The sequence below is a fragment of the Novosphingobium sp. SG751A genome (assembly GCF_013149295.1).
Classification (GTDB): domain Bacteria; phylum Pseudomonadota; class Alphaproteobacteria; order Sphingomonadales; family Sphingomonadaceae; genus Novosphingobium.
The window spans coordinates 385943-441830 of the sequence record NZ_JABGCB010000001.1 but is presented as its reverse complement, the minus strand read 5'-3'; the positions used below and the strand labels follow the sequence as shown (position 1 = coordinate 441830).

At 63.8% G+C, this 55888-nt stretch carries 55 protein-coding genes and 1 pseudogene (2 of these 56 cut by a window edge); 32 read left to right on the top strand and 24 right to left on the bottom strand.

Features of this window, described 5'->3' with window-relative positions; genetic code table 11:
• Both mutL and FHW96_RS02365 read left to right on the top strand, forming a co-directional pair.
• Positions 1–777, top strand: partial view of a DNA mismatch repair endonuclease MutL gene (mutL, locus tag FHW96_RS02370; protein ID WP_172338933.1) — the end only. It extends 1050 nt beyond the left edge of the window; only the last 777 of its 1827 coding nucleotides appear in the window; its start codon lies off the left edge, out of view; it ends in the stop codon at positions 775–777.
• Positions 774–1193, top strand: coding sequence for a hypothetical protein (locus tag FHW96_RS02365; protein WP_172338932.1), 420 nt, complete (start codon positions 774–776; stop codon positions 1191–1193). The genes mutL and FHW96_RS02365 overlap by 4 nt, the downstream gene beginning before the upstream one ends.
• 7 nt (positions 1194–1200) lie before the next feature.
• Here the strand turns inward: FHW96_RS02365 and FHW96_RS02360 are convergent, their stop codons facing one another.
• From FHW96_RS02360 to FHW96_RS02325, 8 genes and pseudogenes are all read right to left on the bottom strand, one after another.
• Positions 1201–2421 carry an ectonucleotide pyrophosphatase/phosphodiesterase gene (locus FHW96_RS02360; RefSeq protein WP_172338931.1) on the bottom strand — a complete coding sequence of 407 codons (1221 nt, stop codon included), beginning with the start codon at positions 2419–2421 and terminating at the stop codon, positions 1201–1203.
• A gap of 37 nt (positions 2422–2458) precedes the next feature.
• Positions 2459–2938 carry a MaoC family dehydratase gene (locus FHW96_RS02355; protein WP_172338930.1) on the bottom strand — a complete coding sequence of 160 codons (480 nt, stop codon included), beginning with the start codon at positions 2936–2938 and terminating at the stop codon, positions 2459–2461.
• Complete coding sequence (gene ychF / locus FHW96_RS02350) at positions 2938–4038, bottom strand: redox-regulated ATPase YchF (RefSeq protein ID WP_172338929.1); 1101 nt, start codon at positions 4036–4038, stop codon at positions 2938–2940. Before ychF ends, FHW96_RS02355 begins: the two co-directional genes overlap by 1 nt.
• 137 nt (positions 4039–4175) lie before the next feature.
• Positions 4176–5447, bottom strand: a complete 1272-nt coding sequence (locus FHW96_RS02345) for a PEP-CTERM sorting domain-containing protein (protein ID WP_172338928.1) — start codon at positions 5445–5447, stop codon at positions 4176–4178.
• A gap of 145 nt (positions 5448–5592) precedes the next feature.
• Positions 5593–6159, bottom strand: coding sequence for an aminoacyl-tRNA hydrolase (pth, locus tag FHW96_RS02340; RefSeq protein WP_172338927.1), 567 nt, complete (start codon positions 6157–6159; stop codon positions 5593–5595).
• Positions 6160–6273: 114 nt separating this feature from the next.
• A pseudogene (gene rplY / locus FHW96_RS02335) lies at positions 6274–6561 on the bottom strand (50S ribosomal protein L25); the annotation flags it as partial.
• A gap of 114 nt (positions 6562–6675) precedes the next feature.
• A complete protein-coding gene (locus FHW96_RS02330; RefSeq protein ID WP_172338925.1) occupies positions 6676–7536 on the bottom strand; it encodes a TraB/GumN family protein in 861 nt (286 codons plus the stop codon).
• Positions 7536–8486, bottom strand: coding sequence for a TraB/GumN family protein (locus FHW96_RS02325; protein WP_172338924.1), 951 nt, complete (start codon positions 8484–8486; stop codon positions 7536–7538). The genes FHW96_RS02330 and FHW96_RS02325 overlap by 1 nt, the downstream gene beginning before the upstream one ends.
• Before the next feature lie 150 nt (positions 8487–8636).
• On the opposite strand from FHW96_RS02325, the gene FHW96_RS02320 reads away from it, so the two are divergent.
• Genes FHW96_RS02320 through ppdK form a run of 3 tightly spaced genes read left to right on the top strand, consistent with a single transcriptional unit; the run spans position 8637 to position 14313 of the window.
• Positions 8637–9551, top strand: a complete 915-nt coding sequence (locus tag FHW96_RS02320; protein ID WP_172338923.1) for a glycine--tRNA ligase subunit alpha — start codon at positions 8637–8639, stop codon at positions 9549–9551.
• On the top strand, positions 9548–11599 hold the full coding sequence (gene glyS / locus FHW96_RS02315; protein ID WP_172338922.1) for a glycine--tRNA ligase subunit beta: 2052 nt from the start codon (positions 9548–9550) through the stop codon (positions 11597–11599). The genes FHW96_RS02320 and glyS overlap by 4 nt, the downstream gene beginning before the upstream one ends.
• Before the next feature lie 50 nt (positions 11600–11649).
• Complete coding sequence (gene ppdK, locus FHW96_RS02310; RefSeq protein WP_172338921.1) at positions 11650–14313, top strand: pyruvate, phosphate dikinase; 2664 nt, start codon at positions 11650–11652, stop codon at positions 14311–14313.
• A gap of 218 nt (positions 14314–14531) precedes the next feature.
• On the opposite strand, the gene FHW96_RS02305 is transcribed toward ppdK, so the two are convergent.
• On the bottom strand, positions 14532–15299 hold the full coding sequence (locus FHW96_RS02305) for a methyltransferase domain-containing protein (RefSeq protein WP_172338920.1): 768 nt from the start codon (positions 15297–15299) through the stop codon (positions 14532–14534).
• 83 nt (positions 15300–15382) lie between these two features.
• On the opposite strand from FHW96_RS02305, the gene FHW96_RS02300 reads away from it, so the two are divergent.
• Positions 15383–16126, top strand: a complete 744-nt coding sequence (locus tag FHW96_RS02300) for a ComF family protein (RefSeq protein ID WP_253950683.1) — start codon at positions 15383–15385, stop codon at positions 16124–16126.
• A 357-nt stretch (positions 16127–16483) separates the two neighbouring features.
• Positions 16484–16855, top strand: coding sequence for a phosphoribosyl-AMP cyclohydrolase (gene hisI, locus FHW96_RS02295; RefSeq protein ID WP_172338990.1), 372 nt, complete (start codon positions 16484–16486; stop codon positions 16853–16855).
• On the opposite strand, the gene FHW96_RS02290 is transcribed toward hisI, so the two are convergent.
• The 4 genes from FHW96_RS02290 to tyrS all read right to left on the bottom strand — a co-directional run bounded on the left by FHW96_RS02290 (position 16856) and on the right by tyrS (position 20595).
• Positions 16856–17557, bottom strand: coding sequence for a dienelactone hydrolase family protein (locus FHW96_RS02290; RefSeq protein WP_172338918.1), 702 nt, complete (start codon positions 17555–17557; stop codon positions 16856–16858).
• A gap of 2 nt (positions 17558–17559) precedes the next feature.
• A complete protein-coding gene (locus FHW96_RS02285; RefSeq protein ID WP_172338989.1) occupies positions 17560–18810 on the bottom strand; it encodes an MFS transporter in 1251 nt (416 codons plus the stop codon).
• A gap of 100 nt (positions 18811–18910) precedes the next feature.
• Complete coding sequence (locus FHW96_RS02280; protein WP_172338917.1) at positions 18911–19243, bottom strand: PilZ domain-containing protein; 333 nt, start codon at positions 19241–19243, stop codon at positions 18911–18913.
• A 122-nt stretch (positions 19244–19365) separates the two neighbouring features.
• Complete coding sequence (gene tyrS / locus FHW96_RS02275) at positions 19366–20595, bottom strand: tyrosine--tRNA ligase (protein WP_172338916.1); 1230 nt, start codon at positions 20593–20595, stop codon at positions 19366–19368.
• A 39-nt stretch (positions 20596–20634) separates the two neighbouring features.
• Between tyrS and FHW96_RS02270 the strand changes: the two genes are divergently transcribed.
• A complete protein-coding gene (locus FHW96_RS02270; RefSeq protein WP_172338915.1) occupies positions 20635–21174 on the top strand; it encodes a DOMON-like domain-containing protein in 540 nt (179 codons plus the stop codon).
• Positions 21171–22394, top strand: coding sequence for an exo-beta-N-acetylmuramidase NamZ domain-containing protein (locus tag FHW96_RS02265; RefSeq protein ID WP_172338914.1), 1224 nt, complete (start codon positions 21171–21173; stop codon positions 22392–22394). Before FHW96_RS02270 ends, FHW96_RS02265 begins: the two co-directional genes overlap by 4 nt.
• Here FHW96_RS02265 and FHW96_RS02260 read toward each other — a convergent pair.
• The gene (locus FHW96_RS02260) at positions 22388–23269 is read right to left on the bottom strand and encodes a DUF817 domain-containing protein (protein ID WP_172338913.1); all 882 of its coding nucleotides are present in this window, start codon (positions 23267–23269) and stop codon (positions 22388–22390) included. The two genes, FHW96_RS02265 and FHW96_RS02260, sit on opposite strands and share 7 nt — an antisense overlap.
• 49 nt (positions 23270–23318) lie before the next feature.
• Here FHW96_RS02260 and FHW96_RS02255 point away from each other — a divergent pair, with 49 nt between their 5' ends.
• Positions 23319–24059 (top strand): glutathione S-transferase family protein, encoded by a 741-nt coding sequence (locus tag FHW96_RS02255; protein ID WP_172338912.1) that lies wholly within the window; start codon positions 23319–23321, stop codon positions 24057–24059.
• Between the two features lie 21 nt (positions 24060–24080).
• On the opposite strand, the gene FHW96_RS02250 is transcribed toward FHW96_RS02255, so the two are convergent.
• The 4 genes from FHW96_RS02250 to FHW96_RS02235 form a co-directional block, all read right to left on the bottom strand.
• Complete coding sequence (locus FHW96_RS02250; protein WP_172338911.1) at positions 24081–24503, bottom strand: GFA family protein; 423 nt, start codon at positions 24501–24503, stop codon at positions 24081–24083.
• 1 nt (position 24504) lies between these two features.
• Positions 24505–25581, bottom strand: a complete 1077-nt coding sequence (locus tag FHW96_RS02245) for an acyltransferase (RefSeq protein WP_172338910.1) — start codon at positions 25579–25581, stop codon at positions 24505–24507.
• Position 25582: 1 nt separating this feature from the next.
• Complete coding sequence (gene parE, locus FHW96_RS02240; protein WP_172338909.1) at positions 25583–27580, bottom strand: DNA topoisomerase IV subunit B; 1998 nt, start codon at positions 27578–27580, stop codon at positions 25583–25585.
• Between the two features lie 79 nt (positions 27581–27659).
• Positions 27660–28823 (bottom strand): penicillin-binding protein activator, encoded by a 1164-nt coding sequence (locus FHW96_RS02235; RefSeq protein ID WP_172338908.1) that lies wholly within the window; start codon positions 28821–28823, stop codon positions 27660–27662.
• Positions 28824–28874: 51 nt separating this feature from the next.
• Between FHW96_RS02235 and rsmI the strand changes: the two genes are divergently transcribed.
• Genes rsmI through FHW96_RS02215 form a run of 4 tightly spaced genes read left to right on the top strand, consistent with a single transcriptional unit; the run spans position 28875 to position 32188 of the window.
• The gene (gene rsmI, locus FHW96_RS02230; protein WP_172338907.1) at positions 28875–29702 is read left to right on the top strand and encodes a 16S rRNA (cytidine(1402)-2'-O)-methyltransferase; all 828 of its coding nucleotides are present in this window, start codon (positions 28875–28877) and stop codon (positions 29700–29702) included.
• Between the two features lie 10 nt (positions 29703–29712).
• On the top strand, positions 29713–30084 hold the full coding sequence (locus FHW96_RS02225; RefSeq protein WP_172338906.1) for a YraN family protein: 372 nt from the start codon (positions 29713–29715) through the stop codon (positions 30082–30084).
• A gap of 20 nt (positions 30085–30104) precedes the next feature.
• Positions 30105–31106 (top strand): glutathione synthase, encoded by a 1002-nt coding sequence (gene gshB / locus FHW96_RS02220; RefSeq protein ID WP_172338905.1) that lies wholly within the window; start codon positions 30105–30107, stop codon positions 31104–31106.
• 2 nt (positions 31107–31108) lie between these two features.
• Positions 31109–32188: an acyltransferase gene (locus FHW96_RS02215; RefSeq protein WP_172338904.1), complete on the top strand. Its 1080-nt coding sequence runs from the start codon at positions 31109–31111 to the stop codon at positions 32186–32188.
• A 12-nt stretch (positions 32189–32200) separates the two neighbouring features.
• On the opposite strand, the gene FHW96_RS02210 is transcribed toward FHW96_RS02215, so the two are convergent.
• Positions 32201–33121 (bottom strand): tyrosine recombinase XerC, encoded by a 921-nt coding sequence (locus FHW96_RS02210; protein ID WP_172338903.1) that lies wholly within the window; start codon positions 33119–33121, stop codon positions 32201–32203.
• The gene (gene hemW / locus FHW96_RS02205; protein ID WP_172338902.1) at positions 33118–34266 is read right to left on the bottom strand and encodes a radical SAM family heme chaperone HemW; all 1149 of its coding nucleotides are present in this window, start codon (positions 34264–34266) and stop codon (positions 33118–33120) included. The genes FHW96_RS02210 and hemW overlap by 4 nt, the downstream gene beginning before the upstream one ends.
• Before the next feature lie 44 nt (positions 34267–34310).
• On the opposite strand from hemW, the gene FHW96_RS02200 reads away from it, so the two are divergent.
• A complete protein-coding gene (locus tag FHW96_RS02200) occupies positions 34311–34856 on the top strand; it encodes a CAP domain-containing protein (protein WP_172338901.1) in 546 nt (181 codons plus the stop codon).
• 270 nt (positions 34857–35126) lie between these two features.
• On the opposite strand, the gene rdgB is transcribed toward FHW96_RS02200, so the two are convergent.
• Together rdgB and rph are read right to left on the bottom strand one after the other, a co-directional pair.
• Complete coding sequence (gene rdgB, locus FHW96_RS02195) at positions 35127–35747, bottom strand: RdgB/HAM1 family non-canonical purine NTP pyrophosphatase (RefSeq protein WP_172338900.1); 621 nt, start codon at positions 35745–35747, stop codon at positions 35127–35129.
• A gap of 57 nt (positions 35748–35804) precedes the next feature.
• The gene (rph, locus tag FHW96_RS02190; RefSeq protein ID WP_172338899.1) at positions 35805–36521 is read right to left on the bottom strand and encodes a ribonuclease PH; all 717 of its coding nucleotides are present in this window, start codon (positions 36519–36521) and stop codon (positions 35805–35807) included.
• Positions 36522–36672: 151 nt separating this feature from the next.
• Here rph and hrcA point away from each other — a divergent pair, with 151 nt between their 5' ends.
• The 3 genes from hrcA to FHW96_RS02175 all read left to right on the top strand — a co-directional run bounded on the left by hrcA (position 36673) and on the right by FHW96_RS02175 (position 38601).
• A complete protein-coding gene (hrcA, locus tag FHW96_RS02185) occupies positions 36673–37731 on the top strand; it encodes a heat-inducible transcriptional repressor HrcA (RefSeq protein ID WP_172338898.1) in 1059 nt (352 codons plus the stop codon).
• 19 nt (positions 37732–37750) lie between these two features.
• Positions 37751–38266 (top strand): nucleotide exchange factor GrpE, encoded by a 516-nt coding sequence (gene grpE / locus FHW96_RS02180; protein ID WP_172338897.1) that lies wholly within the window; start codon positions 37751–37753, stop codon positions 38264–38266.
• A gap of 74 nt (positions 38267–38340) precedes the next feature.
• Positions 38341–38601 carry a hypothetical protein gene (locus tag FHW96_RS02175; protein ID WP_172338896.1) on the top strand — a complete coding sequence of 87 codons (261 nt, stop codon included), beginning with the start codon at positions 38341–38343 and terminating at the stop codon, positions 38599–38601.
• 84 nt (positions 38602–38685) lie between these two features.
• On the opposite strand, the gene FHW96_RS02170 is transcribed toward FHW96_RS02175, so the two are convergent.
• Positions 38686–39174 carry a copper chaperone PCu(A)C gene (locus FHW96_RS02170; protein WP_253950682.1) on the bottom strand — a complete coding sequence of 163 codons (489 nt, stop codon included), beginning with the start codon at positions 39172–39174 and terminating at the stop codon, positions 38686–38688.
• Between the two features lie 389 nt (positions 39175–39563).
• Between FHW96_RS02170 and dnaK the strand changes: the two genes are divergently transcribed.
• From dnaK to FHW96_RS02120, 10 genes are all read left to right on the top strand, one after another.
• The gene (gene dnaK / locus FHW96_RS02165; RefSeq protein ID WP_172338895.1) at positions 39564–41468 is read left to right on the top strand and encodes a molecular chaperone DnaK; all 1905 of its coding nucleotides are present in this window, start codon (positions 39564–39566) and stop codon (positions 41466–41468) included.
• A 60-nt stretch (positions 41469–41528) separates the two neighbouring features.
• On the top strand, positions 41529–42668 hold the full coding sequence (gene dnaJ / locus FHW96_RS02160; RefSeq protein WP_172338894.1) for a molecular chaperone DnaJ: 1140 nt from the start codon (positions 41529–41531) through the stop codon (positions 42666–42668).
• Between the two features lie 280 nt (positions 42669–42948).
• Positions 42949–44325 carry a DNA repair protein RadA gene (gene radA / locus FHW96_RS02155; protein WP_172338893.1) on the top strand — a complete coding sequence of 459 codons (1377 nt, stop codon included), beginning with the start codon at positions 42949–42951 and terminating at the stop codon, positions 44323–44325.
• Positions 44326–44337: 12 nt separating this feature from the next.
• Positions 44338–44934 carry a CvpA family protein gene (locus FHW96_RS02150; protein ID WP_172338892.1) on the top strand — a complete coding sequence of 199 codons (597 nt, stop codon included), beginning with the start codon at positions 44338–44340 and terminating at the stop codon, positions 44932–44934.
• Between the two features lies 1 nt (position 44935).
• Positions 44936–45382, top strand: a complete 447-nt coding sequence (locus FHW96_RS02145) for an iron-sulfur cluster assembly scaffold protein (protein ID WP_172338891.1) — start codon at positions 44936–44938, stop codon at positions 45380–45382.
• A gap of 100 nt (positions 45383–45482) precedes the next feature.
• Positions 45483–46064 carry a polyhydroxyalkanoate synthesis repressor PhaR gene (gene phaR / locus FHW96_RS02140; protein ID WP_172338890.1) on the top strand — a complete coding sequence of 194 codons (582 nt, stop codon included), beginning with the start codon at positions 45483–45485 and terminating at the stop codon, positions 46062–46064.
• A 132-nt stretch (positions 46065–46196) separates the two neighbouring features.
• Positions 46197–47759, top strand: a complete 1563-nt coding sequence (gene proS, locus FHW96_RS02135) for a proline--tRNA ligase (protein ID WP_172338889.1) — start codon at positions 46197–46199, stop codon at positions 47757–47759.
• Positions 47759–48193, top strand: a complete 435-nt coding sequence (locus FHW96_RS02130) for a lysozyme inhibitor LprI family protein (protein WP_172338888.1) — start codon at positions 47759–47761, stop codon at positions 48191–48193. The genes proS and FHW96_RS02130 overlap by 1 nt, the downstream gene beginning before the upstream one ends.
• 44 nt (positions 48194–48237) lie before the next feature.
• The gene (locus tag FHW96_RS02125; RefSeq protein ID WP_172338887.1) at positions 48238–49542 is read left to right on the top strand and encodes a M20/M25/M40 family metallo-hydrolase; all 1305 of its coding nucleotides are present in this window, start codon (positions 48238–48240) and stop codon (positions 49540–49542) included.
• Between the two features lie 104 nt (positions 49543–49646).
• The gene (locus tag FHW96_RS02120; protein ID WP_172338886.1) at positions 49647–51920 is read left to right on the top strand and encodes a ribonuclease R family protein; all 2274 of its coding nucleotides are present in this window, start codon (positions 49647–49649) and stop codon (positions 51918–51920) included.
• Here FHW96_RS02120 and FHW96_RS02115 read toward each other — a convergent pair whose 3' ends face one another.
• Positions 51921–52376: a universal stress protein gene (locus FHW96_RS02115; RefSeq protein ID WP_172338885.1), complete on the bottom strand. Its 456-nt coding sequence runs from the start codon at positions 52374–52376 to the stop codon at positions 51921–51923.
• Between the two features lie 261 nt (positions 52377–52637).
• Here FHW96_RS02115 and FHW96_RS02110 point away from each other — a divergent pair, with 261 nt between their 5' ends.
• The 4 genes from FHW96_RS02110 to FHW96_RS02095 all read left to right on the top strand — a co-directional run.
• On the top strand, positions 52638–53915 hold the full coding sequence (locus FHW96_RS02110; protein WP_172338884.1) for a pyruvate dehydrogenase complex dihydrolipoamide acetyltransferase: 1278 nt from the start codon (positions 52638–52640) through the stop codon (positions 53913–53915).
• Between the two features lie 55 nt (positions 53916–53970).
• Positions 53971–54306, top strand: a complete 336-nt coding sequence (locus FHW96_RS02105; RefSeq protein ID WP_371815612.1) for an acyl-CoA thioesterase — start codon at positions 53971–53973, stop codon at positions 54304–54306.
• Between the two features lie 5 nt (positions 54307–54311).
• Complete coding sequence (lpdA, locus tag FHW96_RS02100) at positions 54312–55724, top strand: dihydrolipoyl dehydrogenase (RefSeq protein ID WP_172338882.1); 1413 nt, start codon at positions 54312–54314, stop codon at positions 55722–55724.
• A gap of 163 nt (positions 55725–55887) precedes the next feature.
• Position 55888: a 1-nt sliver of a hypothetical protein gene (locus FHW96_RS02095; RefSeq protein ID WP_172338881.1), read on the top strand. Its footprint extends 395 nt past the window's final position; only 1 of the gene's 396 nt is visible here; the start codon is cut by the window's right edge — 1 of its three bases falls inside, at position 55888; the stop codon falls past the right edge of the window.

The window sequence follows — 55888 nt, the reverse complement described above, 5'->3', positions numbered from 1 at the left end:
GCGGAGCCGATTGCTCCTGCGCCTGCGCCCGCTTTGTCGAGCCTGTTCGCCCGCCAATATGCCCCCACTCCCAACCGCGTCAGCGAGGCGGGCGCCGCATGGCGCGGCTATGAGGCGCAGGTGATGGCCCCCGCGCAGGATCTGCCCATGGGGCGGGCCGAGACTGCGCAGGAAGCCGCCCCCGAGGCCGTCCGCCACCCGCTTGGCGTGGCGCGCGGACAGGTTGCCCATACCTATATCATTGCCGAGGCCGAGGATGGTCTGGTGATCGTCGATCAACATGCCGCCCATGAACGCATCGTGCTGGAGCGGTTGAAGGCGGCGGGGGCAGGGGACAAGGTGGCCGCCGCGCAGGCGCTGCTCCTGCCCGAGGTGATCGAGCTGGACGAGCCAAGCTGCGACCGGCTGGAAGAGGCGATCCCCACGCTGGCACAGCACGGGCTGGCGCTGGAGCGTTTTGGCGCGACGGCGATGCTGGCGCGCTCGGTCCCCGCCGCGCTGGGCAAGGGTGATGTTCAGGCGCTGGTGCGCGATGTGGCCGATGATCTGGCGCTTAATGGCGATGCTCTGCTGCTGGGCGAAAGGCTCGATCTGGTGCTGGCCACTATGGCCTGCCACGGCAGCGTGCGGGCGGGCCGGGCGCTTAATGTGGCCGAAATGAACGCCCTGCTGCGCGAGATGGAAGTGACCCCGCGCTCAGGCCAGTGCAACCACGGGCGGCCGACCTGGGTGAAGCTGGCCCATGGGGATATTGAAAAGCTGTTCGGGCGGAAATGAGCGTGCTGCTCGCTGCTTTGCTCTGGGCTGGTTTGCCGCAAGAGGTGCTGCTGGCCGATCAGAGATCGGGTAACGGGCTGGCCTCGTGTCTGCCGCGGGAGGTGGATAGGAAGGGGAGCGTGTTACTGCGCTTCAGCCGGCGCAACGTGGGGCGGGAAATCCACATCGAGCATGAGGCCAGCGGGCGAGTCTTCAATCTAGTTTTGACGGGCCGAGCGCAGACGGAATGGTCCGGCCTGGAGGGCAAGGACAGTTTCCTGCTCGATCTGGCGCGGGCGCGAGGAATCGACGCGGATGGCAAAGGCCCGCGACCTGTTTTTGTGCGGGCGGGAACCTATACGATCTGGGTCGGCTATGGGTTTCGCGCCGAGGACGAGGGCGAGACCTACGGCGTTTGTCAGGTCACCCTGAAATAACCCGCCTTTATCGTAGCGCCTTTTCCACCGGCGCCACCGTCCCGTCGCGATCCTTGCCGGGCGCCAGACCGATCAACCGGCGAAGCAGCGGCTCGATGCTGACATTGTCGAATACGGGCAGATGCGTGCCGGGGCGGAAGGCAGGGCCGGTGGCCAGAAACAGCGCGCGCATGTCGGGGCTGGCCGGGTCATAGCCATGGTCGCCGCCATCATTGGGATGTTCCGGGTTGCCGTCCATGATCCGCGCGCCCGGATCGGGCAGGCACAGCCAGTCGGGCACGCGCGGATTGCGGCCATAGTGGAAGCGTTCCGGCAATTCGCCCTTGCGCCAGCAATGGATGAAGCCGGGCATTTTCTTCAGGCTCTCGGCCAGCTTCGCCTCATGGCCGGGCACATTGTTGATGAACAATATGCCGCCATAGGAGACGAGGGCGTAATCCTCCTTGGCCACATAATCCTTTGTCCAGATCACATGGTCGGGAACGGTGCGGGCCATGCCGTGATCCGACACGATGACCAGATTGACCCGGCGATGCATGGCCGCCAGCCCCCGGCGCAGATAGCCGATGGCGGCATCGACATCGTGGATGGCGGCGGTGGTTTCGGGCGAATCCGGCCCATGGCGATGGCCATTCACATCCACATCGCCAAAATAGAGCAGCGCCAGACCGGGCCGAATTTTCGCGGGCCGCCGCATCCAGTCCAGCACCACCTCGGCGCGTTCGTGATTGGGCAGATCGGCGTGATAGGCCTGCCAGTCGCTGGCGCGGATGCCGTCGATGGCCGTGGTCGATCCGGGCCAGAACATGATGCCGCTGCGGATATGGGCGCGCTCGGCGGCCACCCAGATCGGCTCGACATGCACCGGGCCGCCGCTGCCGTCCCACCACCATGGCTGCTCGCTGGATTTGCCGAAGGTGACGCCGGGATGGGCCGGATCGCTCATCGCGCCATTGATGACGCCGTGCCGGTCCGGGCGCAGGCCGGTGGCCATGGTCCAGTGGTTGGGAAAGGTGATGCTGGGAAAGGACGGGGTCATCGTGCCCGACACGCCCTTGGCCGCAATTGCGGCCAGATTGGGGGTGAGGGCAGGGCTGATGTAATCGGGGCGGAAACCGTCGATGGAAATCAGGATCGTGGGGATGCGCTCAGCCGCCTTGCCGCGCGCCATGGCGGGCGGGGCCAGCAAGAGGAACAGGGCGGCCATCAGACGGAAAAATTGTTTCATACCAATGGCCCTGAACCTGTATTCTTGCAAATTCGCGTCAATCTTCCATCGGCGCCGAAGGATCGCGCAGGGCAATCATGCCCGTGACAAGAAAGCTCATCACTGCGCGGTTTTCCTGATTGAACACGGTGTTGCGCCGCCGGATCAGGCCCATTTCGGGGCGCGAGCGGCTGCGGCGCTTTTCCAGCAATTCGGATTCGACGCGCAAGACATCGCCCGGGTAGACCGGCGCGGTCCAGCGCAGTTCATCCACCCCCGCGCCGCCCATGCTGGCAACGCCCTTTTCATGCATCTGATCGACCATCATGCGCATGGTCATCGCGCAAGTGTGCCACCCGCTGGCCGAGAGGCGGCCGAAATGGCTGTCCGCGGCTGCCTCGTCCGACAGGTGGAACTCATGCGGATCATAGGCGCGGGCAAAGTCGATGACCTCCTCGCGCTTCACCTCGTACCGGCCGAATTTATGCGTTTCGCCCTGTACGAGGTCCTCGAAAAAGGTGCGGAATGGCGCGCTCATCAGACGTTGAACTTGAAGTGGAACACGTCGCCATCCTTGGTGACATATTCCTTGCCTTCCTGACGCAGCTTGCCCGCATCGCGGCAGGGCGCTTCGCCGCCCAGTCCGACATAGTCATCATAGGCGATGGTTTCGGCGCGGATGAAGCCGCGTTCAAAGTCCGAGTGGATCGCGCCCGCCGCCTGCGGGGCCTTCGAGCCCTTGGCCACGGTCCATGCGCGCGCTTCCTTGGGGCCGACGGTGAAGAACGTCAGCAGGCCGAGCAATTCGTAACCGGCGCGGATGATGCGCGCGAGGCCCGTTTCGGCAAGGCCCAGTTCGGAGAGGAATTCGGTGCGTTCCTCGGCGTCCATGCCCACCAGATCGGCCTCGATCGCGGCCGAAACGATCACGGCGGTGGCGCCTTCGGCCTTGGCCTTTTCGAACACCTTGGCCGAGAAGGCATTGCCCGTGGCCGCGCTTTCTTCTTCGACGTTGCAGACATAAAGCACCGGCTTGGCGGTCAAAAGCTGCGCCTGTGCAAAGACGCGGGCTTCGTCCTCATCCTTGGGTTCGGTCAGGCGGGCAGGCTTGCCCTCGCGCAGCAGTTCCAGCGCCTGACCCAGCACCGAGACGAGGATCTTGGCTTCCTTGTCGCCGCTGTTGGCCTTCTTCTGGGCTGCCGAAACGCGCTTTTCCAGACTTTCGAGGTCGGAGAGCATCAGTTCGGTTTCGACCGTTTCGGCGTCCGAAATCGGGTCCACGCGGTTGTCGACATGCTGGATGTCGTCATTTTCAAAACAGCGCAGCACATGGACGATGGCGTCCACTTCGCGAATGTTGCCAAGGAACTGGTTGCCCAGACCTTCACCCTTGGACGCGCCGCGCACGAGGCCCGCGATGTCGACAAAGGACAATTGCGTCGGGATGATCTTCTGGCTGCCCGCGATCTCGGCCAGCTTGTCAAGGCGCGGATCGGGCACGCCCACCTGACCCACATTGGGCTCGATGGTGCAGAAGGGATAATTGGCCGCCTGCGCCGCCTGCGTTTCGGTCAACGCATTGAACAGGGTGGACTTGCCCACGTTGGGCAGGCCGACGATCCCGCATTTGAAACCCATCGCTCGATCCTTTTAATCGCCTGGCGGCCTGCCTTTATGCAAGGCAGGCGCACGTCATTGGCCCCCGCTGCGGCGGGGCCTTGGTCATGGGCGCGCGATGGTCCAGCCAAGGGGCGAAATCAAGGGAAAAGTGGGTTTCAGGCAGCCTTGCCCTCCTCGCTCCGGGCATCATCGGCCTGCCGCGCCGCCGCACCCTTGCCCCGGCGGCGGCGCCAAGAGACAAAGCCCAGCCCGGCCACGCCAATGCCCATCAGGCCAAAGGTGCCCGGTTCGGGCACGTCGGTCGCGCCTGCGCCCCCGCCCTTGCCATTGTCCTTGTCGCCAAAGTGGAAACCGTCGAACCAGCCGTTGCCATGCTCGCCGTTTCCGCGCCCGCCATTGCCGTTATGGCCGTCGCGGTCGGGTCCGCCAGCGCCGGGGCGATCTCCGCCCGGACCGCCCTGTCCGCCGGGGCCACCCGCAGGGCCGCGCCCGCCGGAGGTTGCGCCGGAGGTCGCGCCATCGCCGCCTGGGCGAATGTCGGGATCGCGCGGGCCAAAGGGATCGCGCCCGCCGGTCGTGTTGCCGCCCGTGGTGTTCGCGCCGCCGGTGCTTCCGCCGCTGGTGGCAAAACCGCCCGAAGTGGTCGAACTGGTGCTGGTCACGCTGCCAGAGGTTGCGCCCTGACCTGAACCTTGGCCGGAACCTTGCCCGCTGGCCGCTCCGCCCGTTGATCCATTGCCCGAACCGCCGCTGCTGCTTATCGCCTGCGGTCCGCCCGATGTCGATCCGGTGCCCTGAGAGCCGGTGCCGCCTGTGGAGCTGGTCGAACTGGCACCTGCCGATTGGCCATTGGGAATCAGCTGGCCGCTGGATGCGCCGCCCGATCCGCCCGAGGGATTGCCGGGGCCGCCGCTGGTGCCGCGCGATGCGGTGGCGCCGATGCCATTGGCGCCATTGCTGCGGGCAAAGCCATTGCCGCTGCCGTCAAACGGCGTACCATCGGCGCGAAGATTGCCGCTGCCGGAAGGCGCCGCGCCCGTGCCGACCCCGCGCCCAACGCCCAGCGGGCCGCGCGTGTTGGCCAGATTGGCCGGTGCGGAGGGACCGCCTGTGCCGACGCCCAGAATAGCCGAGCGGCCCTGCGGCGAGGTCTTGCCCGCATCGGGCGCGCCCACGCGGATGGCCAGCCCCTTCGCGTCAACGGCCTTCGCACCGTTGCCTTGCCCGATGCCTTCGCCCAGACCCTTGACCGCGCTCGACACGGTGGCGTTCAGGTCCTTGGGGCAGCCGCAGTCCACTTTGCGCGTCCAGCCCAGAATGGCCAGAATGATGCTGCCGATGGTCACGCCGGTCAGCAGCCAGTTCTGCTTGCGCCCGCTTTGCTGCTGAGCGTCCTGCTGGTGCCCCGGTTGCTGGGTTAGTGCCATAATGCCCCGTCCTGTTGACGCGGCAAGGCACGTTGCCCGCCGATTGCGCCATCTAATCGGCGCGATCTATGGGGCAATAACGGTTGAAGCGCGGTTAATGATAAAGCAAAGCACCAGTAATGCCCAGAAAGTATCGTTGCGCAATTCAGCCAAGACGCAGCGCAACATCATTCATAAAACGCACATCGTCGCCCTTGGCCAGCCATGGCGCTTCGGCGCCAATCGCGCCCAGCATGTCGGCCAGATCGTCCATTTCGGCCTTCGCGTAATTGCCCAGAACATGGCCCGTCACGCGGTCCTTATGCCCCGGATGGCCGATGCCGATGCGCACGCGGCGATAGTCCGGCCCCATATGCTGGGCGATCGAGCGCAGGCCGTTATGCCCTGCATGGCCGCCGCCGCGTTTCACCTTGACCTTCATGGGGGCCAGATCAAGCTCGTCGTGAAAGACGGTGAGGGCGTCGAGGTCGAGCTTGAAGAAGCGCATCGCCTCGGCAACGGATCGCCCGCTTTCATTCATGAAGGTCGCGGGTTTGAGCAGGATCACCCGTTCGGTGCCGATGCGGCCATCCTGAAGCCAGCCCTGAAACTTCTTTTGCACCGGGCCAAAGCGATGCATGTCCGCAATCACATCGCAGGCCATAAAGCCCACATTGTGGCGGTTCATCTTGTACTGGTCGCCCGGATTGCCAAGGCCCACCCACAATTGCATCGTTTCAAAATTCCCATCTGGCGCAAAGAAAAGGCGGGAAAAATGCACCCTTTGCAAGGCCATCTTTCCCGCCTGTTTCATCGCCGCGTCATGCGGCGCCTGTCGCAATTAAGCGCGCAGGAAGTCCACGTGCTCGGCACGGTCGCTCACGGGGTGGAGCGCAACGTCCTTGGCAATGGTCTTGATGGTCTGGCCGTCAACGGTCAGCTCGATCACGCTGTCGAAGAAAGTGCCGGTGTTGAGCTGACGGGCCAGCTCCTTGGCTTCGACGTGGATCGAAATGGGTTCGGCATTGCCACCATAGATCACGGCGGGCACGCGGCCTTCACGACGCAGGGTGCGGCTGGCTCCCTTGCCAGTCTTCGCGCGCGTCTCGGCCGGCAGGGTCAGGGTATTGCTCATAACACAAGCCTTTCAAAACTTCTGGAACTCTTGATACACCCGACACGCCTCCAGGGATGACCATGCCGGGCAAGCGGCGGCCCTTAGGCGCAAAGCGGGCGAAAAGCAAGGCGGCTATTGCACCCGCGTGACGTGATAGCCGCGCGCGGCGAGCATTGCGGGCAAGCCGTCCGGTCCGGCCATATGCGCTGCGCCCACGGCCACAAAGGGATGCGCGCCGGTGGCAAGGCTCTGGGCGATCTTGGCGCTCCAGGCCCGGTTGCGGCCGGTATAGAGCGCCTCACGCAAAACCGGATCGGCCAGAATTCCGCGGTTGGTTTCCCGCGCCAGCGTGGCGACATCGCCCTTTTTCCACGCGGCGGCCAGATCGGCGGGGGGCTGCGCATCGGACAGCGCCTCGTCCAGCAGGCGGCGCTGGGCGGTTTCGGGCAGGCGGTCGAAGATCGCCAGTTGCGCGCCCGCGCCTTCCAGCTCGACGATCCGTTTGGCTCCCGCCTCGGCGAGAACGGCGCGGTCTATGCCATAGGCCGGGTTGCCCGTGGCCGCCTCGCGCGCCAACATCAGCGCGGCGGCCCAGGTTTCGGTATCGGCAAAATCGGCGGGTTTGGCATGAGCATCAGCCAGCGCCCGCGCCAGAGCGGCGCGGTTTTGCGGTGCAACCCGCGCATCCAGCGGGGGCAGGCCGGGCGTATGGGCCAGCGCCTGAAACGCCCGCGCCGTGGCCGCATCGTCATTCAGGGCAGCGATTTCGACGATGATCGTATCGGCCCCATCCCATGCCGACGCCACAGCGCCCTCGCGCCAATCCGCCGCGCGGGGCAGGGCGTGGATCGTGCCCAGCAGCCAACCTTTCTGTCCGCCGGGGCCTTCAACCTGCCACAGGGCCGGATGAACCGCCTCAGGCCGATGCAGCCCATACCACGCCGCCCCGCCCGCCAGCGAGAGCGCGGCAAGAGCGGCCCAGCCCCGTTTCATTATTGAACCCGCGTGGCGATGATGCCCTGCTTGGCCAATTGTTCCTGCACGCTGCCATGTCCGGCCAGATGGCCCGCGCCCACCGCGATGAATACCTTACCCGGCTTGCTCAGCCGTTGCCCGATCCATGCCGCCCAGTTGCGGTTGCGGCCCAGCAGCAACGCCTCGGCCAGCTTGGGGTCGCTCTGGTCGGCGTTGATGAGTTTGGCCAGACGGGCAGCATTGCCCACCTTCCACGCGGCGATCATCACGCCCAGTTCGGTGGTGATTTTGGGCGAATTGACCGCCACTTCGCGCAAATATCCCCGCTGCGAGGCGATGGGCAGCGAATCGAACAGGCCAAGCTGATATTCGGGCGTTTCGAGCGCGACATGCTCAATCCCGCGTTCCTGCGCCATTTTGACAAGGCGGCCATCAACCCCATTGGCCGGGTCATAGCCCGACTTCATCAGGGGAAGAGTGGAAAGCGCCACGGCAGCATACCATGGACGGAAACTGTCGAACATGGCAGGCGCCAGACCGTTGCCCGCCAGTGCCTTTTCCAGCGCCTTGCGCGTGGTGGGCGAGAGCGTGGCGCGCAGGTTCTGGCCCTGCGGCAGCATCGCCTTATCCATCACGATAGCGCGCATATCCTCCGGCTTTTTCTCGATAATTTCGGTCACCAGCGAGGTGGATTCCGAAAAAGCCTGCGCCACCGCGCCGTCGAACCAGTCGATATTGGCGGGCAGAGCGTGGACCGTGCCGAACAGATAGATCACCGTCTCGCCGCTCTGCACTTTCCACAAGGCGGGGCGGGCGATATGCGGGCTGGCCAGCTTCTGGCTGGCGACCGGGGTGGGGTGATGTTGAACTCTGGCGGTGGCGGGCGCGACAAATGCCAACGCGGCGGCCAGAAGCGCGCAGGCATAAGCCACAGCGCGTGTGAAGCGGGGGAGGATGACCTTCGACATGGCGGTCCCTATAAAGATCCTGTGTCACCTGTCGATTGCGCTAATAGGCGAACAAGGGGTTAATTTCGGCGGAAAACGGGGGGTGTTGGCGCGCGTGACGGGTTTTGCCGCCCTTGACCCGTTGCAGGCCATACGCCAAAGGCAGGCCCTATGAGCGAAACAGCACCTTTGGCCAAAAAGCCGCTGAGCTTTCAGGACATGATCCTGACCCTCCATGATTTCTGGAGCAAGCAGGGGTGTGCGATCCTGCAGCCCTATGACATGCGCATGGGCGCGGGTACGTTTCACCCCGCCACGACCCTGCGCGCGCTGGGCCCCGAACCGTGGAAGGCCGCCTATGTGCAGCCCAGCCGCCGCCCGACCGATGGCCGCTATGGCGAAAATCCCAACCGCCTTCAGCACTATTATCAGTATCAGGTGATCCTCAAGCCTTCGCCGGAGAATTTGCAGGAACTGTATCTGCAATCCTTGGCTGCGATTGGCGTGGACCTGCTGGCCCATGACATCCGTTTTGTCGAGGATGACTGGGAAAGCCCGACGCTGGGCGCATGGGGGCTGGGCTGGGAGGTCTGGTGCGACGGCATGGAGGTGACGCAGTTCACCTATTTCCAGCAGGTCGGCGGGTTTGACTGCAAGCCGGTTGCGGGCGAGCTGACCTATGGGCTTGAGCGTCTGGCCATGTATATTCAGGGCGTGGACTGGGTTTACGACCTGCGCTTCAATGACGCCGGTGTGACCTATGGCGATGTGTTCCTGAAGAATGAGCAGGAAATGTCGAAGTACAATTTCGAGGTGGCCGACACCGAGCAATTGTTCAAAGGCTTTGCCCATGCCGAGGCCGAGGCCAAGCGCTGCATCGAGGCGAAGATCCCGCTGGCCGCTTACGACCAAGCCATTGAGGCGTCGCATCTCTTCAACCTGCTTCAGGCGCGCGGCGTGATTTCCGTGCAGGAGCGCGCCAGCTATATCGGCCGCGTGCGCGATCTGGCCAAGGGCGCGTGCGAAGCGTGGATCGAGAAGAACGAGGCCGAATGGGCCGTGAAATTTCCGGGGTGGACGAAATGAGCGATTTCCTTCTTGAACTGCGCAGCGAGGAAATTCCCGCGCGGATGCAGGCGGGCGCGCGGGCCGAACTGGAAAAGCTGTTTCGCGCTGCAATGGCGGCGGCGGGCGTTGCGGTTGGCGAACTGACGCTGTGGTCGACGCCGCGACGTCTGGCGCTGATCGCGCGCGGGCTGCCCGTGGCGACGCAGGCGGTGCGTGAGGAAGTGAAGGGGCCGAAAGCCTCGGCGCCCGAACAGGCGCTGGCCGGGTTCCTGCGCAAGACCGGATTGACACGTGAGCAGTTGGAAGAGCGCGATGGCGTGCTTTTCGCTGTGACCGAAAAGCCGGGCCGCGCGACGGCAGATGTGCTGGCCGAAGCCATTCCCGCCATTGTGCGCGGGTTTAGCTGGCCCAAATCGCAGCGCTGGGGGGCGGCTTCGCTGTCCACCGAGAGCCTGCGCTGGGTGCGCCCGTTGCAGGGCATTGTCGCGCTGCTCGACGGCGCGGTGGTGGAATGCGAGGTCGGCGGGATCGTGTCGGGCCGTGAGACGGTGGGGCATCGTTTCCATTCCTCGGGCGTGGTTTCGGTAGCCGATGCCGCCAGCTATGCCGATGATCTGCGCGCCGCGCATGTTCTGGTGAACCACGAAGAGCGGCAGGACATCATCCGCGCCAAGGCCAAGGAGGCGGCGTCTGCTGCTGGCCTGACCTTGGTTGAGGACGAGGGTCTGGTGATCGAGAATGCGGGCCTGACCGAATGGCCGCAGCCTTTGCTGGGCCGGTTTGACGAGGCTTTCCTTGAGGTTCCGCCCGAGGTCATCCAGTTGACCGCGCGCGTGAACCAGAAGTATTTCGTGTGCGAAGAGAATGGCAAGCTGGCCAATGCCTTTGTCTGCACCGCCAATATTGACGCCATCGACGGGGGCAAGGGCATCATCGCGGGCAACCGCAAGGTGCTGGCCGCGCGTTTGAGCGATGCGCGGTTTTTCTGGCAGCAGGATTTGAAGATCAAGCTGGCCGATCAGGCCAAGAAGCTGGAGCGGATTACGTTCCATGAGAAGCTGGGCACGGTAGCGCAGCGTCAGGAGCGCTTTGTCGCGCTGACCGGCGCGTTTCAGGGCGCGCTGGCCCAGAGCGTGGATCATGCGCGCGCCGCAGCCTCCATTCTCAAGGCCGATCTGGTCACCGAAATGGTGGGCGAATTCCCCGAATTGCAGGGACTGATGGGCGGCTATTATGCCGCTGCCGAAGGTCTGCCTGCGCCGGTCGTGGCCGCCATCCGCGATCATTACAAGCCTGCGGGCCAGTCGGACGAATTGCCGGTCGAGGGCGCCGCGATCTTGACCGCGATTATCGACAAGGTGGACGCGCTGGTCGGCTTCTTTGGCGCCGATCTCAAGCCCACCGGCTCTAAGGACCCCTTTGCGCTGCGCCGTGCGGCCTTGGGCGTGATCCGGCTGATTACGGAAAACGGGCTGCGTTTGAACCTGCTGCCCTTGTTCGGGGCAGGTGCAGGGCTTTATCGCGATCAGGGCGTGGCGGTGAATGATGCGGCCGACGATCTGCTCTCCTTCTTCGCCGACCGCCTCAAGGTCCAGCAGAAAGAAGCGGGCGTTCGCCACGACCTGATCGACGCGGTGTTTGCGCTTGGCGGCGAGGACGACCTCGTCCGCCTGCTCGCCCGCGTTCATGCGTTGCAGGCTTTTGTGCAGACCGACGACGGCAAGAACCTGCTCGCCGGTTACAAGCGCGCGGCTAATATCCTCAAGGCCGAGGAGAAGAAGGGCTGGGAGGCTGGCGCCACCAATCCTGCGCCCGAACCGGCCGAAGCCGCGCTGATCGCGGCGCTGGCCGATGCGGCGCCGCGCGCGGAAAAGGCCGTGGCGGCTGAGGATTTCACCGGGGCGATGGCGGCTCTGGCGTCCTTGCGCAGCGCGGTTGACGAGTTCTTTAACCACGTCACAGTAAATGCCGAGGATCAGGGTATCCGCTCGGCGCGTCTAGGTCTTTTGTCGCAATTGCGTGCTGCAACGCACAAAGTGGCTGACTTCTCAAGGATCGAAGGCTAGGGGCAGGGAAACTACAAAGGCCGATTCGTTCTGGGAGGCTTGGTCTAATCATGTCTGCATACGTATTCTATTTCGGTGGTGGCGCCAATTCGACCGACCCGCGCAGCCGCGACAAGACCGTTGTCGGCGGCAAAGGCGCCAATCTGGCCGAAATGGCCGGGATCGGCCTGCCGGTGCCGCCGGGCTTTACGATCAGCACCGAAGTTTGCGCCACCTATAACGCGAACGGCAAGAGCTTTGACGATGACCTGCGCGCGGGCGTTGCTGCGGGCGTGGCGCATGTCGAAAGCTCCACGGGCCGCAAGTTTGGCGATACGGCCAATCCGCTGCTGGTCTCGGTGCGTTCGGGCGCGCGGGTTTCGATGCCGGGCATGATGGACACGGTGCTCAACCTTGGCCTGAATGACGAAACGGTGCAGGGTCTGGCACAGGGTTCGGGCAACCCGCGCTTTGCATGGGATTCCTATCGTCGCTTCATTCAGATGTATTCCGACGTGGTGCTGGGCATCGACCATCACCTGTTCGAGGATGCTCTGGAAATCGTCAAGGAAGACAACGGTTTTTACGCCGATGTTGAGCTGGAAGCCGAGCATTGGCAGGCTCTGGTTGGCGAGTACAAGGCCATCGTCGAAAAGGCGCTGGGCCGCGCGTTCCCGCAGGATGTGCATGAACAGCTCTGGGGCGCGATCGGCGCTGTGTTCGACAGTTGGGAGAGCGAGCGCGCCAAGGTCTATCGCCGTCTGAACGACATTCCGGGCGATTGGGGCACGGCGGTCAACGTGCAGGCGATGGTGTTCGGCAATATGGGAGACACCTCGGCCACCGGCGTTGCCTTCACCCGCGATCCGGCGACCGGCGAGAAGGCCTATTACGGCGAATGGCTGGTCAATGCGCAGGGCGAAGACGTGGTGGCGGGCATCCGCACCCCGCAATATCTGACCAAATTCGCTCGCGAGCGCGCCGGGGCCAAGCCGCTTTCGATGGAAGAGGCGATGCCCGAGGCCTACACTGAGCTGGCCGCTGTCTTTGAACTGCTGGAAAAGCACTACAAGGACATGCAGGACATCGAATTCACCGTCGAGCGCAACAAGCTGTGGATGCTGCAAACGCGAAGCGGCAAGCGCACGGCCAAGGCTGCGCTCAAGATGGCGGTCGATATGGTGGGCGAAGGCCTGATCGACGAGGCCAGCGCGGTTCGCCGCGTCGATCCGATGGCGCTCGATCAACTGCTGCACCCCACGCTCGACCCCAAGGCGGAGCGTGACTATCTGGGCAAGGGGCTTCCCGCGTCGCCGGGCGCGGCCAGCGGCGCGATCGTGCTGGACGCCGAAACGGCGCAGGCGCGGGCCGAGCGCGGCGACAGCGTCATCCTCGTGCGCGTGGAAACCAGCCCTGAAGACATACACGGCATGCATGCGGCCAAGGGTATCCTGACTGCGCGCGGCGGCATGACCAGCCACGCAGCCGTGGTTGCGCGCGGCATGGGCCGCCCCTGCGTCTCGGGCGCCAGTGCGGTCAGCATCGACATGAACCGCCGCACTCTGAAGATCGGCACGCGCGATCTGAAGGAAGGCGACATCATCACGCTGGACGGCGCGACGGGCGACATCATGGGCGGCGCCGTGCCGACCATTGAGCCTGAACTGGTGGGCGATTTCGGCACGCTGATGGTCTGGGCCGACAAGCACCGCCGGATGAAGGTGCGCACCAATGCCGAAACGCCTGAGGATTGCCGCACCGCGCGCAGTTTTGGCGCCGAAGGCATCGGCCTTTGCCGCACCGAGCATATGTTCTTTGACGCGGGCCGCATTTCGGCCGTGCGCCAAATGATCTTGGCTGAGGACGAGGAAGGCCGCCGCGCTGCTCTGGCCAAATTGCTGCCCGAGCAGCGCGCCGATTTCCATGCGATCTTCGAGATCATGGCGGGCCTGCCGGTGACGATCCGTCTGCTCGATCCGCCGCTGCACGAATTCCTGCCGCATGGCGACGCGGAATTTGCCGAACTGTCGGACGCCATCGGCATTGGCGTGGAAACGCTCAAGCGTCGCGCAGGCGAATTGCATGAATTCAACCCGATGCTGGGCCATCGCGGGTGCCGTCTGGGGATTACCTTCCCGGAAATCTATGAGATGCAGGCGCGCGCGATCTTTGAGGCCGCCGTCGATGTGGCGCTGGCCAGCGGCGAAGCGGTTGTGCCCGAAGTGATGATCCCGCTAGTGGCGACCAAGAAGGAGCTTTCGATCCTGAAGGCTCTGGTGGACCGCACCGCTGCGCAGGTCTTTGCCGAGAAGGGCAAGGTGCTGGATTACCTCGTCGGCACGATGATCGAATTGCCGCGCGCGGCGTTGATGGCGGGCGAGATTGCCGAAGAAGCCAAATTCTTCTCCTTCGGCACCAATGACCTGACGCAGACCACGCTGGGCGTGTCGCGCGATGATGCGGCCCGTTTCCTCTCGGCCTATGTCGAGCAGGGCATTTATGCGCGCGATCCCTTCGTCAGCCTCGATGTCGAGGGCGTGGGCCAATTGGTCGAATTGGCCGCTGAGCGCGGGCGCAAGACCCTGCCGGGTATCAAGCTGGGCATTTGCGGCGAGCATGGCGGGGATCCGGCCTCGATTGCCTTCTGCGAAAAGACGGGGCTGGATTATGTTTCGGCTTCGCCCTTCCGCGTGCCGATTGCGCGGTTGGCGGCTGCGCAGGCGGCTTTGGGGTAAGGCAGGCTTTATGCCTCCGGCGGGCCAAGGGACTCGTCCCTTGGCGATCCCGTTACTGGGGCGTGCTTGATCTGAAGCGTTGAATGAATAAAAGCCTGCGGCGCCAAGATAAGGCACCGCAGGCTTTTTATTGTCGCGTCCGACCCAAAACGCCGAACCCGACACGCAACGCAGACAGTAACGGGAGCGCGAGGGTTTGGACCCTCGCATCTATCCCTTCACCTTCTCCAGCCACTCAACGTCAAAATCTCAAACACCTCGGTCACACGCCCATCCTCGGCCTGTTCGTCAAAGGCCACCAGCGCGCGGGCATAACCGGCCTCGCCCACGGCGGGGCCGTTCTGGGTCAAAACCCCGCCCCATCCTTGCGCGCGCACATCGCCGACAAGCCCCGCCAGCGAGCGGAACCGCACCTTGACCGAGCGGCCATCGCTGACCGGATCGGCAAAGCCGGCGCGTTGCAGCAGTTGGGCGCCAGCGCGCACATCGACCATCGGGTGCATCCGGGCGGCGGGGCGGTCGCCATCGGCGGCCATCATGATCGCGCGCAGGGTGGGCAGCGACCCGGCCCCGGCAAAGCTGGCGATCATCACGCCTCCGGGCTTGAGCGCCTGTCGCATATGGATCAGCGCGCCGGGCAGGTCATTGACCGTATCCAATGTGCCCAGCGAGGCGATCAGATCGAAATCGCGCAGCAGATAGGGCTGTTCCTCATCCAGCACGATGGCTCCTCGCAAGCCCGCCGGATCGGCTTCGATCACCTCGGCCCCCTGCGCGCGCAGATTTGCCGCCAGCGCTCCGGTCCAGTCGCCCACCACCAGCGCCCGCTGCGGCACCATTTGCACAAAGGAGAGCCGTTCCAGCACATCTTCAACCATATCGTCGAGCAGGTAATGTGCAGCATTAGGCTGATTTTGCAGGATTATGGCCCGGCGGCGGGCGGCAAGGCGGCGGTGCGGCGCAAAAATGCGAGGAGGTTGACTCATGGCCTCTGTCCTGCCTTTTGCGTCGCGCGCCTGCAAGGATCTTCGTGCTTGCCCCGGCAAAACCAGCCATTAGACTTTTGTCGATGAGCCGCCTTTCGCCCGTTCTCGACCTGCTCTTCCCTCCGCGCTGCCCCTTATGCGGCGATGGGGTGAGTGCGCATGGCGGGCTTTGCGCGCCTTGCTGGTCGGGCCTTGCGATGCCGGGTGATCCTTCGTGTCGGCTATGCCAGCGCCCTTTGAGCAGCGCGGCGGCCTCTCATACCGAGGATGGCCTGCTGTGCCACACCTGCGTGGTTGAGGCGCCGCGCCATCATGGAGTCGCGGCGGCCACGCTTTATAATGATACCTCGCGCCAATTGGTGATCGCGCTCAAACATGGGCGGCGGGTGGCGCTGGCAGGGCTGATGGGGCGACTGATGGCGGCACGATTAAGGGCGCAGGATATCGGGCCCGGATGGCTGGTGGTGCCGGTGCCGCTGCATCGCTGGCGGCTGTGGGCGCGCGGGTTCAACCAATCGGCGCTGTTGGCGCAGGAGATTGCGCGGCATACCGGCGCGCGACCGATGGTCGATGCGCTGGTGCGGCGGCGTAAGACGCCGATGCTGGGCGGATTGGGGCCGCAGGAACGGGCCAAGGTGCTGAGCGGCGCGATATGCGTGCATCCCGGCCGCAAGGTGCGCCTGCATGGCGCCAAAGTGATTCTGGCCGATGATGTGCTGACCAGCGGGGCGACCACCAATGCCTGCATCGCCGCGCTGGAGCAGGCGGGCGCGGCGCGGGTAATGGTGGCCTGTTTCGCCCGCGTGCATGGCGAGGAGCTTGCGTAACTGCGCCATAAGAAAACGCCCGGAGGTCAGACCTCCGGGCGTTAACGTGACGAAACTGATAGGCGACGCTTCTCAGCGCAACTGGTGTCCCCCCCTGATGGGCCACCACACCTGAACCCTCTTCTCTACCGCGCAACACTCTTTCAGCGCTGGCTGGCATTTCCCTGAACCGTGGCGCTTTACGCTGCCTGGCAATACGATCTCCCTCAAGACCGTGACCGATTTGTTTCAACTTTTCGGGCCAAAGATAAAGAGGCGATCATCGCAAGTGTGGATTTTCGCCCCCAGTTGTGGTTATCGCGCAACATCACCGCGTCCAGCAGAGGGCTGGGGCGCCTTGAACGGGAAGTTTTACGTATGTCCGCCGGGAATATCGAGCGCGAATCCGGTTCCACTTTCATGCCGCGTTTCGATGCGCAGGGGCTTTTGACGGCCATCGCGGTTGATTCGGAAAGCCGGGAAATCCTGATGGTAGCGTTCATGGATGCGCAGGCGCTGGACAAAACACGTGAGACGGGACTGGCCCATTTCCATTCGCGTTCGCGCGGGCGGCTTTGGCTCAAGGGCGAAACCTCGGGCCATTTTCTGCGGGTGCAGGAAATTCGCGTCGATTGCGATCAGGACGCGCTGGTCATGTTGTGCAAGCCCGAAGGTCCGGCCTGCCACACGGGCGCGCGCAGTTGCTTCTATCGCAAGCTGGAGGGGGATGCCCTCCAGCGCGTCGATTAATCAGGCAAAAATCTCGTCAAAGAAGCTGAGCATCGCGGCCCAGCTCTGACGGTCGGCGCTGGTGTTATAGCCCAGGAAGTCCTTGCCGCGCGCATCGCTGTCGGGGTCGGTAAAGCCATGGCGCACACCCGCATAGGCGTGGAAATGCCAATTGGCCCCGGCGGCGTCCAATTCCTCCCACAGGCCGATGACGGCGCTGCGCGGGGCCAGTGGGTCGGCATCGCCATGCAGCACCAGAATGCGCGCCTTGACCGCGCCGGGGGCGGCGGGCTTTTGCGTGCCGAACACGCCGTGGAAGCTGACCGCGGCGGCAATGTCGGCCCCGTCACGCGCCAGTTCGAGCGCGGCCTGACCGCCCATGCAATAGCCGATCACGCCGACCTTGAGTCCTTCGGCACCGGGCAGTGCGCGCAGCGCCGAAAGCGCGGCATGCAGGCGGGTGCGATATTGGTCCCAATCGCCGCGCAGCGCCTCGGCCATGGGGAAGGAAGCCTCGAAACTGGCCACCGGCGCGCCATAGAAATCGCCGATCATGGCCAGATAGCCTTGCTCTGCCAGAGCGGCGGCGCGCGCCTCAATGGCGGGGCCGACATTGGCGATGGTGGGCCAGATCAGGATCGCGGCGCGCGGCACCCCGGCCGGGCGCGCCAGCCAGCCCGTCAGCGAGACATCGCCGTCGGAATAGGAAACAGGCTCAAGCATGATCAATCATCCTCTTGGGGGGTAAAGCGATTGGCTTTGCGGATTTGCGGGAACAACACGGCCCAGATCAGCGTCACAGCCACCGCGCCAAGGCCGCCAAACAGCACCGCCCCCTGCGCGCCCAGCAGCCATGCGGCAATGCCCGATTCCATCTCGCCCAATTCGTTGGAAGCGCCGATGGCCAGACCCGAAATCGCCGAAACCCGCCCGCGCATCGCATCGGGCGTATGCATCTGAACCAAGGTGGAGCGTACGAACATGCTGATCATGTCCGCCGCGCCCAGTACCGCCAGCATGGCCAGCGACAGCGCATAATTGGTGGAAACGGCAAACACCGCCGTGGCCGCGCCAAACAACGCGACCGAGCCGAGCATGGTGATGCCCACCCGCCGCTCCAGCGGCTTGATGGACAGCAGCACCCCAAGCACTGCCGCGCCCACCGCCGGGGCCGCGCGCATCTGGCCCAGACCCGTGGGGCCGACATGCAGAATGTCGCGCGCATAGACCGGCATCAGCGCTGTGGCCCCGGCCAGCAGCACCGCGAACAGATCGAGCGTAATGCAGCCCAGCAGGAACGGATTGCCGCGCACAAAGGTGAGGCCCTCCCATGCCATGCGCATCGGATGGGTTTCGCGATTGGCGGCATGGGCGGGCAGGGGGCGGATCGTCAGCAAGGCCAGCGCCGAAACGCACAGCAGCGCAGAGGCCATCCAATAGAACAGCGAAGGGTGCCAGCCAAACAGCAGTCCGGCCACCGCAGGCCCGGCAATCGTGCCCGACTGCATCGCCATGGAATTCATCGCAATCGCGCGGGGCAAGAGTGCGGGCGGCACGATCATCGGCGCGATGGCCCCGACCGAGGGCCCGACAAACACCCGCGCCGTGCCATGCGCCATGCCCAGAAACAGCACCAGCGGCAGGCTGAGCCAGCCTTGCCATGTGGTGATCGCCAGCGTGAAGGCCATGACCATATCGACAGAAACCGAGAGCGCGCCCACTTTGCGCCGGTCAAACCGGTCGGACACCACGCCCGAAACCGGCGTCAAAAGAAGCATCGGCACGAATTGCACAAAACCCAGCACCCCCAGCATGAAGGAGGCCTGGGCAATGGTCATCCCATAGGATTGGCGCGCCAGATCATAAAGCTGATAGCCGATGATGACCACCATGCCCGACCCTGACAGCCATGAGAGGAAACGGGCGATCCAAAATCGGCGATAGTCGGCGATTTGCAGAGGGTTGGTTGGCTCCATCACCGCGCCGATGTGGCAGGTGCGAGGGCGATTGCCAAGATACCAGTGCTTGGGGAACGAAAAATCTGCCTTTCGTCCCCCTGTGCCCGGCCGGAATGATTTAGCGGCGCAGGCGCGGGTTGGGTTGAAGGGCGGCGATCATGTTGGTGAAGTCATCCTGACGGATGATGCGTTCGAATTGAAAACCCGAACGATCATCGGTCGACCAGATGAGATGAGCCTCAATGCGCCCGACAACGGGCAGGCGGATCGTCACTCTTTCGCCGCGCCCCAGTTCGACCTTGTTGCCGACCATAAAGCCGTGGATTGAAATATTGGCGATGTCGAGCATCACATCGCCTTCGCGCCGGTGTTCTGCGACCACCCGAAAACTGACCGGATGGCGCGCGGCGCGGCGCAGTTCGGTAACCGAAAGCTGTGCCCCTGATGCCATGTGTCAATCTCCTGCGTTATATATGTGAGGAGATGCTTTTATGACACAAATGGCGAAAAAATGGTAAATATGGCAAGAACCTGCCGGTGGGGGCGGCAAGAGCTTGCCGCCCCCTTTGACCATTACAGAGCCTTGAGAATCCCGTGCTTTTTTTTGCCCGAAGAAAGGCGGATTTCCCCGCTTTCAAGGCTAATGACCTGATTTTCATCACTAACGCCGACGCCGTCCAGCTTGGCCCCGCCGCCCGCGATCAAACGCTTGGCTTCGCCTCGGCTCGCCGCAAAACCAATTCCGACCAGCGCATCGACGATCGTACAGCCCTCGGCCGGAACATGCCACACGGGCAGATCCGCGCCCAGCCCGCCGCCGGCAAAAGTGGCGCTGGCGGTGGCTTCGGCAGCCTTGGCGGCTTCTTCGCCGCGCACCAGTTTCGTCACTTCATTGGCCAGCACGATCTTGGCGGCGTTGATCTCGCTGCCCTCAAGGCTTTCAAGGCGGGCGATTTCATCGAGCGGCAGGTCGGTGAACAGCTTGAGGAAGCGGCCCACGTCGCGATCGTCTGTGTTGCGCCAATATTGCCAGAAGTCATAGGCGGGCAGCGCATCATCGTTGAGCCAGACCGCGCCATTGACGGACTTGCCCATCTTGGCGCCGTCGGCTGTGGTCAGCAGCGGGGTGGTGACGCCAAACACCTCGACCCCGTCCATGCGGCGGGTCAGTTCGATGCCGTTGACGATATTGCCCCATTGGTCCGACCCGCCCATCTGCAGGCGGCAGCCATAGCGCTTTGACAATTCGCGGAAGTCATAGCCTTGAAGAATCATATAGTTGAATTCAAGGAACGACAGCGACTGTTCACGATCCAGCCTTGTTTTGACCGAGTCGAAGGAAAGCATCCGGTTGACGCTGAAATGCTGGCCCACCTCGCGCAGGAACGAGATATAGCCCAGCTTGTCGAGCCATTCGGCATTGTCGACCATGATCGCATCGCTCGGCCCGTCACCAAAGGTCAGGAAACGATCGAACACCCGGCGGATCGAGGCGACATTGTCCGCGATGATCTCGTCGGTCATCAGCTTGCGCGCTTCGTCCTTGAAGCTGGGGTCGCCGATCTTGCCGGTGCCGCCGCCCATCACGACGATGGGCTTGTGCCCGGCCTGTTGCAAACGGCGCAGCAGCATGATCTGCACCATCGACCCCACGTGCAGCGATGGCGCGGTGGGATCGAAGCCGATATAGCCCGGCACCACCTGCTTACAGGCCAACGCATCGAGCGCGGCGGCATCGGTCAACTGGTGGATATAGCCCCGCTCGTTGAGCAGGCGCAGCAGGTCGGACTTGTATTCGGTCATGTTTGCCTCTTGATTGAAGCTGCCGCCTAGCATGGAGAATTGGCTTTGGGAACTTTCTCGCTGATCTGTCATCCGCAAACGCCCGCGTTGGAGGTGAAATCCCTGCGGGTGGAATGGGAGGCGCGCGGGGATGCGCTGGTGCTGCGCTATCGCGTGGGCGGGGCGGGGGGGCTGGTGCTGCCCGCGCCCGCCGCGCCGGAGCGCAAGGATGACCTGTGGCAGGCGACCTGTTTTGAGCTGTTTCTAGGGCGGGCGGGGACGACTTATCAGGAGTTCAATTTCTCGCCCTCCTCGCGCTGGGCGACTTATGCTTTTGCCGATTATCGCGCTGATGGCGATGATGCGGATATGCCAATCGCCCCGGTAATCGCCATGGCGCGGGCGGGGGATGAGGCGATCTGCGAGGTCCGCCTGCCGCGCGCGATTCTGGATGGCGCGGTTTGTGCGGGCCTGACCGCCGTGATCGAGGAGGCGGGGGGGCATAAATCCTATTGGGCGCTGGCACACGGCGAAGGACGGCCCGATTTTCACAAGCGCTCTTGCTTCACGCTCCAGCTTGCGGCAGCGGAGGCACCATGACTGTTCTGTTCGGCCTTGACCGCCTGCTCGCTGATCCCTCGCTTCGTGCGCCGCTTGCCGGACGCCGCGTTTCGCTGGTCGCGCATCCCGCCTCGCTGACGGCTGGGTTGGTGCATAGTCTCGACGCGCTGGCCACCTGCGTGGATGTGAGCCTGACCAGCGCCTTTGGTCCGCAGCATGGGCTGAAGGGCGACAAGCAGGACAATATGGTCGAGACGGAGGACGAGTTCGACCCCGCTCTGGGCATCCCGGTGTTCAGCCTTTATGGACAGGTGCGCCGCCCGACCCCGGCGATGATGGACACAGCGGACGTTTTTCTCTTCGATCTTCAGGACCTTGGCTGCCGGATCTACACTTTCGTCACCACGCTGCTCTATCTGCTGGAGGCCGCATCGGGCACGGGCAAATCGGTCTGGGTGCTGGACCGACCCAACCCTGCGGGGCGGCCCATCGAGGGGCTGACGCTCCTGCCTGGGCAGGAGAGTTTTGTTGGCGCCGGGCCGATGCCGATGCGCCACGGCCTGACGCTGGGCGAGATGGGGCGCTGGTTCGTCGATCATTTCAAGCTGGACGTTGATTACCGCGTCATCACAATGGAGGGCTGGCAGCCCGATGCCCCGGCGCGGGCAGGTCTGGCCGGTTTTGGCTGGCCCGAGGAGCGGCTCTGGATCAACCCCAGCCCGAATGCCGCGAGCCTCAATATGGCGCGCGCTTATGCCGGGACGGTGATGCTGGAGGGCACGAACCTGTCCGAAGGGCGCGGCACGACGCGGCCTTTGGAGGTGCTTTTCGGCGCGCCGGATGTGGATGCCAAGGCGGTGCTGGCCGAGATGCAGAGCTTCGCCCCGCAATGGATGACCGGTTGCGCCCTGCGCGAATGCTGGTTCACGCCGACGTTCCACAAGCATGTCGGCCAATTGTGCAGCGCGCTGATGATCCATGCCGAGGGCGGATTTTACGATCACCAAGCCTTCCGCCCATGGCGCTTGCAGGCGCTGGCCTTCAAGGCGATCCGGCGGCTCTATCCCGATTATCCGCTGTGGCGCGATTTTCCCTATGAGTATGAGCTGACGCGGCTGGCCATTGACGTCATCAATGGTGGTCCGGAGCTGCGTGAATGGGTGGATGATGCAGGCTCTTGCGCGACCGATCTCGATGCGATCACCACGCCGGACGAGGCGCGCTGGGCGGAGGAAGTCGCTCCCTATCTGCTCTATTGATCGCGCGGCGGCGCGGCGCGATGCAGCCGCGCCACCAGCACAAACGAAATATACATCAACAGATACCAAGCCCCCAGCTTGCCGGGCGAAACCATCACCCAGCCGTGCCGCTGCCCCGGATAGAGCCATGCATTGGCGAATGTGGCGATATTTTCCGCGATCCAGATAAAGCCCGCCACCAGAGACCACCCCAGCAAAAGCGGCATCCAGCGATGTACCCGCCAATTCCGGAAATAGACCCGCGTGCGCGAGAACAGCAGGCCGATCGCTGCAAACAGGCCCAAGCGGATATCGGGCAGCCAATGATGTGCAAAGAAATTCACATAGATCAGCACCGCCACCAGTACCGCCAGCCTTTCATCGGGATAATGGCTGAAACGGAAATCAAAGATGCGCCACACGCGGGCGATATAGCTGCCCACCGCCGCATACATGAAGCCGGAGAACAGCGGCACATTGCCGATCCGCAGAAACCCCGCTTCAGGATAGACCCATGACCCCTGTGCGGTCTTGAACAGTTCCATCGCCGTACCCACGATGTGAAAGGCGGCTATCACCCGCGCCTCTTCCCGGCTTTCCAGCCGTAGCGCCAGCATGGCAACCTGTATGCCCAGCGCTGCCAGCGTTAGCATATCATAGCGGGCCAGCGCCGCATGGGCGGGATAGAACAGATGGGTGAGCAGCAGCAGCCCCAGCATCAGGCCGCCAAACAGGCAGGCCCAGCCTTGCTTGAAACCGAAGAGCAGGAACTCATAGACCCATGTGCGCCAGCCGGGGCGCGGGGAAAAGCTTTCGATGCGTGCGCGGATTGCGGCAAAGCGGCTGGGCCCGATGGGCTGAATCTGACGGGTATTTTCCCCACCACTTGTATGCATTGCTTACATTCCTTAAGGTCGGCGCAAAGCACAAGAGGATGCCCGGACAATGCTCAAACTCTATTCCTTTGGCCCCGCCGCCAATTCGATGAAGCCGCTGCTTACCCTTTATGAAAAGGGCACGCCCTTTGAAGGCCACCGCCTGAACCCGGCCATCTTTGAGCATCATCAGGATTGGTTCAAGGCCATCAATCCGCGCGGACAGGTGCCCGCGCTGGTCGATGGCGACAAGGTGATTACCGAAAGCACGGTGATCTGCGAATATCTGGAAGACGAACACCCCGGCGAGGTCAAGCTGCGTCCTGCCGATTCCTATGGCCGCGCGCAAATGCGGATCTGGACCAAGTGGGTCGACGAATATTTCTGCTGGTGCGTCTCGACCATCGGCTGGCACCGCTATGTCGGCAATATGGTCAAAAGCCTGAGCGATGAGGCGTTCGAGGAGAAGGTGAAGGGCATTCCCGTCTTTGAACAACAGGTGAAATGGCGCCGCGCGCGAGAGGGCTTCCCGCAGGATCTGCTCGACGAGGAAATGCGCAAGATCGCTTTTTCGGTGACGCGCCTCAACGACCATCTGGCCGACCATGAATGGCTGGCGGGCGGCATGTTCACGCTGGCCGATATCTGCAATTTCGCCATCGCCAATGGCATGAATTACAGCTTCCCCGAAATGGTGAACGAGGCCGACGCGCCGCATCTGGTGCGCTGGATCAACCAGATCAACGCGCGCCCGGCGGTGCAGAAAATGTTTGCCGAAGTGCCGATGGAAAAGCTGCGCCCGCAGGATTGATGCCCGCAGGCGCCGCTGGATTTACGCCGGCGGCGCTTTGGGGAATTGCGGAAGGGCCGGGTCGAACACAGCCCATGATGGGGCGCTTGCGGTCCAGATGATGCCGGTCGGCTTGGCAATCTCGGGATTGTCCAGCGCGCCCGCGCGGATGCGATAGGCCACCGGCGGGTCGAGCAGGGGCCGCGAGAACACATGGCTGCCGCAGGCGCTGCAAAAGGCGCGCTCGACTGTGTTGCCGCTGTCGGCGGTCTTGTGATGCAGCGTCACCGGCCCGGTTACCGTCACATTTTCCGGCGCGAACAGGGCGTTGACCGTGGCCGATCCGCTGGCCAGCCGCTGGCAGTCATGGCACCAGCACATGCGCGCGGCGATGGGGGCGCCCGCCAGCGAGAGCTTCACCGCGCCGCACAGGCACTGTCCGGTATGAGGTCCGGTATGGGTCATCTCAATTCTCCTTGGCAATCCAGCGCGCCGTGGCCCAGCGCCGCAAGGGTTCATCCCAAAGCCGGAGCGCCGCCCAGCCCAGCGCGACCGAGCCGATGTAAAGCACCGGCGCCCAGAGGGCGAGGTCATGCGGATGCGAGTCAAGCGCCATGTCCCAATACCAATAGATGAAGGGATAATGGATGATATACAATGGGTAAGACAGGCGGCCCAGCGCCTTGGCCAGCTTGCGCATCCCCGCGCTCATCCGCGAATGGGCGCCCATCAGGATGATGAGCGGAAACAGCACCGCGACATAGGCAAATTCGAGCAGACCATTGGCCCAGCCCGGCTTGCCCCCCGGCACGCCCGCAGCAAAGGCGATGGCCATCACGATGGACAAGCCGCCAAAGCTCATCCGCAAAGGCGTCAGGCGCGGCAGGATCCGGCGCAGCAACAGGCCAAAGATGAAGGGGAAGGCCAGTCGCGCCTCGGCCATCCACCAATGACTCCACCCCCAGCCGACCGAGAGATTGCCATAGGCCACCGCGCCCCATGCCAGCAGAGCGCCGGCCGGGACCAGCAAATATGCCAGAACGCGAGGGCTCAGGCGGTGCAGCACCAGCCCATAGGCGATCGACCCGATATATTCCTGAAACAGCGTCCATGTCGGCCCGTCGAGCGAATGGGTATCCTCCGCCCGGTCCGCCAGCGTGGGATAGGGCAGCAGGACCAGCCCCATGACCACCGCCGTCCAGAACCGCCCATCGACCGCATGGGCCGCATGGGGGAAGGGGGCAAACACCCACGCCAGCGCGCCGATCAACGTGGCCAGCGGCACAATGGGGTGCAGCCGCACAAACCGGCGCAGCATAAACCCGCCAAACCCCAGCCCCTCGGCCATGCGCCGGTCATAGGCATGGGCGATGACAAAGCCCGAAAGCGCAAAGAAGAAATCCACCGCCAGCGCGCCATGGGGCAGCCAATTGTCGGCCATCACGCCCTTGGACAGGATCTCGCTGATATGGAACACCAGAACCAGCAGCGCGGCCACCCCGCGCAGGCCGTCCAGCACCTCGTAATGCGCCTTGGTCGCCATATTACGCGTCGATCATTTCCGGATCGATGTCGGCGGCCCGGTTCTGGATGAAGTGAAAGCGGTGTTCCGGATTGCGGCCCATCAGGCGGTCCACCAGATCCTTCACCTGCGCGCGGTCCTCATATTCCTGCGGCAGGGTGATGCGCACAAGGCTGCGCTTGGCCGGGTCCATCGTGGTTTCGCGCAATTGCTGCGGGTTCATTTCGCCAAGGCCCTTGAACCGGCCCACCTCGACCTTCTTGCCCTTGAATTTTGTCTTTTCCAGCTCGGCCCGGTGCGCGTCATCGCGGGCATAGGCGCTCTCCTTGCCGCTGGTCAGGCGGTAGAGCGGCGGCTGGGCCAGATAGATATGGCCGCGCCGCACCACTTCGGCCATCTCCTGAAAGAAGAAGGTCATCAGCAGCGTGGCGATATGTGCGCCGTCCACATCGGCGTCGGTCATGATGATGATGCGGTCATAGCGCAGATTGTCCGGGTTGCAGTCCTTGCGCATCCCGCAGCCCATGGCCAGCGAGAGATCGGCGATTTCCTGATTGGCGCGGATCTTGTCCATGCTGGCGCTGGCCACGTTCAGGATCTTGCCCCGAATGGGCAGGATGGCCTGCGTCTTGCGGTCGCGGGCCTGTTTGGCGCTGCCGCCTGCCGAATCGCCTTCGACGATGAAGAGTTCGGTTTCCCCTTCGCCTTCGCCGCTGCAATCGGTCAGCTTGCCCGGCAGGCGCAGCTTGCGCGCATTGGTGGCGGTCTTGCGCTTGACCTCGCGCTCGGCCTTGCGGCGCAGGCGTTCGTCCATTCGCTCCATCACATGGCCCAGCAGCGCCTTGCCGCGTTCCATATTGTCGGTCAGGAAATGGTCGAAATGGTCGCGCACAGCGCTTTCCACCAGACGCGCGGCTTCAGGACTGGTCAGGCGATCCTTGGTTTGCGACTGAAACTGCGGATCGCGGATAAAGACGCTGAGCATTGCCTCGCAGCAGGTCACCACGTCCTCGGGCGCGATGTCCTTGGCCTTTTTGTTGCCCACCAGTTCGCCAAAGGCGCGGATGCCCTTGGTCAGCGCCGCGCGCAGGCCCTGTTCATGGGTGCCGCCATCGGGCGTGGGGATGGTGTTGCAGTAATAGGAATAGGCGCCCTCGGACCACAAAGGCCATGCAATTGCCCATTCGACGCGGCCATTCATCTCGCCGGGGAAATCCTGCGTGCCCGAAAAGGGCGCGGCGGTCACGCATTCGCGCGTGGCGATCTGTTCGGCCAGATGGTCGGCAAGGCCGCCGGGGAACTGGAACGTGGCTTCGGCAGGCACATCCTCGGAGGCCAGCGAGGGCGCGCATTTCCAGCGGATTTCGACGCCCGCAAACAGATAGGCCTTGGAGCGCACCAGTTTGAACAGGCGGGCGGGCTTGAAGCGCGCATCGGCTCCGAAGATTTCCGGGTCGGGCGTGAACTGTACCGACGTGCCGCGCCGGTTGGGCGCCGCGCCGATCTTTTGAATGGGGCCAAGCGTTTGCCCGCGCGAAAATTCCTGCGCAAACAATTCCTTGTTGCGCGCCACCTCAACACGGGTCAGCGTCGAAAGCGCATTGACCACGCTGATCCCCACGCCATGCAGACCGCCGCTGGTGGCATAGGCCTTACCTGAAAACTTGCCGCCCGAATGGAGCGTCGAAAGGATGACCTCCAGCGCCGATTTCCCGGGGAACTTGGGGTGTTCATCGACCGGAATGCCGCGTCCGTTGTCGACAATCGTGATGCGCCCGGCCGCCCCCGGCGCTTCCTCAAGGTAAACCTCGATCCGGTTGGCATGGCCCGCCACGGCTTCGTCCATCGCATTGTCCAGGACTTCGGCAACGAGGTGATGGAGCGCGCGTTCGTCGGTGCCGCCAATATACATGCCCGGGCGGCGGCGCACAGGCTCAAGGCCTTCAAGCACCTCGATCGCCGAGCCGTCATAAGCCTCGCCCGAAGGGCCGCGTGGGGTTTCAAACAGATCGTCCGACATGAACGACAGCCTAGACCGGCGTTGCGCCCGAACGCAAGCGCCGCCCGGTCAAAATCCCCCGCCTTAATTCCCTGAAACCTCAGTCCTCGAAGCGGACGGGCGCGGGGCTGAGCACATTGACCACGCCGCCGCGCGCCTCGCGCACTTCCAAGGCGCGCTCGATCACCTGATTGGCGCTGAAACGGAAGATGCCGTCGAGCCCAAGAAAGCCCCCGCGGTCGAGCAGTCGTCCGGTGGGGAAGGGGGTGCCCGGCGCCCATTCGCGCGCAATGCGCAGGGTCAGCAGCACGCTGTCATAGCCCAAAGTCGCCGCGCGATAGGGCGATTGGCCAAAGCGCGCCTTATAGCTTTCGGTAAAGCGGCCAAAGCGCTGATCGGAAAGCGCGGCAAACCATGCGCCGTTCAGCGCGGGCGTGCGCGCCACCACGGCTTCGCCGGCCCACAATTCATTGCCCAGAATGCGCAGATTGGGCGCCGCGACTTTCAGCAGAGGCGCCGCCTGCGCCGCCATGGCCGCCGTATCGCCGATCACCACCGCATCAAACGCTCCGCGCCCCTTCAGCCGCCGCACCGCCGCCGTCAACGCGCCCTTGGACCGGTCATAGCTTTCCATGCCCACCAGCGTGCCGCCCGCCGCGCGCACCGCCGCAATCGTGGCATTGCCCGCACGCTCGCCATAATTACCCAGCGGCATCAGCGCGGCAAAGCGCGTCAGCCCCTGCGCGCGGGCATATTTGACCACTCGGGCGATAGATTGGGCCGGGACCGTGCCCATCACAAACACATCATTGCCCGCCACGCCTGCATCGCCGCTATAGGAGATCACCGGCACATGCCCCGCCCGCGCCGTCTGCGCCACGGCCAGCGCATCCTCGCCCAGCATCGGCCCCAGAATCAGCCGGTTGCCATCGGCCAGCGCCTTGGCCGCCGCGCCCGGCGCGCCCAGCGAGGTGTCATAGGTGGTGATGCGGATCTTGGTGGCATTGGTGTCCAGCAAGGCCATGGTGGTGGCATGTTCCATTGCCTGACCCACAGCGCCGCCCGGACCCGAGAGCGGCACCAGCAGCGCGATGCGATGGCGGCCTTCGTCGGTGGGCAATTGCGCGGTGGGCGGGGGCGGCGCATTGGGCGTTTCCACCGGCGCCTTGGGCACGACCGCGCAGGCCGAGAGCAGCGCGGTGGCGCCAAGAGCGAGGCTTTTGCGCCAAAGCGTGCGGTATGCGGGAGCCCCGGGCTGTTCCATCTTTTTTGTCCTGTTGGCTTGCTCCGTTCGGCCCTGCTATGAAGCTGACCTATGGAACAAAAACTCTCTTCTGGCCTGTATATTGTCGCCACGCCAATTGGCAATCTCCGCGATATCACCCTGCGCGCGATCGAGACATTGCGAGACGTGGCGGCGGTGGCCTGTGAGGATACGCGGGTTACCGGGCGATTGTTGCAGCATCTGGACATCAAGCAGCGCATGATCCGCTATGACGACCACGCCGACGAGCGAGCGCGCGAAGGGCTGCTGGCGCTGATGGCGGAGCAGCCGGTGGCGCTGGTATCGGATGCGGGCACGCCGCTGGTGTCCGATCCGGGCTATCGCCTTGTGCGCGAATGCCGCGAGCGGGGTATTCCCGTCACCTCCATTCCCGGCCCCAGCGCGGCGATTGTGGGCATCACGCTGTCGGGCCTGCCTTCGGACAAGTTTCTGTTTGCAGGCTTTTTGCCGCCCAAGGAAAAGGCGCGTGAACATGCTCTGGCCGAGCTGGCGGTGGTGCCCTCGACGCTGGTGTTTTACGAAACCGCGCCGCGATTGATTGACGCTCTGGCCGCGATTGCCAAGGTTCTGCCGGGGCGCGATGTGGCCGTGGCGCGCGAATTGACCAAGATGTTCGAGGAATGCCGCAGCGGCAGCCCCGACGAGCTGATCGACCATTACACCGCCAATCCGCCGCGCGGCGAAATCGTGCTGATGGTGGGCCCGGCGGTGGCCGAGGCGGCCAGCATGGAGGACGCGGAAAAGCTGCTGCGCGAACAATTGCGCGAGTTGAAGCCCAGCCAGGCCGCCGCCGCCGTGGCCAAGGCTACCGGGTTGGATCGCAAGGCGCTTTATGCCCTCGCATTGACGCTTAAATGAACTGGCCCCTATGAACTGGAAACGCGAGGCCGACCGCATCGCTGCTGAGGCGCGCGGGCGGCATGGCGAGGTTCTGGCTTGCGACTGGTTGCGCGATCAGGGTTTTGAGATTGTGGCCCAGCGCGTGAAAACCCCGCGCGGCGAGGTTGACATTATCGCGCGCCGGCCCGGATTGGTGGTTTTTGTCGAGGTCAAATGGCGCGCCCGCGAGGCCGACCTCGATTTCGCCATCGACCAGCGCCGTCTGACCCGCGTGGCGCGCGCGGCCGAATTGCTGTGGCCGGAGTATGAGAAAGCTGGCGATGACATGCGGATAGATATTCTGCTGCTTGCGCCCGGCGCGATGGTGCGCCACATCGCCAACGCATGGATGCCGATGTGATCCATTTGGAGAATAGACTGATGTCGCTTCGTATTGCCGTCCAGATGGACCCGTTGCCCTCGATCAATGTCGCGGGCGATTCCACCTTTGCCCTGATGCTGTCTGCTCAGGCGCGGGGGCATACGCTGTGGTATTACGATGTCGGCACGCTGGCATGGGAATCGACGCCGGACGGAAAGGGCCGCGTTTCGGCATGGGCCGCCCCCGTCATGGTGCATCGTCCGCAAGCGGACGAATCGCATTACAAGCTGGGCGAATTTGCCAATATCGACCTTGGCGCGGACATTGACGTGGTGCTGATGCGTCAGGATCCGCCGTTCGATCTGGGCTATATCACCGGCGCGCATATCCTTGAAAAGCTGAAGGGCACCACGCTGGTCATCAATGACCCGGAACAGGTCCGCAATGCGCCGGAGAAGGTGTTCGTCCTCGATTTCGCGCAATTCATGCCGCCTACGCTGGTCGCACGCCGGATCGAGGATGTACGCGATTTCCAAAAGCGGATGGTGGAGCGCGGTTTCGGCGGTGATCTGGTCATCAAGCCGCTGCATGGCAATGGCGGCAAGGCGGTGTTCCGCGTGCCTGCCAGCGGCGACAATCTGGGCGCTCTCATCGAAGTGTTCACCCAGATGTGGAAGGAGCCCTTCATGGTCCAGCCCTTCCTGCCCGACGTGGCCAAGGGCGACAAGCGCATCGTGCTGGTCGATGGCGAGGTGGCCGGCGCCATCAACCGCAAACCTGGCGAGGGCGAGTTCCGCTCCAACCTTGCCGTGGGCGGCAGCGCCGAGGCGACCGAACTGACCGAGCGCGAGGCGGAAATCTGCCGCGTGCTGGGGCCGGAACTGCGCGCGCGCGGGCTGGTGTTTGTCGGCATTGACGTCATCGGGGGGCAATGGCTGACCGAAATCAACGTGACATCGCCCACCGGCATCGTCGCCATCGACCGGTTCAACAACAGCGATTGCGGCGCGCTGATCTGGGCCGCGATCGAGCGGCGGCATAAGGATTTGACGGCGGCCTGAGGATGCGTCTCGATCAACTGACAGCGCTGCGGTTCTTCGCGGCGCTGGCGGTGCTGGCCTCGCATCTCTGGCCGCTGGCCGAATATCCCAATGCGTTGCAGCCCATCGCGCGAACCCTCTTTCACGAGGGCTATGCGGGCGTGTCCTTCTTCTTCATGCTCTCGGGCTATATCCTTGCCCATACCTATCAGGCGCGGCTGGCGCAGGGGCGGATCGGGGCCGCGCATTATTTCGCGCTCCGGCTGGCGCGGGTGCTGCCGCTGCACTGGCTGGTGGGCGTGCCGCTGGCGGTGCTGGCGTTGGTGCAGGAAGGCGCTGGTGTGTGGCCCAAGGTGGCGGTCAATCTGCTGTTGCTACAGGCATGGGTGCCGCATGCCGACTGGTATTTCACCATCAACGAGCCGAGCTGGAGCCTGTCGGACGAGGCGTTTTTCTATGCCTGCTTTGCGGGATTGGCGCTGATGCCGCTGCGGCGGCTGGGCTGGCTGGCGGCGGGGCTGCTGGCGCTCAATCTGGGCGTGGTGGTCTGGCGCGCGGCATCGGGGCAGGGGGCGATAAGCGCGGGTGATGAGCCTACACTGACCCATTGGCTGACCTATATCAGCCCGGTTTCGCGCTTGCTGGATTTTCTGGTGGGGATGCTGGTCTATCGTCTGCCGCGCCGGGGCGGGACGGGGGCGGAGATCGGCGCCCTGGCTTTGCTGGTGTCCGCGATGGTGGCCTATCCGCTGCTGGGCCTGTCCGATGTGTGGCGGATGCAGTTGGCCTATCTGCCGTTGATGGCGCTGTTCATCTGGATCTTTGGCGCAGGGGGCGGGGCCTTGTCGAACTGGCTTTCGCGACAGGGCTGGCTGATCCTGCTGGGCGATGCGTCCTTTGCGCTTTATCTGGTGCACCTGCCGGTGGTGCATGGCGCGCTGGCGGTGCAGGACTGGCTGGGCGATGGTGCGCTGCCGTGGCTGCCATGGGCGGGGCTGGTCAGCTTGGCCGTGGTGGCGCTGTCGGTGGCGGTCTATCGCTGGGTCGAGGTGCCGGTGCTGCGCTGGATGCGGCCCCGGATTGACGGGATGTTTCAGGCTTAATCTTCGGCGCGTTTAATCTTCGGCTCGGGGATGCGCGTTGCGATAGGCATCGAGCAGGACGGCGGCATCCACCCGCGTATAAACCTGCGTCGAGGACAGGCTGGCATGGCCCAGCAATTCCTGAATCGAGCGCAGATCCGCCCCTGCGCCCAGCAGATGGGTGGCAAAGGAATGGCGCAGCGCATGGGGCGTGGCTGTGTCGGGCAGGCCCAGCATCCCGCGCGCATCAGCCACTGCCTTTTGCACCGCCGATTGATAGAGCGCTGCGCCTTTTACCGTCCTAAACAGCGCCTTGTCGCGCTCGACCGGATAGGGGCAGGCCGCCAGATAGGCCGCAATCGCCTCGCGCACGGCGGGCAGGATGGCGATCACGCGCTGCTTGCTCCGCTTGCCGGTGATGGTCAGCCGGTCGCCCATCGGCCAGTCCGCGCCGGTCAGCGACAAAGCCTCGGCGATACGAAGTCCTGCTCCATAGAGCAGCAGCAGCACCGCCCGGTCGCGCAATCCCTGCCAGTCCTCGCGCGCGTTGACCGCGACCAGATCGGCCAGATCGGTCGCCTCGTCGGGCGTGACCGGACGGGGGATGCCGCGCTTGATCCGGGGGCCGCGCAGGCGGGGCGGGGCGGGTTTGACCATGCCCGCCTTTTCGCGGGCAAAGCTGAGGAACCCGCGCAAGGCCGACAATTCGCGCGCGACCGAGATATTGGCTATGCCATCCTCGCGCCGCTCGGCCAGGAAATGGCGCAGGCCCGCCGTGTCGATCCGCGCCAGCGCCGCCCAGTCATAGGCCTCCAGCGCATCCATCAATCGCCCCGCCGTGGCCATATAGGCGCGCACCGTATGCGGGCTTCGGCGGCGGGCATCGGTCAGATGCGCATGCCATGCGGCCAACACATCGGCACGGGCGGCAAGGAAGGCGGCGGCTTCGTTCATCCGGCCAATCCGTCGGACGTGACTTGCGCGATCAGGCTGTTAAGCACCAGCATCCCGGCCTCGGTCGCGCCGATGCGCGCGCCGTCCTGCCACATCAGCCCTTGCCGGATGAACAGAGCCAGCTTATCCGCCTCGATCAGATCGCCCGGCGCCAGACCCAGCCGCGCCGCCAGCGCGCCCACATCCAGCCCCTCGGCAAGGCGCAGGCCCATCAGCACCGCCTCGGCCCCCTGTTCGGGAATGCCCAGAGCGCGAGCCTCCTGAATGCCATCGCCCTGTCGATCAATGGCCGAGAGCCAGTTTTCGGGCTTTTTGTGGCGCGTGGTGGCAAATCCGCCTCTCCGCCCATGCGCCCCCGGCCCGATCCCGGCATAGTCGCGATAGCGCCAATAGGTCAGATTGTGGCGGCTTTCCTGTCCCGGTTTGGCATGGTTCGACACTTCATAGGCAGGCAAACCGGCGCGCGCGGTGATCGCGCGGGTTTGGGCGAAGAGGTCGGCGGCCGGATCATCCTCCAGCGGGGTAAAGGCCCCCTCGCGCACCAGCGTGGCAAAGCGGGTGCCTTCCTCGATGGTCAGTTGATAGAGCGAGAGGTGATCGGTGCCCAGCGCGAGGGCGCGGGTCAGTTCGGCCTCCCACGCCTGCGCGGACTGATCGGGGCGGGCATAGATGAGGTCGAAGCTGACGCGCGAGAAATGCTCCTGCGCGACCGAAAGCGCGGCCAGAGCCTCGTCCACCCCATGCAGCCGCCCAAGGAAACGCAGCGCCTCATCATCGAGCGCCTGAACCCCCAGCGACACGCGATTGACACCGGCAGCGGCCAGCGCTGCGAAATTGGCGGCCTCCACGCTCGACGGATTGGCCTCCAGCGTGATCTCGATGTCGGGCGCAAAGCCCCAGAGACGCTGCGCCTCCTCCAGCAAGGCGGCGACCAGCGCGGGCGGCATCAGGCTGGGCGTGCCGCCGCCGAAAAAGATACTCTCCAGCGCCTCGCCGCCCGCCAGTTCGGCCTCGCGGTGCAGGTCGGCCAGCAGCGCGCGACGCCACAATTCATGGTCCACCCCATCGCGCACGTGGCTGTTGAAGTCGCAATAGGGGCATTTCTTGAGACAGAAGGGCCAGTGAATATAAAGTGCGCGTGCCATGGCTTCTTCACGCTGGTTTAAGGTTGAGATGTCAAGGGGCGGGTATGATGCGCCATGCTTTTGTCCTCTGTTGCCTGATCGGCGGTCCGGTTTCGGCCGCCCCCGCGATCACTCCGGTTGCCGTTTATGGCGCCGGCCCGCCCGCCATGGCGCCCGCTCTGGCTGCGCGCGCGCTGGCCGCGCACAATCGCGAAAGGGGGCGGATGAGCGAGGCCCCGCTGGTCTGGGACGAGGCGCTGGCCCAAGGCGCGCTCGATTGGGCGCAGGAACTGGCGCGCAGCGGAAAGTTCGAACATGCCTCGGCCGAGCGGCGCAGGAAAGCGGGCGAAAACCTGTTTATGGGCACGGCGGGGGCCTTTCCGATCGAAACGATGATCGAGCAGTTTATCTCCGAGCGCGACGATTTCCTGCCCGGCACATTCCCGGCCGTTTCGCGCGACGGCAATTGGCACAATGTTGCCCATTACACCCAGATCGTCTGGCGCGGGACGCAGAAGGTGGGTTGCGCGATGGCGCGAGGGCCGAGGGATGATTTCCTCGTTTGCCGCTATTGGCCTGCGGGGAATATCTTTGGGCAGAAGGTGTTTTAAGGGGTTTTGAGGTTTTGCCTCCGGCGGGCAAAGGGCGGGGGCCCTTTGCAATCCCGTTATAGGGGCGTGTATGATCGGCAACGAAGCATGTGCGGTATAGTTTGAAAGCCTGCGGCGCCAGATAGGGTGAGCCTGCCGCGCCGCAGGCTTTCAAATTTCAATGTAGCGTTTTGAGCGCCTTGGCCGAATGATCAGCGCAAACGCCGACAGTAAGGGGATTGCAAAGGGACGAGTCCCTTTGCCCGCCGGAGGCATAAAACTTATCAACCCTTACCCGAACTGATCCGCCACCAGCTTGGCAAAAGCATCGGCACGGTGGCTGATCTTTGCCTTATCGGCGGGGGGGATTTCGGCAAAGGTCTGGTTATAGCCGCGCGGGATGAATACCGGGTCGAAGCCAAAGCCCAGACGCCCGCGCGGGGGCCATGTCATGGTGCCATCGACGCGGCCTTCATAGACCGCATCGACGCCATCGGGCCATGCCAGCGCCAGCACGCAGGCGAAATGCGCTGCGCGACCCACGTCCGGCCCATGTTCGCAAAGCAGCCCCTCGACCTTGCCCATGGCCATGAACCAGTCGCGGCCTTCGGGGCCTTCGTACCAGTGCCGCTCGGCCCAGTCGGCGGTGTAGACGCCGGGCCGTCCCCCCAGCGCCTGTACGCAAAGGCCCGAATCGTCAGCCAGCGCGGGAAGCCCGCTTTCCACCGCCGCGAAGCGCGCCTTGATCAGAGCATTTTCGATAAAGGTGGTGCCGACTTCCTCAGGCTCTTTCAGCCCCAGTTCGCCCGCCGACACGCATTCCAGGCCGTAAGGGGCCAACATCTTCTGCATCTCGGCCAGTTTGCCCAGATTATGCGTGGCGATCACGATCTTGCCGGAAAGTCTGGTCATCGGCGCTTGGCCCCTTTGGCGGATGTTTGGATGTTGTACGGCAGGGGGGCAGGGCAATTAAGCCCCGACCGCCTTGTCCTGTGCGGCAAAGATGCGGTCGCAGCCGATGCGGGCCAAACGCAGCAGGCGCAGCAGGCCTTCCTCGTCATAGGTCGCGCCTTCGGCGGTGGCCTGCGCTTCGGCAATATGGCCGCCTTCGATCAGCACGAAATTGGCATCGGCATCCGCGCCCGAATCCTCAATATAATCGAGATCCAAAACCGCCGCGCCATTGACGATGCCGCAGGAAATCGCGGCCACCTTGCGCGGCAGCGGATCTTCGGCGATCAGACCTTTGGCCATCAGCCCGTTGACCGCCAGGCGCAGCGCCACCCAGGCGCCCGAAATCGAGGCCGTGCGCGTGCCGCCATCGGCCTGGATCACGTCGCAATCCAGCGTGATCTGGCGTTCGCCCAACTTCTTGAGATCAGTGACGGCGCGCAGCGAGCGGCCGATCAAACGCTGGATTTCCTGCGTGCGGCCCGACTGCTTGCCTTTGGCGGCCTCGCGGCTGCCGCGGGTGTGGGTGGCGCGCGGCAGCATCGAATATTCCGCCGTCACCCAGCCTTCGCCCTTGCCGCGCAGGAACGGCGGCACACGTTCTTCAACGCTGGCCGTGACCAGAACCTTGGTGTCGCCAAAGCAGACCAGCACGCTGCCTTCGGCATGCTTGGTGAAATTGGTGATGATTTCGATCTCGCGCATTTCGTCGGGCGCGCGGCCAGAGGGACGCATGGCAGGCCTTTCTATAGGTGAAGTTTGGTTCTTGATGAAGTTGACGCGGCCCTATCGCGTTGAGCGGGCAGGGGCAAGGTTTTGCCTGTCGGTTCTGGCTGATTTGCCATGTCTCTTGATTTGACGGGATTGGCCGCCCAATATGATGGGGATGGCCAGATCCGCTCCTTCTGAACTTTCCTTTCCCGAGGTGACGGGGCGCGCGCGCGAAATATTTCGACAGGTGGTCGAGGCCTATATCCATTCGGGGCAGCCTGTAGGGTCGAAAACGCTGGCGGGCGGCGGGGCGCTCAATCTTTCGCCCGCCTCGATCCGCAGCGTGCTGGCCGAGCTTGAGGGGCTGGGCCTGCTCAGCCATCCCCATACCAGCGCGGGGCGAATGCCGACCGAGCAGGGGCTGCGCCTGTTTGTCGACGGCATGATGCAGGTGCGCGAACCCAGCATGGAGGAGCGTGCCGCAATCGAGCGATCCTTGCACCAGCCCGGCCCGATCGAGGCGGCGCTGGCCGCCACCAGCGCGGCGCTGTCCGATATTTCGGCCTGCGCGGGCGTGGTCATGGTGCCCCAGCGCGAGCCGCGTCTGGCGCAGATGAGCCTTGTGCCGCTCTCGCCGGGCCGCGCTCTGGCGGTGCTGGTGGGCGAGGATGGGGGCATCGAGAACCGCATTCTGGCCCTGCCGGCCTCGATTGGCGCAGGCGCGCTGGAGGCGGCGTCCAATTATATCACGGCTCATCTGGGCGGGCGCACCTTGGCCGAGGCGGCGGGCGCGATGCAGGCCGAAATCGTCAGCGGAAAAAGCGCGCTTGATGCCGCCAGCGCTGATCTGGTCCAGCGCGGATTGGCGGTGTGGAGCGAGGATGCGGCCCATCGCCCCGTCCTGATCGTGCGCGGACAGGCCAATCTGCTGGACGAGGCGGCTTTGCACGATTTGGACCGGGTGCGATCCTTGCTGGACGATTTGGAAAATAAACAATCGGTGGGCGAATTGTTGGACCGCGCCAAGGAGGGGGATTCCACCCGGATCTTTATCGGCAGCGAGAACCGGCTTTTCGCGCTTTCCGGCTCTTCGGTCATTGCATCTCCCTACAGAGATCGCGATGGGCGGGTGATCGGCGTTGTGGGGGTAATCGGGCCAACGCGGTTGAATTATGCGCGTCTCGTCCCCATGGTGGATTTCACAGCCCAGTCTTTGGGCAAACTGATCGGTTGAAACTGGAATAATCGGAACAATGACGGAAGAAACTACGCAGGGTCAGAATGAGGCCGGAGACGATCTGGCCACCCGCATCGCCCAACTCGAAAACGATCTGGAAGCCGCGCGCAATGACGTGCTTTACGCACGCGCCGACACGCAGAACGTGCGCCGCCGTCTGGAAAAGGACATTGCCGATGCGCGCGCCTATGCCAGCACCAGCTTTGCCCGCGATATGCTGAGCGTTGCCGACAACCTTTCGCGCGCGCTCGACGCCATCCCCGCCGATCTGCGCGAGGATGAGCGGTTGAAGGCCTTGCTGGCCGGGATCGAGGCCACGGGCCGCGAGCTGGACAAGGTGTTTGGCCAGCATGGTATCCAGAAAGTGGCCGCCCATGGCCTGCCGCTGGACCCCAACCAGCATCAGGCGATGATCGAAGTGCCCCATGATGCTGAACCCGGCACGGTGATTCAGGTGCTTCAGCATGGCTATTCGATCAAGGATCGTCTGCTGCGTCCGGCTATGGTGGCCGTGGCGAAAAAGCCGGAATAAGTGTTAAGGCGCGGGGCGGGTGGAACCTTCCCCCGCCTGAACCCTTTCCTTGGTAACGAGGAAAGGAGGCTGTTATGCGCAAATTTCTGATGGTCGGCATGTTGGCCGGTGCTTTGGTGATGACCGAGGGCTGTGCCAGCAATTATGGCGGCGAGGGCGCTCTGGCAGGCGCCGGCGTCGGCGCGGTTGTGGCGGGGGTTTCGGGCGGCGATGTGGCCACCGGCGCGGCGATTGGCGCGGCGGCGGGCGGTGTGGCCGGTTCGACGGTGCGCAAGCGCGACGGCAATTGCTATCGGATGGACGATCGCGGCCGGGAATATCGCGTTCGTTGCTGACCTGGGGCTGACCCGGGGCGAACATATGTCTGATAAGAAAAGGCCCGCGTATCATTGCGACACGCGGGCCTTTTTCATGGCGCCCTACATTTTGGAATGATCCATGGCGCCCATCATGCCGGGCGCCTCAATCTGCATCGGCGCGGTCAGCTTGCGCCCGTCCGAAAAGGTCAATGTGAGTTCCGTGGTTCCGCCCGGTTGCAGATCGGGCGAGACATCGAACACCATCGCATGTTTGCCGCCCGGCCCGAAGGAGACGCTCTGCCCCGAACCGATATCCAGCCGGGGCACAGCCTCCATGATGCCGTCAAGCGTCACATGCATTTCGGCCTTGCCGGTATGAGCCACGCTGACCCCGGTGAGGGTGGCGGCCGAGCCGCTCTGATTGGAAACGGTGAAATAGCCCGCCGCCGGGCGCCCCTTGACCGCAGGCAGCACGAGGCGGCCATCGTGGATCAGCATGCCGTCCATCGCGGAAAGTCCGGCGGGGGGCTGTGCCTTCTTGTCGCCCCCACATGCGGAAAGAGCGCCAAGGGCGAGAGGCAGGCAGAGGGCCAAAGCGATCTGTTTCATCGGGCGGCAATCCTTGGGTTTTGGTCATTATGCGAATGAATGGTTCCGGCACGCCCATGCTGGGGATCGCGGCTGACGTTTGGGTTAGGCACTTTTTCGCATTATTCCAAGCATGACTGCGATCAATCCGGTGTAAATGCCGCATGAATGAGGAAAAATGCCGTTTCGTGGGGCGAGGCGTTGCGATGCCCGCGCGGGCCCGACACAGCCAAAATGACCGGCAAAATGCGCCAAGGCCGTGGATGAAGTGACGCTTCGCGCGCCAAGGCCCTTGTTAGGCGCAAAAGCCCACCTATATGCCGCCAAGTCAAACGAGCCATCGAGCCGCTTTGCCGGATTTTTCGGGAAGCCAAAGGGTGGTGTCAACACTGGACTTAGGGATCGACGATATGGGTAAAGTAATCGGTATTGACCTTGGCACCACCAACAGCTGCGTCGCTGTTATGGATGGGGGCAAGCCCAAGGTTATCGAAAATTCTGAAGGCGCGCGCACCACGCCCTCGATCGTGGCCTTCACCAAGGATGGCGAACGCCTGATCGGGCAGCCCGCCAAGCGTCAGGCGGTGACCAACCCCGACAACACCATTTTCGCTGTGAAGCGCCTTATCGGTCGTCGCTATGACGATCCGATGACCCAGAAGGACATGGAACTGGTTCCCTATGCCATCGCCAAGGGCAAGAATGGCGATGCATGGGTTGCAGCCGGTGGCACCGATTATTCGCCTTCGCAGATCAGCGCCTTCACTCTTCAGAAGATGAAGGAAACGGCCGAATCGTATCTGGGCGAAACCGTGACGCAGGCCGTCATCACCGTGCCCGCCTACTTCAACGACGCCCAGCGTCAGGCCACCAAGGACGCGGGTCAGATCGCGGGCCTTGAAGTGCTGCGCATCATCAACGAGCCGACTGCGGCTGCGCTGGCCTATGGTCTGGACAAGAACGATGGCAAGACCATCGCTGTTTACGACCTTGGCGGCGGCACGTTCGACGTCTCGATCCTGGAAATCGGCGACGGCGTGTTCGAGGTGAAGTCGACCAACGGCGACACCTTCCTTGGCGGTGAAGACTTCGACACCAAGGTCGTCGAATATCTGGCCGACAAGTTCAAGGCGAAGGAAGGCCTGGACCTGCGCGGCGACCGTCTGGCGCTTCAGCGTCTGAAGGAAGCCGCCGAAAAGGCCAAGATCGAGCTGTCGAGTGCGCAGACGACCGAAATCAACCTGCCCTTCATCACCGCTCGCATGGAAGGTGGCGCGACCACCCCGCTGCATCTGGTTGAAACCATCACCCGTTCGGATCTGGAACGCATGGTGGCCGATCTGATCGCGCGCACGATGGAACCCTGCCGCAAGGCGATGCAGGACGCGGGCGTGACTGCGGCGCAGATCGACGACGTGGTGCTGGTGGGCGGCATGACCCGCATGCCCAAGGTGCGCGAAGCGGTGAAGGAATTCTTCGGCAAGGAACCCCACACCGGCGTGAACCCTGACGAAGTCGTCGCCATGGGCGCGGCCATTCAGGCCGGCGTGCTTCAGGGCGATGTCAAGGATGTGCTGCTGCTCGACGTGACCCCGCTCTCGCTGGGTATCGAAACGCTGGGCGGCGTGTTCACCCGCATGATCGACCGCAACACCACGATCCCGACCAAGAAGTCGCAGGTGTTCTCGACCGCCGATGACAACCAGCAGGCCGTGACCATCCGCGTGTTCCAGGGCGAGCGCGAAATGGCGCAGGACAACAAGATGCTGGGCAATTTCGACCTGATCGGCATTCCTCCGGCGCGTCGCGGTGTGCCCCAGATCGAAGTGACCTTCGACATTGACGCCAACGGCATCGTGAACGTGTCGGCCAAGGATAAGGGCACCGGCAAGGAACAGCAGATCAAGATCCAGGCGTCGGGCGGCCTCAATGATGCCGACATCGACCAGATGGTCAAGGATGCTGAAAAGTTTGCCGAAGAGGACAAGAAGCGTCGTGAGGCCGCCGAGGCCAAGAACAACGCCGACAGCCTCGTCCATGCCACCGAGCAGCAATTGGCCGAAAATGGCGACAAGATCGACGCCTCGCTGAAGGCCGAGATCGAAGCGGCGATTGCCGATGCCAAGAAGGCGATCGAAGGCAATGATCCGGCCGACATGACCGCCAAGACTCAGGCCCTGACTGAAAAGGCCATGAAGATGGGTCAGGCGATCTATGAAAAGGAACAGGCCGCTGCCGCTTCGCCGGGCGCCGCTCCGGCTCAGGATGATGTGGTCGACGCCGAGTTCTCGGAAGTGGACGACAAGAAGGCCTGATGTTGCGATGAAAGAGGCCCGCCTTGAACGAGGCGGGCCTCTCTTCAGGGGAAATGTGCAATGTCGGCTGAAATCGACTATTACGAACTGCTGGAAGTTTCGCGTGACGCCGATGATGCGACGCTGAAATCTTCCTATCGCAAACTGGCGATGAAATTTCACCCGGACCGCAACCCAGGTTGCAACGAGTCCGAGGCCAAATTCAAACAGATCAGCGAAGCCTATGATTGCCTGAAGGACCCCCAAAAGCGCGCGGCCTATGACCGTTTCGGCCATGCTGCGTTTCAAAACGGCGGGCCGGGCGCGGGCGGCGGCGGTTTTCACGGCGGCGGTGATTTCGGCGATATCGGCGATATCTTCGAGAGCATCTTTGGCAATGCCTTTGGCGGCGGCGGGGCGAGGCAACAGCCCCGTCGCGGGGCCGACCTGCGCTATGATCTCGAAATCGGGCTCGAAGACGCGTTCCATGGCAAGACCGTGGAAATCGAGGTCGAGGTCGCCACAAGCTGCGAGCCTTGCGCGGGCACCGGGGCGCAACCGGGCACGGGCAAGCGCCGCTGCAACCTGTGTGGCGGCCATGGCAAGGTGCGCGCCCAGCAGGGCTTTTTCATGGTCGAGCGCACATGCCCGACCTGTCACGGCCGGGGCGAGGTGATCGAGAAGCCTTGCAAGAAGTGCCACGGCGAAGGTCGCGTCGATCAGCGCAAGAAGCTGGAAGTCGCGATCCCCAAGGGTGTGGACAATGGCAACCGCATCCGCCTGTCGGGCAAGGGGGAGGCCGGGCCGAACGGTTCGCCGCCGGGGGATCTGTACATCTTCCTGCATATCCGTCGCCACGCGGTGTTCGACCGCGAGAACACCACGCTGCTGACCCGCGCGCCGATCAGCTTTACCACGGCGGCGCTGGGCGGACAGATCGAAATCCCGGGCATGGATGGCGTCAGGCATGTCATCGACATTCCCGCAGGCATTCAGACCGGCAAGCAGTTGCAAAAGCGCGGAGCCGGTATGCCGGTGCTCAACGGGCGCGGGGTTGGCGATCTGGTGGTCGAGGTCGCGGTGGAAACGCCGACCAAGCTTTCGGCGCGGCAGAAGGAATTGCTGCGCGAGTTTCAGGCGACCGAAACCGGTGATGAATGCCCTGAGGCCAAGGGGTTCTTTGACCGGTTGAAGAATGTCTGGAGCGATTTGACGGAGTAAGGTTGGGGGCTTTTGCCTCCGGCGGGCAAAGGGGCCCGGTCCCTTTGCAATCCCGTTACTGTATAGTTTGCGGTTCGGCCGTTGGGTCGGGCGCGGCGTTTGAATTTTAAAGCCTGCGGCGCAGCATAATGGCGCCGCAGGCTTTATTTTTGGTCTGGCGCTCTGCCGCCAGTGAGGCGCTACCCCAAAAATGGGATTGCAAAGGGACCAGGCCCCTTTGCCCGCCGGAGGCACCCTCAACCCTCTTGATTTCCCCTTTTGTTCTCCCTACGATGCGCGCATGGCCAAACCGAAACGCCGCTTCGTCTGCTCCTCCTGTGGCAGCGTCACCAACCGATGGCAGGGGCAATGCGCCGATTGCGGCGAATGGAACACGCTGGGCGAGGAGGCGCCGCAGACGGTGTTTTCGGCCAAGCATGATTTGTCGAGCGGCGGGCGGGCGATCCTGTTTGAGCCGCTGGACAAGGCCGATGACAAGCTGGTGCGGCGCAGCACGGGGATTGCCGAGTTCGACCGTGCGCTGGGTGGGGGTCTTGTGCCCGGCAGCGCGATCTTGATGGGCGGCGATCCGGGCATCGGCAAATCGACGCTGCTGCTTCAGGCCAGCGCGAAGGTGGCGCAAGCGGGCGGCCTTGCGGTCTATATCAGCGGCGAGGAAGCGCCGGGGCAAATCCGTCTGCGTGCCGAGCGGCTTGGCTTGCAGAGCGCCCCGATTCGGCTCGCCTCGTCCACGTCGGTGCGCGATATTCTGACCACGCTGGGCGGGATGGAGGCGCCAGCGCTCTTGGTCATCGATTCGATCCAGTGCATGCATTCCGACCAGATCGAGGGCGCGCCCGGCACGGTCAGCCAGGTGCGCGGCTGCGCGTTCGAACTGATCCGTTATGCCAAGGAGAATGGCGCGGTGCTGGTGCTGGTGGGTCATGTGACCAAGGATGGCAGCATCGCCGGGCCGCGCGTGCTTGAGCATATGGTCGATGTGGTGATGGCGTTTGAGGGCGAGCGCAGCCATCAATATCGCATCCTGCGCAACCTGAAGAACCGGTTTGGCCCGGTCGATGAGATCGGCGTCTTCGCCATGGCGGGCAAGGGGCTGGAGGAAGTGTCGAACCCTTCGATGCTGTTCCTGTCGGGCCGGGAAAACCCGGTGCCGGGCAGCGCGGTGTTCCCTGCGATTGAGGGCACGCGCCCAGTGCTGGTGGAAATTCAGGCGCTGATCGTGCGGTTGCAGTCGGGAGCGACACCCCGGCGCGCGGTGGTGGGCTGGGACAATGGGCGTCTGGCCATGCTGCTGGCGGTGCTCGAGGCGCGCTGCGGGCTCAATTTCTCGGCTTGCGAAGTCTATCTCAATGTCGCGGGGGGCTATCGTCTGGCCGATCCGGCGGCGGATCTGGCGGTGGCGGCCGCGCTGGTTTCGGCGCTGGCGGACAAGCCCCTGCCCGCGCGATCAGTGTGGTTTGGCGAAGTGTCGCTTGCCGGAGAGATCCGCCCTGTGGCCCATGGCGGCCTGCGTCTGCGCGAAGGGGCAAAGCTGGGGTTTGAACAGGCCTATGGGCCGGAGGATAGCGGCGGGGCGGGGGAAGCGCCCGCCGAAATGCGGCACCGCGTCATCAACCTTTTGCCAAATCTCGTTGACCGCATCGTGGGGGACGAATAACCCCCTTGGCCTATGACCGGATTTGATATTCTTGTGCTTGTGGTGGTCGGCCTTGCCGCCACCTTCGGTTTTCTGCGCGGTTTTGTGCAGGAGGCGATCTCGCTTTTCGCGGGCGCTGTGGCGATCTTTGCGATCCATATGCTGCACACGCCGCTGGCCGAAGTGCTCACGCCCCATATCGGCACCGAGAGCGGGGCCAGCGTGCTGGCGTTCTTCCTGCTGCTGATTGTGCCTTATCTGCTGGTGCGGGGCGTGGCGCGCTATCTGGGCACGGCCAGCCGCGCTTCGGCGCTGGCACCGGTAGACCGGGTTTTGGGTTTCGGTTTTGGCGCGGTCAAGGGCACGCTGATTATCGTGCTGGGCTATTCGGTTCTGATTCTGGCCTATGATACGATCTGGGGGCCGAAGGGGCGTCCCGGCTGGATCACCCATTCGCGCACCTACAGTTTCATCGATGCCAGTAGCGAAGCGTTGGTCAAGATGATCTCTCAGCGCCGCCGCGAGGCCGCCGAGGATCGCGCCAAGGATGAGGCCGAGCCCAGCCCCCAGCCGACGACTCGCACGCCGACGACTCATGCCAAGCGCAAGACGCATCGGACGGCGGACTGACATGGCCTCGGTTGCCGCTCTTTATACGCCCGAGGTGCTGATGCTGGCGACGGGGCTGGTTAGGCATCGTTGGGACGATGGGCTGGCCTTGCAGGGCGCAGCGCGTTCCCCCAGTTGCGGCAGCACGATGAAGGTGGGGATCGATCTGGCCGCCGATGGCCGGATCGCGCGGATCGGTCTTGCCGCACAGGCCTGCGCAATCGGGCAGGCGGCGGGCGCGATCATGGCCGATGCGGCCATCGGGCGCAGTCAATCCGACTTTGCCGACGCCGAGGCTGACATCCTGCGCTGGCTGGCGGAGGGGGGCGATCTGCCCGACTGGCCCGGCCTTGGCGCGATTGCCCCGGCGCGCGAATTTCCGGGCCGCCACGGGGCGATTTTGCTGGGCTGGCGCGCGGTGTTGCAGGCATTTTCCAGCTTTGCAAAAGGCGAAGGCGAAATCGCATAAATTCAATTGTGACAAACCACTGCCGCGCAGCAGCAATATGTTGCACCGCACCGCCATACGGTGTTAGCGTAAGCTACAACTCTGGGAGGAGCGAGGGCGCATGACCGAAAAGGCAGAAGGCAAAAGCGACACGGTTATCATCAAGAAATACGCTAACCGGCGTCTCTATAATACCCAATCGTCGAGCTATATTACGCTGGATCATCTGTCCAAGATGACGCGCGAAGGGATCGAGTTTCGCGTTCTGGACGCCAAGTCGGGCGCCGATATCACGCATCAGATCCTGACTCAGATCATCATGGAGGAAGAGGCCAGCGGCGAGCAGATGCTGCCGGTCAATTTTCTGCGCCAGTTGATCGGCATGTATGGCAATTCGATGCAGGGCCTGATCCCGCATTATCTCGAAGCCAGCATGGAGCAGTTCCGCGCCAATCAGATGAAGCTGCGCAAGGCGTTTGAGGACAGCATGGAGAGCAATCCGCTGGCCCGTCTGGCCCAGCAGAACATCGCCATGTTCCAGGCCGCCGCCGCTGCTTTCATGCCCGGCGCCGATGGCACGCCGCCCAAGCCCGCCGAACCCGCGCGCGAGCCGGAGGCCGAAACCGGCACGAAATCGGAAATCGACGCGCTGCGCAACCAGATGCTGGAAATGCAGAAGATGCTCGACAAGCTGGCCAAATAAGCATTTCGCCGGGCGCAGCGGGGGCTGCGCCGGGCATATCCGGGGGCAGGGGCAGGGAATTTCAGTTCCCATGCCGATTTTTGCAAAAAACCGGTTCCCGTTTTTCGGCGCCTTGCTTAAACGCTGCGCGCCATGAATCAGAAAACGCAAAAGCCCGCCCAGATCCGCCACGCCCTGACCGTGAAGCGCGAAGATGATTTCGCCGCATGGTATCAGCAAGTCGTCTCCGAAGGTGAGATGGCCGAGGAAAGCGGCGTGCGCGGCTGCATGGTCATCAAGCCGTGGGGCTATGGCATCTGGGAACGCATCCAGAAGATCATGGACGCCGCGATCAAGGAAGCGGGCGTCGACAATTGCTATTTCCCGCTGTTCATCCCGCTCTCCTATTTCGCCAAGGAAGCCGACCACGTTGAAGGCTTTGCCAAGGAAATGGCGGTCGTCACGCATCACCGCCTGATCGCGGACGGCAAGGGCGGCTTGATGCCCGATCCTGAGGCCAAGCTGGAAGAGCCGCTGATCGTGCGCCCCACCTCCGAAACGGTGATTGGCGCGGCCATGGCGCGCTGGGTGCAAAGCTGGCGCGATCTGCCGCTGATGGTCAATCAGTGGGCGAACGTCGTGCGCTGGGAAATGCGCACGCGCATGTTTTTGCGCACCAGCGAGTTCTTGTGGCAGGAAGGCCATACTGCCCATGCCGACCGCGATGACGCGATGAAGGAAACGCTGCGCGCGCTTGAAATGTATCGCCATTTTGCCGAAAACGTGCTGGCCATGCCGGTGGTGGCGGGCGAAAAGCCGGAGAACGAACGTTTCCCCGGCGCCGTCGCCACCTATTCGATCGAAGCGATGATGCAGGATGGCAAGGCGCTGCAGGCCGGCACCAGCCATTACCTCGGCACCGGTTTTGCCGAGGCGGCGGGCATCCGCTATCAGAGCAAGGAAGGCGCGCAGGAACTGGCGCATACGACCAGCTGGGGCGTTTCGACCCGCATGATCGGCGGCGTCATCATGACCCATGGCGACGATGACGGCCTGCGCGTTCCCCCCGCGATCGCCCCGCATCAGATCATCATCCTGCCCATGCTGCGCGAGGATGACGGCGACGAGGCGCTGCTGGCCTATTGCGAGGAAATCCGCCGCGAATTGCTCAAGCTCTCGGCCTTGGGCGAACCGATCCGCGTGTTGCTCGACAAGCGCCCCGGCAAGGCCACGCAAAAGCGCTGGGCTTGGGTCAAGAAGGGCGCGCCGATCATTCTGGAAATCGGCGGGCGCGATGCAGCGGGCGGCATGGTTTCGGCGTTGCGCCGCGACCGTATCTGGCGCGAGGATGCCAAGACCAATTTCGTGGGCCAGAGCCGCGAAGAATTTGTCGCCGGGGCTGCCGCGCTGCTGGAGGATATTCAGGCCAGCCTGCACCGAGAAGCGACCGCAAAGCGTGACGCCAACATCACGCGCGGCCTGACCACGCTGGAACAGCTTGCCGAGTTCTTTGCCGAGGACAAGCGCTACCCCGGCTGGGTTGAACTCAATTGGAGCCGCCCGACCGGCGATGCGCTGGAGAAGGTGGTGGAGCAGCTCAAGGCGCTGAAGCTCACCATCCGCAACACCGCGCTCGACGCCGCGCCCGCGCAAGGGCTTTGCCCCTTCACCGGCGAAGCGGCGGTTGAGCGCATCTACGTCGCGCGGGCCTATTGATGCTGCTGGGGCTGGTTCTGGCCTCTGGGGTTCTGGCAGCAGCGGTTCCGGCCTATTCCTTTGGGCCGATCCTGACGCTGGCTGATCCGGCGCCCAGCCATCCGGAAATCGACGCGCGTTATTCGCCGCCCTATCGGCGGTGCATGGCGCGCAGCGATCTCAACACCATCCTGCATGACCAGTGCAATGGTCAGGAGATGAAGCGGCAGGATGTGCGGCTGAATGCGGCATGGGCGGTGACGTTCAAACGTGTCGGCCCGGCGCGTCAGGCCGCGCTGCGCAGCGCCGAGCGGGCATGGATCAACGATCGGCAAAAGCACTGCCTGCTGCAATCGAAAGAGGCCGAGGGCGGCACGCTGGAGGCTATCGAATATTCCTCCTGCATGATCGACGAAACGATCCGCCGCACGATATGGCTGGAAAAACTACGCTAGTTTGCCCCCTTGCGCGTGAATGAGGGCGTGGCACATTCGCGCCCATGATCCGCCACACGCTCCTTGCCGCCGCCCTGCTGCCCACCGCCGCTTTCGCCCAAACCGCTCCTTCGCCCGAACGGTTGCGCGCCACGGTCGCCTCGCTGGTGGGCTTTGGCACGCGCCATACGCTTTCCTCGCAGGACGATCCGAAACGCGGCATCGGCGCGGCGCGAAAATGGGCCGAAGAGCAATTCCGCGCCATTGGGGCGCAATGCGGCGGCTGTCTGTCGATAGAACTGCCCGAGCGCATGGTGACCAGCGCCCGCATCCCGAGCCCTGCGCGGCTGGTCAATGTTGTGGCCATTCAAAAAGGCACCGAGCGGCCCGATGAGGTGACGATTATTCAGGCCCATATCGACACGCGTGTCTCGGACGTGATGAACGCAGCCGCCGATGCGCCGGGGGCCAATGACGATGGCTCGGGCGTGGCGCTGGTGATCGAGGCGGCGCGGATTATGGCGCAGCGCAAATTCCCCACCACCGTGGTTTACGCGATCCTTTCCGGCGAGGAGCAGGGCCTGCTGGGCGGCCGCTTGCTGGCCGATGTGGCGGCGGAGCGGGGGTGGAAGGTGAAGGCGGTGCTGAACAATGACATTGTCGGCAATACGCGTGGGTCGGATGGGCTGGTGGATGACACGCATATCCGCGTTTTTTCCGAAGGGCCGCGCGCCAATGCGGATGCGAAACTCACCGCCGCCCAGCGCCGCGAAGGGGGCGAGAATGACAGCCCCAGCCGCAACCTTTCGCGCTTTATCGCCGAGCTGTCGGTCAAGAATCTGGCCGTGCGGCAGGTTTGGCGCGCGGACCGGGTGGGGCGCGGGGGCGATCATCTGCCCTTTGAGGAGAAGGGCTTTCCCGCCGTGCGCATCACCGTGGCGGTCGAAAATTACGACCACCAGCATCAGGACATCCGTCGCGAAGGGGCCACCCAATATGGCGACACGATCGAATTCATGGATTTTGCCTATCTGGCCCGCGTGACCGCGCTCAACATCCGCGCCGCCGCTGCCATCGCCGCCGCGCCCATGCCGCCCACGGTGACGCAAAAGATCGCCGTCTCGCCCGACACCGATCTGAAATGGCGCGCGGTTCCCGGCGCGACTTCCTATGCCATCTGGCGCCGCCGGACCGATGCCGCCGGGTGGGAGGCCAAGCCCTTTGCCACCACCGGCAACACCGACATGACGTTCAAAGGCCTGCGTGGGGATGACTGGTTCCTTGGCGTTTCGGCGGTCGGGGCCAATGGCGCGCAAAGCCCGATTGCCAGCGCTCTGCCCGGTGGATCGTATGAGCGCCTGACGCCCTAGGCTTGTAATACGCGCGCTTTGGGGCCAAGGCATCTGTCATGGCCTTTGACAAACGACCCCCGCGCAAACCCGGCAAACTTTCCGTCCGCAAGATGGAGCCGGGCATGCCCAACCGCCAGCAGGTGCTGGATTTCATCGCCAATGCCGCCGACGAGGTGGGCAAGCGCGAGATCGCCAAGGCTTTTGGGTTGAAGGGCGCGGAGAAGATCGAGCTTAAGGCGTTGCTCAAAGACATGGCCGAGGAAGGCCTGATCGACGGCAAGCGCACCGCCTATCACCGCATGGGCGGCGTGCCCAAGGTCACCGTGCTGCGCGTGGTGGGTGTCGAGGATGGCTTGCCGATTGCCGTGCCCGACAAGTGGGAGCCTGACGATGCCGGCGCTCCGCCGCGCCTGACCGTGGTGGAGCAGCGTGTCGCCCAGAAGAAGGGGCCGCAGATGCGCGGCGTGGGCGCGCTCAAGCCCGGCGACCGGATTTTGAGCCGTACCGAGGAAACGCCCGAGGGCTGGCTGGCCTTTCCCATGAAGAAGCTGCCCAATGATGCCGAGGGCGTCATGGGCGTGGTCGAAATCGATGGCGCGGGCAAGGGCTGGCTGGCCCCCATCGACAAGCGCGAGCGCCATGCCGCGCCCATCTCGGATCTGGGCGGGGCGGTCGAGGGGCAGTTGGTGATGGCCGAACCGGCGGGCCGCAGTCCGCGCGCGGGCATGCGCGTGGTGGCGGTGCTGGGCGATCCGCTGGCGCCCAAGAGCTTCAGCCTGATTGCCATTCACAAGCATGGTCTGCCGCATATTTTCGGCGGCGAAGTGATCGCCGAGGCCGAATTGTCCGCGCGGCAGGCGTTGAGCCAGGAGCAGCGCGAGGATCTGACGCATCTGCCCATCGTGGCCATCGACCCGGTGGACGCGCGCGACCATGACGATGCGATCTGGGCCGAACCGGATGGTGAGGGCGGATGGCGCGCGGTGGTGGCGATTGCCGACGTGTCTTTCTATGTCCGTCCCGGCGGCGCGTTGGACCGCGAGGCCCGCAAGCGAGGGAATTCGGTCTATTTCCCCGACCGTGTGGTGCCGATGCTGCCGGAGGTGCTCTCGGCGGATGTCTGCTCGCTCAAGGCCGGCGCACCGCGCGCGGCCATGGCCTGCCATCTGACGTTTGACGCCGAAGGGCGGATGACCTCCTTCCGCTTTACCCGCGCGATTGTGCGGATTGCCGAAGTGATCGCCTATGAGGAGGCCCAGCGCCGCATCGACGCCAATGAGGCCGAGGCGCATCTGGTCAACCTGTGGGGCGCGTGGAAGGCGCTGGCCCATGCGCGCACCAATCGCGATCCGCTCGAACTGGACCTGCCCGAAAGGCGCGTGGTGCTGGACGAGATGGGACGTGTGGCGCAGGTGGCGCTGCGTGAGCGACTGGACGCCCATCGCGTGGTCGAGGACTTTATGATCGCGGCCAATGTCGCGGCGGCCAAGGCGCTGGAAAGCAAGGCCGCGCCGGTGGTCTATCGCATCCACGAGCCGCCAAACCGCGAAAAGCTGATCGCGCTCAAGGATTACCTCGCCACCTTCGAGCGCAAGCTGGCGCTGGGGCAGGTGATTACGCCCGCGCTGTTCAACCGGATGCTGAAGAGCATTGATGACGAGGTGGAAAAGGCCCTCATCATGGAGGCGGTGCTGCGCAGCCAGACGCAGGCCTATTACGGCCCGCGCAATGCGGGGCACTTTGGCCTCAGCCTCGGCTCCTATGCGCATTTCACATCGCCGATCCGCCGCTATTCCGACCTTCTGGTCCACCGCGCGCTGGTTGATGCGTTTCATCTGGAGCAGCCTTCGCCTGAGGGCGATCTGCCTGCGCTTTCGGGCCTGCATGGGCGGGACCGTTCGGATCTGGCGCGGATCTGCGATGCCATCTCCACGGCCGAGCGCCGCGCGATGGAAGCCGAGCGCGAGACGGTCGATCGCTATGTTGCGGCATGGCTCTCGATGCATGTGGGCGAGGTGTTTGATTGCCGGATCACCGGGGTTCAGCGCTTTGGCCTTTTCGCCACGATCCTTGGCCTTGGCGGCGATGGGCTGGTGCCGATTTCGGTGCTGGGCGATGAGCGGTTCAGCCATGATGAAAAGGCGCAGGTTTTGCGCGGCGATTCCACCGGCACCGTCTATGCCATCGGCGACCGCCTGAAACTGCGTCTGGCCGAGGCCAATGCATTGACCGGCGCTTTGAAGTTCGAGCCCGAGGACGGGCAGGGCCGCATTGAGAAGCGCGGGGCTCGGTTGCCGGGCAATGACGGCGAGGCAGGGACGAAACGGCGCGGCAGCCATCTGGTGGGCAAGCGGGGCCGCCCGGCCAACATCCGTCATCAGGGCAAGCGGCGGTAATTAGCTGAGGCGGTCGATCTCCGCCTCATCCATGCCGCCCGGCACGATGAACAGCGGACAGGACAGGGCGCCCAGCCCGGCCCCGGTAAAGTGGCCGATCAGCGGATCCTGACCTCCGCCTGATGGCGCACCCAGAACCAGCGCGGCCACTTCACTGTGCTGGGAAAGATATTCGCGCACCGCCTTGACCGGATCGCCCGCAACGACCGCGATCACCGGCATATGCCCGGCCTGCGAGAGGACGCTGCCCGCCGCCGCCGCCGCGATGGTTTCGGCGCGGGCGCGGGCTTCTTCCTCGATGGTGGCCTGAATGCCGCCAAAGGCCGAGAAGGGCTGGGGCGGCACAAGGGCGAGGATATGGACCTGCCCCTGCGTCTTGATCGCGCGCCTTGTGGCAAAGCGCAGGGCAACGCGCGCTTCATCGCTTTCATCCACGATCACCAGATAGACACGCATCGTACATTCCCTTTGAACCGATATGTCCGGCCCTGTGAACCGAATAGTTGGCGTGCGTGGTGATGACACAATCGCAACAGGGAAGCAATTTTGGCCGGGAACGCGCGTCTTTGCCCTTGTCGCACGGCGCGCACAGGTCATAAGTTTTGTGGGTTAAGCCATCAAGCACATTCCTATTCGGCTCAAGCATCTTGCCGATTGCGACAATCCCCGGCAGAAGCAGACCGATTCTAAAATTAGCCATAAGGACGAGAAGCCCTCATGCCGATCTCGATCAAGATGCCCGCTCTGTCTCCCACGATGGAGCAGGGGAAACTGGCCCGCTGGCTGGTTAAAGTGGGCGATACGGTTAGCGCTGGCGATATCATGGCCGAGATTGAAACCGATAAGGCTACGATGGAATTCGAAGCGGTGGACGAAGGCACGATTGTCGCCATCGAAATCGCCGAAGGCACCGACAATGTGAAGGTCGGCACCGTGATCGCCCAACTGGCGGGCGAGGGTGAAGATGCCTCGGCCCCGGTGGCCAAGGCTGCTCCTGCTGCCGCTGCTGCCCCCGCTCCTGTTGCTGCTGCGGCGCCGGCTCCTGCGGCTGCGGCCACGGTGGCTCCGGTCAAGACCGGCGACCGCGTGGTTGCCTCGCCGCTGGCCAAGCGGATTGCCGCGCAAAAGGGCGTCGATCTGGCGGGCGTCAAGGGCACCGGCCCCAATGGCCGCATTGTAAAGGTCGACGTTGAAGGCACGCAGCCGGGCGCTGCGGCTCCTGTTGCGGCGGCGGCTCCGGCTGCTGCTCCCGCGCCTGTGGCGGCTCCGGCCCCGGTCGCGGCGGCTCTGCCCGACTTTGGTATCCCGCATGAGGATCTGCCGCTCTCGACCATGCGCAAGACGATTGCGCGTCGCCTGACCGAGTCGAAGCAGCAGGTGCCGCATATCTACCTGACCGTGGATATCCGTCTTGATGCGCTGCTCAAGCTGCGCGGCGAACTGAACGCGGCGTTGGCCGCGCGCAAGGTCAAGCTGTCGGTCAATGACATGCTGATCAAGGCGCTGGGCGTTGCTCTGGCGCAGGTGCCGCAGTGCAACGTCGCTTTTGCTGGTGACACGCTGCGTCAATACAGCCGCGCCGACGTGTCGGTGGCCGTCTCGATCCCCAATGGTCTGATTACGCCGATCATTACCGATGCTTCGGGCAAGGGTCTGGCCGCGATCAGCACCGGCATGGCCGATCTGGCCAAGCGCGCCAAGGAAGGCAAGCTGGCCCCGACCGAGTTCATCGGCGGCACTGCCAGCCTGTCGAACATGGGCATGATGGGTATCAAGCAGTTCGAAGCCGTCATCAACCCGCCGCAGGGCATGATCATGGCCATCGGCGCCGGCGAAAAGCGCCCTTGGGTGCTGGAAGACGGCAGCCTGGGCGTGGCCACGGCGATGTGCGCCACGGGCAGCTTTGACCACCGCGCCATCGACGGCGCCGATGGCGCTCAGCTGATGGCGGCCTTCCGCGAGCTGGTCGAAAATCCGCTGGGCCTGCTGGCCTGAGATGGAGGCCTTGACCCTGCGCCCCGCCACTGAACCGGTCATCCGGGTCACCGCGATGCCCGCCGATGCCAATGCCTATGGCGACATCTTCGGCGGGTGGCTGCTGTGTCAGATGGATATGGGGGCAGGGCTGCTGGCCGCGCGGCATTCGCGCGGCCGGGCCGTGACCATTGCCATGGACGGCGTGCAATTCCTCAAGCCGGTCAAGGTCGGCGATGAGGTTTCGGTCTATGGCGAAATCCGCAAGGTGGGCCGCTCCTCGATGACGATTGCCATCGAGGCATGGCGGCGCGACCGTTTTCAACACGAGGCGCAAAAGGTGACCGAAGCGGTCTTTACCTTTGTGGCTGTCGATGACGCCGGGCGGCCCCGCTCGGTGGTTCAGGAGTAAACAACGTGGCTGAACAGTATGATGTGATTGTTCTGGGTTCGGGCCCCGGTGGCTATGTCGCGGCGATCCGCAGCGCGCAGCTGGGCCTTAAGACCGCGATTGTCGAACGCGAAAATCTGGGGGGCATCTGCCTCAACTGGGGCTGTATCCCGACCAAGGCCCTGCTGCGCAGCGCCGAGGTGTTTCACCAGATGCAGCATGCCAAGGCTTACGGCCTGTCGGCAACGGGCGTTGCCGCCGATCTGGCCGCTGTGGTCGCGCGCAGCCGCGGCGTGGCCAAGCAGCTTAATCAGGGCGTCACGCATCTGATGAAGAAGAACAAGGTCACGGTCCATATGGGCAATGGCAAGCTGCTGGCCCCGGGCAAGCTGGAAGTGACCGGCGAGAAGGGCACTGAAACGCTGACCGCCAAGCACATTATCGTGGCGACCGGCGCGCGTGCGCGCGATCTGCCCTTTGCCCCTGCCGATGGCAATCGCATCTGGACCTATCGCCATGCGATGACGCCCAAGGAAATGCCGACCAAGCTGCTGGTTATCGGTTCGGGCGCGATCGGCATCGAATTTGCCAGCTTCTACAACGATCTGGGGGCGGACGTTACGGTTGTCGAAATGGCCGACCGCATCGTTCCGGCCGAAGACGCCGACGTCTCGGCCTTCCTTGAAAAGTCGCTGACCAAGCAGGGCTTCAAGATCCGCACCAAGACGGGTCTGGAAGGTCTGGTCGCCGACGCCAAGGGCGTGAAGGCCAAGATCAAGGCTCCCGACGGCAAGGTGACGGAGGAAGAGTTCAGCCATGTGATCGTGGCCGTGGGCGTTGTCGCCAACACGGAAAACATCGGTCTGGAAACGCTGGGCATCAAAACCGATCGCGGCATCATTTCCACCGATCCGCTGGGCCGCACCGGCGTCAAGGGTGTGTGGGCCATTGGCGACGTGACGCCCGGCCCGTGGCTGGCGCACAAGGCCAGCCATGAAGGCGTGACGGCGGCCGAAGCCATCGCGCAGGAACTGGGAAACAAGGAAGTGCATCCGCACGGTCTTGACCGCCGCAACATCCCGGGCTGCACCTATTGCCACCCGCAGGTGGCCAGCGTCGGCCTGACCGAGGCCAAAGCCAAGGAAGCCGGGTATACGCTCAAGGTCGGCAATTTCCCCTTCATCGGCAATGGCAAGGCCATCGCTCTGGGTGAGCCGGAAGGCTTCATCAAGACCGTGTTCGACGCCAAGACCGGCGAATTGCTGGGCGCGCACATGATCGGCGCGGAAGTGACCGAACTCATTCAGGGCTATGTGGTTGGCAAGACGCTGGAAACCACCGAAGTCGAACTGATGAACACCGTCTTCCCGCATCCGACCCTGTCGGAAATGATGCATGAAGCGACGTTGGCGGCCTATGGCCGGGCGATTCATATCTGATTCGGCCATATCGGATCGCAGTCATCTGCGTAAGGAAATGGGGGCGGGAAGCGAAAGCTTTCCGCCCTCTTTCGTTGGTCCTCGTATTTTTACGAGGTTTGCGGTTTAGGGTTAGCACGTCATTAACCAGCCAACATTATGCTTTGCTGGCGAGGTGCTAGTGA

Bases quoted from the DNA above. Each gene is read 5' to 3' on its own strand.
- FHW96_RS02365 (WP_172338932.1), top strand. From the start codon at position 774: ATGAGCGTGCTGCTCGCTGCTTTGCTCTGGGCTGGTTTGCCGCAAGAG.
- FHW96_RS02360 (WP_172338931.1), bottom strand. From the start codon at position 2,421: ATGAAACAATTTTTCCGTCTGATGGCCGCCCTGTTCCTCTTGCTGGCC.
- FHW96_RS02355 (WP_172338930.1), bottom strand. From the start codon at position 2,938: ATGAGCGCGCCATTCCGCACCTTTTTCGAGGACCTCGTACAGGGCGAA.
- ychF (WP_172338929.1), bottom strand. From the start codon at position 4,038: ATGGGTTTCAAATGCGGGATCGTCGGCCTGCCCAACGTGGGCAAGTCC.
- FHW96_RS02345 (WP_172338928.1), bottom strand. From the start codon at position 5,447: ATGGCACTAACCCAGCAACCGGGGCACCAGCAGGACGCTCAGCAGCAA.
- pth (WP_172338927.1), bottom strand. From the start codon at position 6,159: ATGCAATTGTGGGTGGGCCTTGGCAATCCGGGCGACCAGTACAAGATG.
- FHW96_RS02330 (WP_172338925.1), bottom strand. From the start codon at position 7,536: ATGAAACGGGGCTGGGCCGCTCTTGCCGCGCTCTCGCTGGCGGGCGGG.
- FHW96_RS02325 (WP_172338924.1), bottom strand. From the start codon at position 8,486: ATGTCGAAGGTCATCCTCCCCCGCTTCACACGCGCTGTGGCTTATGCC.
- FHW96_RS02320 (WP_172338923.1), top strand. From the start codon at position 8,637: ATGAGCGAAACAGCACCTTTGGCCAAAAAGCCGCTGAGCTTTCAGGAC.
- glyS (WP_172338922.1), top strand. From the start codon at position 9,548: ATGAGCGATTTCCTTCTTGAACTGCGCAGCGAGGAAATTCCCGCGCGG.
- ppdK (WP_172338921.1), top strand. From the start codon at position 11,650: ATGTCTGCATACGTATTCTATTTCGGTGGTGGCGCCAATTCGACCGAC.
- FHW96_RS02305 (WP_172338920.1), bottom strand. From the start codon at position 15,299: ATGAGTCAACCTCCTCGCATTTTTGCGCCGCACCGCCGCCTTGCCGCC.
- FHW96_RS02300 (WP_253950683.1), top strand. From the start codon at position 15,383: ATGAGCCGCCTTTCGCCCGTTCTCGACCTGCTCTTCCCTCCGCGCTGC.
- hisI (WP_172338990.1), top strand. From the start codon at position 16,484: ATGTCCGCCGGGAATATCGAGCGCGAATCCGGTTCCACTTTCATGCCG.
- FHW96_RS02290 (WP_172338918.1), bottom strand. From the start codon at position 17,557: ATGCTTGAGCCTGTTTCCTATTCCGACGGCGATGTCTCGCTGACGGGC.
- FHW96_RS02285 (WP_172338989.1), bottom strand. From the start codon at position 18,810: ATGGAGCCAACCAACCCTCTGCAAATCGCCGACTATCGCCGATTTTGG.
- FHW96_RS02280 (WP_172338917.1), bottom strand. From the start codon at position 19,243: ATGGCATCAGGGGCACAGCTTTCGGTTACCGAACTGCGCCGCGCCGCG.
- tyrS (WP_172338916.1), bottom strand. From the start codon at position 20,595: ATGACCGAATACAAGTCCGACCTGCTGCGCCTGCTCAACGAGCGGGGC.
- FHW96_RS02265 (WP_172338914.1), top strand. From the start codon at position 21,171: ATGACTGTTCTGTTCGGCCTTGACCGCCTGCTCGCTGATCCCTCGCTT.
- FHW96_RS02260 (WP_172338913.1), bottom strand. From the start codon at position 23,269: ATGCATACAAGTGGTGGGGAAAATACCCGTCAGATTCAGCCCATCGGG.
- FHW96_RS02255 (WP_172338912.1), top strand. From the start codon at position 23,319: ATGCTCAAACTCTATTCCTTTGGCCCCGCCGCCAATTCGATGAAGCCG.
- FHW96_RS02250 (WP_172338911.1), bottom strand. From the start codon at position 24,503: ATGACCCATACCGGACCTCATACCGGACAGTGCCTGTGCGGCGCGGTG.
- FHW96_RS02245 (WP_172338910.1), bottom strand. From the start codon at position 25,581: ATGGCGACCAAGGCGCATTACGAGGTGCTGGACGGCCTGCGCGGGGTG.
- parE (WP_172338909.1), bottom strand. From the start codon at position 27,580: ATGTCGGACGATCTGTTTGAAACCCCACGCGGCCCTTCGGGCGAGGCT.
- FHW96_RS02235 (WP_172338908.1), bottom strand. From the start codon at position 28,823: ATGGAACAGCCCGGGGCTCCCGCATACCGCACGCTTTGGCGCAAAAGC.
- rsmI (WP_172338907.1), top strand. From the start codon at position 28,875: ATGGAACAAAAACTCTCTTCTGGCCTGTATATTGTCGCCACGCCAATT.
- FHW96_RS02225 (WP_172338906.1), top strand. From the start codon at position 29,713: ATGAACTGGAAACGCGAGGCCGACCGCATCGCTGCTGAGGCGCGCGGG.
- gshB (WP_172338905.1), top strand. From the start codon at position 30,105: ATGTCGCTTCGTATTGCCGTCCAGATGGACCCGTTGCCCTCGATCAAT.
- FHW96_RS02215 (WP_172338904.1), top strand. From the start codon at position 31,109: ATGCGTCTCGATCAACTGACAGCGCTGCGGTTCTTCGCGGCGCTGGCG.
- FHW96_RS02210 (WP_172338903.1), bottom strand. From the start codon at position 33,121: ATGAACGAAGCCGCCGCCTTCCTTGCCGCCCGTGCCGATGTGTTGGCC.
- hemW (WP_172338902.1), bottom strand. From the start codon at position 34,266: ATGGCACGCGCACTTTATATTCACTGGCCCTTCTGTCTCAAGAAATGC.
- FHW96_RS02200 (WP_172338901.1), top strand. From the start codon at position 34,311: ATGATGCGCCATGCTTTTGTCCTCTGTTGCCTGATCGGCGGTCCGGTT.
- rdgB (WP_172338900.1), bottom strand. From the start codon at position 35,747: ATGACCAGACTTTCCGGCAAGATCGTGATCGCCACGCATAATCTGGGC.
- rph (WP_172338899.1), bottom strand. From the start codon at position 36,521: ATGCGTCCCTCTGGCCGCGCGCCCGACGAAATGCGCGAGATCGAAATC.
- hrcA (WP_172338898.1), top strand. From the start codon at position 36,673: ATGGCCAGATCCGCTCCTTCTGAACTTTCCTTTCCCGAGGTGACGGGG.
- grpE (WP_172338897.1), top strand. From the start codon at position 37,751: ATGACGGAAGAAACTACGCAGGGTCAGAATGAGGCCGGAGACGATCTG.
- FHW96_RS02175 (WP_172338896.1), top strand. From the start codon at position 38,341: ATGCGCAAATTTCTGATGGTCGGCATGTTGGCCGGTGCTTTGGTGATG.
- FHW96_RS02170 (WP_253950682.1), bottom strand. From the start codon at position 39,174: ATGAAACAGATCGCTTTGGCCCTCTGCCTGCCTCTCGCCCTTGGCGCT.
- dnaK (WP_172338895.1), top strand. From the start codon at position 39,564: ATGGGTAAAGTAATCGGTATTGACCTTGGCACCACCAACAGCTGCGTC.
- dnaJ (WP_172338894.1), top strand. From the start codon at position 41,529: ATGTCGGCTGAAATCGACTATTACGAACTGCTGGAAGTTTCGCGTGAC.
- radA (WP_172338893.1), top strand. From the start codon at position 42,949: ATGGCCAAACCGAAACGCCGCTTCGTCTGCTCCTCCTGTGGCAGCGTC.
- FHW96_RS02150 (WP_172338892.1), top strand. From the start codon at position 44,338: ATGACCGGATTTGATATTCTTGTGCTTGTGGTGGTCGGCCTTGCCGCC.
- FHW96_RS02145 (WP_172338891.1), top strand. From the start codon at position 44,936: ATGGCCTCGGTTGCCGCTCTTTATACGCCCGAGGTGCTGATGCTGGCG.
- phaR (WP_172338890.1), top strand. From the start codon at position 45,483: ATGACCGAAAAGGCAGAAGGCAAAAGCGACACGGTTATCATCAAGAAA.
- proS (WP_172338889.1), top strand. From the start codon at position 46,197: ATGAATCAGAAAACGCAAAAGCCCGCCCAGATCCGCCACGCCCTGACC.
- FHW96_RS02130 (WP_172338888.1), top strand. From the start codon at position 47,759: ATGCTGCTGGGGCTGGTTCTGGCCTCTGGGGTTCTGGCAGCAGCGGTT.
- FHW96_RS02125 (WP_172338887.1), top strand. From the start codon at position 48,238: ATGATCCGCCACACGCTCCTTGCCGCCGCCCTGCTGCCCACCGCCGCT.
- FHW96_RS02120 (WP_172338886.1), top strand. From the start codon at position 49,647: ATGCCCAACCGCCAGCAGGTGCTGGATTTCATCGCCAATGCCGCCGAC.
- FHW96_RS02115 (WP_172338885.1), bottom strand. From the start codon at position 52,376: ATGCGTGTCTATCTGGTGATCGTGGATGAAAGCGATGAAGCGCGCGTT.
- FHW96_RS02110 (WP_172338884.1), top strand. From the start codon at position 52,638: ATGCCGATCTCGATCAAGATGCCCGCTCTGTCTCCCACGATGGAGCAG.
- FHW96_RS02105 (WP_371815612.1), top strand. From the start codon at position 53,971: ATGCCCGCCGATGCCAATGCCTATGGCGACATCTTCGGCGGGTGGCTG.